55 protein-coding genes, 2 tRNA genes and 1 riboswitch (1 of these 58 cut by a window edge) are annotated in these 56,566 nt (G+C 59.9%); of the genes, 22 read left to right on the top strand and 35 right to left on the bottom strand.

Features of this window, described 5'->3' with window-relative positions:
* The 4 genes in view from ACR0LW_RS19620 to ACR0LW_RS19605 are tightly spaced (at most 56 nt apart) and all read right to left on the bottom strand, a layout consistent with a single transcriptional unit that may run on beyond the window.
* A protein-coding gene (locus ACR0LW_RS19620; RefSeq protein ID WP_170453450.1) for an ABC transporter permease crosses the window boundary here: on the bottom strand, positions 1 to 595 show its 5' portion. It extends 320 nt beyond the left edge of the window; only the first 595 of its 915 coding nucleotides appear in the window; its start codon is at positions 593 to 595; the stop codon falls past the left edge of the window.
* Positions 592 to 1,560 (bottom strand): ABC transporter permease, encoded by a 969-nt coding sequence (locus ACR0LW_RS19615; RefSeq protein ID WP_170623388.1) that lies wholly within the window; start codon positions 1,558 to 1,560, stop codon positions 592 to 594. The genes ACR0LW_RS19620 and ACR0LW_RS19615 overlap by 4 nt, the downstream gene beginning before the upstream one ends.
* Positions 1,561 to 3,114 carry an ABC transporter substrate-binding protein gene (locus ACR0LW_RS19610; RefSeq protein WP_480884034.1) on the bottom strand — a complete coding sequence of 518 codons (1,554 nt, stop codon included), beginning with the start codon at positions 3,112 to 3,114 and terminating at the stop codon, positions 1,561 to 1,563.
* A 56-nt stretch (positions 3,115 to 3,170) separates the two neighbouring features.
* Positions 3,171 to 4,745, bottom strand: a complete 1,575-nt coding sequence (locus tag ACR0LW_RS19605) for an ABC transporter substrate-binding protein (RefSeq protein ID WP_480884032.1) — start codon at positions 4,743 to 4,745, stop codon at positions 3,171 to 3,173.
* Positions 4,746 to 4,983: 238 nt separating this feature from the next.
* Between ACR0LW_RS19605 and ACR0LW_RS19600 the strand changes: the two genes are divergently transcribed.
* Positions 4,984 to 5,421 carry a hypothetical protein gene (locus ACR0LW_RS19600; RefSeq protein WP_480884030.1) on the top strand — a complete coding sequence of 146 codons (438 nt, stop codon included), beginning with the start codon at positions 4,984 to 4,986 and terminating at the stop codon, positions 5,419 to 5,421.
* Between the two features lie 45 nt (positions 5,422 to 5,466).
* Entirely contained in the window at positions 5,467 to 5,871 is a 405-nt protein-coding gene (locus ACR0LW_RS19595; RefSeq protein ID WP_480884028.1) for a PaaI family thioesterase, read from the top strand.
* A gap of 599 nt (positions 5,872 to 6,470) precedes the next feature.
* Here the strand turns inward: ACR0LW_RS19595 and ACR0LW_RS19590 are convergent.
* Positions 6,471 to 6,546, bottom strand: a tRNA-Thr gene (locus tag ACR0LW_RS19590).
* A gap of 187 nt (positions 6,547 to 6,733) precedes the next feature.
* Here ACR0LW_RS19590 and ACR0LW_RS19585 point away from each other — a divergent pair.
* Genes ACR0LW_RS19585 through arsB form a run of 4 tightly spaced genes read left to right on the top strand, consistent with a single transcriptional unit; the run spans position 6,734 to position 10,842 of the window.
* Positions 6,734 to 7,561: an arsenate reductase/protein-tyrosine-phosphatase family protein gene (locus ACR0LW_RS19585; RefSeq protein ID WP_480884025.1), complete on the top strand. Its 828-nt coding sequence runs from the start codon at positions 6,734 to 6,736 to the stop codon at positions 7,559 to 7,561.
* 1 nt (position 7,562) lies between these two features.
* Positions 7,563 to 8,561 carry an ArsJ-associated glyceraldehyde-3-phosphate dehydrogenase gene (locus ACR0LW_RS19580; RefSeq protein WP_480884023.1) on the top strand — a complete coding sequence of 333 codons (999 nt, stop codon included), beginning with the start codon at positions 7,563 to 7,565 and terminating at the stop codon, positions 8,559 to 8,561.
* Positions 8,558 to 9,823, top strand: a complete 1,266-nt coding sequence (gene arsJ / locus ACR0LW_RS19575) for an organoarsenical effux MFS transporter ArsJ (protein WP_480884021.1) — start codon at positions 8,558 to 8,560, stop codon at positions 9,821 to 9,823. The genes ACR0LW_RS19580 and arsJ overlap by 4 nt, the downstream gene beginning before the upstream one ends.
* Positions 9,820 to 10,842 carry an ACR3 family arsenite efflux transporter gene (gene arsB / locus ACR0LW_RS19570; protein WP_480884019.1) on the top strand — a complete coding sequence of 341 codons (1,023 nt, stop codon included), beginning with the start codon at positions 9,820 to 9,822 and terminating at the stop codon, positions 10,840 to 10,842. The genes arsJ and arsB overlap by 4 nt, the downstream gene beginning before the upstream one ends.
* Positions 10,843 to 10,844: 2 nt before the next feature.
* On the opposite strand, the gene ACR0LW_RS19565 is transcribed toward arsB, so the two are convergent.
* A tRNA-Arg gene (locus ACR0LW_RS19565) sits at positions 10,845 to 10,921 on the bottom strand.
* A gap of 138 nt (positions 10,922 to 11,059) precedes the next feature.
* Between ACR0LW_RS19565 and ACR0LW_RS19560 the strand changes: the two genes are divergently transcribed.
* Positions 11,060 to 12,085, top strand: coding sequence for a LacI family DNA-binding transcriptional regulator (locus ACR0LW_RS19560; protein ID WP_170521041.1), 1,026 nt, complete (start codon positions 11,060 to 11,062; stop codon positions 12,083 to 12,085).
* Positions 12,086 to 12,089: 4 nt separating this feature from the next.
* Positions 12,090 to 13,304, top strand: a complete 1,215-nt coding sequence (locus tag ACR0LW_RS19555) for a winged helix-turn-helix domain-containing protein (RefSeq protein ID WP_480884017.1) — start codon at positions 12,090 to 12,092, stop codon at positions 13,302 to 13,304.
* Between the two features lie 3 nt (positions 13,305 to 13,307).
* Here ACR0LW_RS19555 and ACR0LW_RS19550 read toward each other — a convergent pair whose 3' ends face one another.
* Together ACR0LW_RS19550 and hpaR are read right to left on the bottom strand one after the other, a co-directional pair.
* Entirely contained in the window at positions 13,308 to 14,006 is a 699-nt protein-coding gene (locus ACR0LW_RS19550) for a fumarylacetoacetate hydrolase family protein (RefSeq protein ID WP_480884015.1), read from the bottom strand.
* A 640-nt stretch (positions 14,007 to 14,646) separates the two neighbouring features.
* On the bottom strand, positions 14,647 to 15,081 hold the full coding sequence (gene hpaR, locus ACR0LW_RS19545) for a homoprotocatechuate degradation operon regulator HpaR (protein ID WP_170453436.1): 435 nt from the start codon (positions 15,079 to 15,081) through the stop codon (positions 14,647 to 14,649).
* Between the two features lie 190 nt (positions 15,082 to 15,271).
* On the opposite strand from hpaR, the gene ACR0LW_RS19540 reads away from it, so the two are divergent.
* On the top strand, positions 15,272 to 16,042 hold the full coding sequence (locus tag ACR0LW_RS19540) for an HpcH/HpaI aldolase family protein (protein WP_170623416.1): 771 nt from the start codon (positions 15,272 to 15,274) through the stop codon (positions 16,040 to 16,042).
* A 4-nt stretch (positions 16,043 to 16,046) separates the two neighbouring features.
* Here ACR0LW_RS19540 and ACR0LW_RS19535 read toward each other — a convergent pair whose 3' ends face one another.
* Positions 16,047 to 17,189 (bottom strand): DUF3095 domain-containing protein, encoded by a 1,143-nt coding sequence (locus ACR0LW_RS19535; protein ID WP_170453434.1) that lies wholly within the window; start codon positions 17,187 to 17,189, stop codon positions 16,047 to 16,049.
* 137 nt (positions 17,190 to 17,326) lie between these two features.
* On the opposite strand from ACR0LW_RS19535, the gene ACR0LW_RS19530 reads away from it, so the two are divergent.
* The 4 genes from ACR0LW_RS19530 to ACR0LW_RS19515 all read left to right on the top strand — a co-directional run bounded on the left by ACR0LW_RS19530 (position 17,327) and on the right by ACR0LW_RS19515 (position 21,857).
* Complete coding sequence (locus tag ACR0LW_RS19530) at positions 17,327 to 18,499, top strand: MFS transporter (RefSeq protein ID WP_480884012.1); 1,173 nt, start codon at positions 17,327 to 17,329, stop codon at positions 18,497 to 18,499.
* A gap of 22 nt (positions 18,500 to 18,521) precedes the next feature.
* A complete protein-coding gene (locus tag ACR0LW_RS19525; RefSeq protein ID WP_480884010.1) occupies positions 18,522 to 19,559 on the top strand; it encodes a glycosyltransferase family 4 protein in 1,038 nt (345 codons plus the stop codon).
* 112 nt (positions 19,560 to 19,671) lie between these two features.
* Positions 19,672 to 20,694 (top strand): aspartate-semialdehyde dehydrogenase, encoded by a 1,023-nt coding sequence (locus ACR0LW_RS19520; protein WP_170623424.1) that lies wholly within the window; start codon positions 19,672 to 19,674, stop codon positions 20,692 to 20,694.
* A gap of 254 nt (positions 20,695 to 20,948) precedes the next feature.
* Positions 20,949 to 21,857, top strand: a complete 909-nt coding sequence (locus ACR0LW_RS19515) for an alpha/beta fold hydrolase (protein WP_480872995.1) — start codon at positions 20,949 to 20,951, stop codon at positions 21,855 to 21,857.
* 61 nt (positions 21,858 to 21,918) lie between these two features.
* Here ACR0LW_RS19515 and ACR0LW_RS19510 read toward each other — a convergent pair whose 3' ends face one another.
* Both ACR0LW_RS19510 and ACR0LW_RS19505 read right to left on the bottom strand, forming a co-directional pair.
* Positions 21,919 to 22,455 (bottom strand): SRPBCC family protein, encoded by a 537-nt coding sequence (locus tag ACR0LW_RS19510; protein ID WP_170453430.1) that lies wholly within the window; start codon positions 22,453 to 22,455, stop codon positions 21,919 to 21,921.
* Positions 22,456 to 22,558: 103 nt separating this feature from the next.
* A complete protein-coding gene (locus ACR0LW_RS19505; RefSeq protein ID WP_170453429.1) occupies positions 22,559 to 23,209 on the bottom strand; it encodes a carbonic anhydrase in 651 nt (216 codons plus the stop codon).
* Between the two features lie 144 nt (positions 23,210 to 23,353).
* Here ACR0LW_RS19505 and ACR0LW_RS19500 point away from each other — a divergent pair, with 144 nt between their 5' ends.
* The 3 genes from ACR0LW_RS19500 (at position 23,354) to ACR0LW_RS19490 (ending at position 25,923) form a co-directional block, all read left to right on the top strand.
* A complete protein-coding gene (locus tag ACR0LW_RS19500; protein WP_170623426.1) occupies positions 23,354 to 23,743 on the top strand; it encodes a hypothetical protein in 390 nt (129 codons plus the stop codon).
* Between the two features lie 63 nt (positions 23,744 to 23,806).
* Positions 23,807 to 25,189: a leucyl aminopeptidase family protein gene (locus tag ACR0LW_RS19495; RefSeq protein ID WP_480884007.1), complete on the top strand. Its 1,383-nt coding sequence runs from the start codon at positions 23,807 to 23,809 to the stop codon at positions 25,187 to 25,189.
* On the top strand, positions 25,186 to 25,923 hold the full coding sequence (locus ACR0LW_RS19490) for a C40 family peptidase (RefSeq protein ID WP_480884005.1): 738 nt from the start codon (positions 25,186 to 25,188) through the stop codon (positions 25,921 to 25,923). Before ACR0LW_RS19495 ends, ACR0LW_RS19490 begins: the two co-directional genes overlap by 4 nt.
* Here ACR0LW_RS19490 and ACR0LW_RS19485 read toward each other — a convergent pair.
* The gene (locus ACR0LW_RS19485) at positions 25,920 to 26,270 is read right to left on the bottom strand and encodes a DUF2794 domain-containing protein (RefSeq protein ID WP_170521016.1); all 351 of its coding nucleotides are present in this window, start codon (positions 26,268 to 26,270) and stop codon (positions 25,920 to 25,922) included. The two genes, ACR0LW_RS19490 and ACR0LW_RS19485, sit on opposite strands and share 4 nt — an antisense overlap.
* Positions 26,271 to 26,343: 73 nt before the next feature.
* The gene (locus ACR0LW_RS19480; protein WP_480583421.1) at positions 26,344 to 28,008 is read right to left on the bottom strand and encodes an ABC transporter permease; all 1,665 of its coding nucleotides are present in this window, start codon (positions 28,006 to 28,008) and stop codon (positions 26,344 to 26,346) included.
* Between the two features lie 136 nt (positions 28,009 to 28,144).
* On the opposite strand from ACR0LW_RS19480, the gene ACR0LW_RS19475 reads away from it, so the two are divergent.
* Positions 28,145 to 28,669: a hypothetical protein gene (locus tag ACR0LW_RS19475; RefSeq protein ID WP_480583418.1), complete on the top strand. Its 525-nt coding sequence runs from the start codon at positions 28,145 to 28,147 to the stop codon at positions 28,667 to 28,669.
* A gap of 44 nt (positions 28,670 to 28,713) precedes the next feature.
* Here ACR0LW_RS19475 and ACR0LW_RS19470 read toward each other — a convergent pair whose 3' ends face one another.
* The 8 genes from ACR0LW_RS19470 to ACR0LW_RS19435 form a co-directional block, all read right to left on the bottom strand.
* The gene (locus tag ACR0LW_RS19470; RefSeq protein ID WP_170453423.1) at positions 28,714 to 29,931 is read right to left on the bottom strand and encodes an acyl-CoA synthetase family protein; all 1,218 of its coding nucleotides are present in this window, start codon (positions 29,929 to 29,931) and stop codon (positions 28,714 to 28,716) included.
* A 19-nt stretch (positions 29,932 to 29,950) separates the two neighbouring features.
* Complete coding sequence (locus ACR0LW_RS19465; protein WP_170453422.1) at positions 29,951 to 30,784, bottom strand: ABC transporter ATP-binding protein; 834 nt, start codon at positions 30,782 to 30,784, stop codon at positions 29,951 to 29,953.
* A 110-nt stretch (positions 30,785 to 30,894) separates the two neighbouring features.
* The gene (locus tag ACR0LW_RS19460) at positions 30,895 to 32,178 is read right to left on the bottom strand and encodes an ABC transporter substrate-binding protein (RefSeq protein WP_480884001.1); all 1,284 of its coding nucleotides are present in this window, start codon (positions 32,176 to 32,178) and stop codon (positions 30,895 to 30,897) included.
* Between the two features lie 74 nt (positions 32,179 to 32,252).
* Complete coding sequence (locus ACR0LW_RS19455) at positions 32,253 to 33,329, bottom strand: branched-chain amino acid ABC transporter permease (protein ID WP_480883999.1); 1,077 nt, start codon at positions 33,327 to 33,329, stop codon at positions 32,253 to 32,255.
* Between the two features lie 3 nt (positions 33,330 to 33,332).
* Entirely contained in the window at positions 33,333 to 33,590 is a 258-nt protein-coding gene (locus ACR0LW_RS19450) for a hypothetical protein (protein ID WP_170453419.1), read from the bottom strand.
* 3 nt (positions 33,591 to 33,593) lie between these two features.
* Entirely contained in the window at positions 33,594 to 34,580 is a 987-nt protein-coding gene (locus ACR0LW_RS19445) for a branched-chain amino acid ABC transporter permease (protein ID WP_170453418.1), read from the bottom strand.
* Positions 34,581 to 34,609: 29 nt separating this feature from the next.
* Positions 34,610 to 35,428, bottom strand: coding sequence for an ABC transporter ATP-binding protein (locus ACR0LW_RS19440; protein WP_170453417.1), 819 nt, complete (start codon positions 35,426 to 35,428; stop codon positions 34,610 to 34,612).
* Positions 35,429 to 35,503: 75 nt separating this feature from the next.
* The gene (locus ACR0LW_RS19435) at positions 35,504 to 37,447 is read right to left on the bottom strand and encodes an AMP-binding protein (protein ID WP_480884087.1); all 1,944 of its coding nucleotides are present in this window, start codon (positions 37,445 to 37,447) and stop codon (positions 35,504 to 35,506) included.
* Positions 37,448 to 37,827: 380 nt separating this feature from the next.
* Between ACR0LW_RS19435 and ACR0LW_RS19430 the strand changes: the two genes are divergently transcribed.
* Together ACR0LW_RS19430 and ACR0LW_RS19425 are read left to right on the top strand one after the other, a co-directional pair.
* A complete protein-coding gene (locus ACR0LW_RS19430; protein WP_170631477.1) occupies positions 37,828 to 38,949 on the top strand; it encodes an amidinotransferase domain-containing protein in 1,122 nt (373 codons plus the stop codon).
* A gap of 108 nt (positions 38,950 to 39,057) precedes the next feature.
* Positions 39,058 to 39,942, top strand: a complete 885-nt coding sequence (locus tag ACR0LW_RS19425; protein WP_480883996.1) for a heparin lyase I family protein — start codon at positions 39,058 to 39,060, stop codon at positions 39,940 to 39,942.
* Positions 39,943 to 40,034: 92 nt separating this feature from the next.
* Here the strand turns inward: ACR0LW_RS19425 and ACR0LW_RS19420 are convergent, their stop codons facing one another.
* Genes ACR0LW_RS19420 through ACR0LW_RS19410 form a run of 3 tightly spaced genes read right to left on the bottom strand, consistent with a single transcriptional unit; the run spans position 40,035 to position 42,511 of the window.
* The gene (locus ACR0LW_RS19420; RefSeq protein WP_480883994.1) at positions 40,035 to 40,433 is read right to left on the bottom strand and encodes a (deoxy)nucleoside triphosphate pyrophosphohydrolase; all 399 of its coding nucleotides are present in this window, start codon (positions 40,431 to 40,433) and stop codon (positions 40,035 to 40,037) included.
* Positions 40,430 to 41,656 carry a bifunctional glutamate N-acetyltransferase/amino-acid acetyltransferase ArgJ gene (gene argJ, locus ACR0LW_RS19415; RefSeq protein WP_480883992.1) on the bottom strand — a complete coding sequence of 409 codons (1,227 nt, stop codon included), beginning with the start codon at positions 41,654 to 41,656 and terminating at the stop codon, positions 40,430 to 40,432. The genes ACR0LW_RS19420 and argJ overlap by 4 nt, the downstream gene beginning before the upstream one ends.
* Before the next feature lie 6 nt (positions 41,657 to 41,662).
* Complete coding sequence (locus tag ACR0LW_RS19410) at positions 41,663 to 42,511, bottom strand: peptidylprolyl isomerase (RefSeq protein WP_480883990.1); 849 nt, start codon at positions 42,509 to 42,511, stop codon at positions 41,663 to 41,665.
* 176 nt (positions 42,512 to 42,687) lie between these two features.
* Here ACR0LW_RS19410 and secA point away from each other — a divergent pair, with 176 nt between their 5' ends.
* From secA to ACR0LW_RS19395, 3 genes are all read left to right on the top strand, one after another.
* Complete coding sequence (gene secA / locus ACR0LW_RS19405; protein WP_480883988.1) at positions 42,688 to 45,405, top strand: preprotein translocase subunit SecA; 2,718 nt, start codon at positions 42,688 to 42,690, stop codon at positions 45,403 to 45,405.
* Positions 45,406 to 45,505: 100 nt separating this feature from the next.
* The gene (locus tag ACR0LW_RS19400; protein WP_480883986.1) at positions 45,506 to 46,426 is read left to right on the top strand and encodes a hypothetical protein; all 921 of its coding nucleotides are present in this window, start codon (positions 45,506 to 45,508) and stop codon (positions 46,424 to 46,426) included.
* A 24-nt stretch (positions 46,427 to 46,450) separates the two neighbouring features.
* On the top strand, positions 46,451 to 48,007 hold the full coding sequence (locus ACR0LW_RS19395) for a phosphate ABC transporter substrate-binding/OmpA family protein (protein WP_480883984.1): 1,557 nt from the start codon (positions 46,451 to 46,453) through the stop codon (positions 48,005 to 48,007).
* Positions 48,008 to 48,081: 74 nt separating this feature from the next.
* On the opposite strand, the gene radC is transcribed toward ACR0LW_RS19395, so the two are convergent.
* Genes radC through thiD form a run of 11 tightly spaced genes read right to left on the bottom strand, consistent with a single transcriptional unit; the run spans position 48,082 to position 56,227 of the window.
* The gene (gene radC / locus ACR0LW_RS19390) at positions 48,082 to 48,837 is read right to left on the bottom strand and encodes a RadC family protein (protein WP_480583376.1); all 756 of its coding nucleotides are present in this window, start codon (positions 48,835 to 48,837) and stop codon (positions 48,082 to 48,084) included.
* 35 nt (positions 48,838 to 48,872) lie between these two features.
* Positions 48,873 to 49,607 (bottom strand): ABC transporter permease, encoded by a 735-nt coding sequence (locus ACR0LW_RS19385; RefSeq protein WP_480883982.1) that lies wholly within the window; start codon positions 49,605 to 49,607, stop codon positions 48,873 to 48,875.
* Positions 49,604 to 50,329, bottom strand: a complete 726-nt coding sequence (locus ACR0LW_RS19380) for an ABC transporter ATP-binding protein (RefSeq protein ID WP_480883980.1) — start codon at positions 50,327 to 50,329, stop codon at positions 49,604 to 49,606. Before ACR0LW_RS19380 ends, ACR0LW_RS19385 begins: the two co-directional genes overlap by 4 nt.
* Positions 50,326 to 51,000: a thiaminase II gene (gene tenA, locus ACR0LW_RS19375; RefSeq protein ID WP_480883977.1), complete on the bottom strand. Its 675-nt coding sequence runs from the start codon at positions 50,998 to 51,000 to the stop codon at positions 50,326 to 50,328. The genes ACR0LW_RS19380 and tenA overlap by 4 nt, the downstream gene beginning before the upstream one ends.
* Positions 50,997 to 51,932, bottom strand: a complete 936-nt coding sequence (locus ACR0LW_RS19370; RefSeq protein ID WP_170453404.1) for an ABC transporter substrate-binding protein — start codon at positions 51,930 to 51,932, stop codon at positions 50,997 to 50,999. Before ACR0LW_RS19370 ends, tenA begins: the two co-directional genes overlap by 4 nt.
* Positions 51,933 to 51,952: 20 nt before the next feature.
* On the bottom strand, positions 51,953 to 52,915 hold the full coding sequence (locus ACR0LW_RS19365; protein ID WP_480883975.1) for a HesA/MoeB/ThiF family protein: 963 nt from the start codon (positions 52,913 to 52,915) through the stop codon (positions 51,953 to 51,955).
* A complete protein-coding gene (locus ACR0LW_RS19360) occupies positions 52,912 to 53,508 on the bottom strand; it encodes a thiamine phosphate synthase (RefSeq protein WP_480883973.1) in 597 nt (198 codons plus the stop codon). Before ACR0LW_RS19360 ends, ACR0LW_RS19365 begins: the two co-directional genes overlap by 4 nt.
* Positions 53,505 to 54,269 carry a thiazole synthase gene (locus ACR0LW_RS19355; protein ID WP_480883971.1) on the bottom strand — a complete coding sequence of 255 codons (765 nt, stop codon included), beginning with the start codon at positions 54,267 to 54,269 and terminating at the stop codon, positions 53,505 to 53,507. The genes ACR0LW_RS19360 and ACR0LW_RS19355 overlap by 4 nt, the downstream gene beginning before the upstream one ends.
* Before the next feature lie 2 nt (positions 54,270 to 54,271).
* Positions 54,272 to 54,466, bottom strand: a complete 195-nt coding sequence (gene thiS, locus ACR0LW_RS19350; protein WP_170453400.1) for a sulfur carrier protein ThiS — start codon at positions 54,464 to 54,466, stop codon at positions 54,272 to 54,274.
* Complete coding sequence (locus tag ACR0LW_RS19345; protein ID WP_480883969.1) at positions 54,450 to 55,427, bottom strand: FAD-dependent oxidoreductase; 978 nt, start codon at positions 55,425 to 55,427, stop codon at positions 54,450 to 54,452. The genes thiS and ACR0LW_RS19345 overlap by 17 nt, the downstream gene beginning before the upstream one ends.
* Entirely contained in the window at positions 55,424 to 56,227 is an 804-nt protein-coding gene (thiD, locus tag ACR0LW_RS19340; protein ID WP_480883967.1) for a bifunctional hydroxymethylpyrimidine kinase/phosphomethylpyrimidine kinase, read from the bottom strand. Before thiD ends, ACR0LW_RS19345 begins: the two co-directional genes overlap by 4 nt.
* Before the next feature lie 46 nt (positions 56,228 to 56,273).
* Positions 56,274 to 56,380, bottom strand: a riboswitch (TPP riboswitch).
* Between the last annotated feature and the right edge of the window lie 186 nt (positions 56,381 to 56,566).

The following is a 56,566-nucleotide window of genomic DNA, read 5'->3' as shown; positions in this document are numbered from 1 at the left end:
CGGCGACGTAATCCTTGTTCTTTTCAACCAGCGTGGCACCCCGGACGACGCGTGCGAACTGCACCCAGTCGGACAGGCCAATGGCAAGGATCAGCACCCAGATCGCCATCTGGTCTCGGTATTCAATGGGCGTGATGCCCTTGGCGATGCCAAAGATCAGCATGGCCAGAAGGATTGATGGGAAGGTCAGCTGCACATCCGCCGTACGCATGATGATGGTTTCGGTCCAGCCGCCGAAATAGCCGGACAGCAAGCCCAGAATGATCCCCAGAACCATGGCAAACAGAACCGCCGCCACGCCCACAAACAGCGAGATTCGCATGCCGTAGAGAATGGTTGAGAACACATCCCGGCCCTGATCGTCGGTGCCCATCAGGAAGCTTTCACCGGTAAAGGCATTGGGCTCCATGGGCGGGGTGAAGCCATTCATCAGGTTCAGGCTGGCCGGATCAAACGGGTTCGTCGGCGCAATCAGCGGTGCAAGGATGGTGGCAAGGATCAGCACCAAAGCCACCGTCGCAGAGACTATGGCCACGGGCGAGCGGCGAAAGGCGTAGAACTGGTCGCTGTCCAGAATGCGTTTCACTCGGCTCATGCGCTGACCCTCAGGCGCGGGTCGATGAAGGCGTAAAGGATGTCGACCGCAAGGTTGATGGTGACGAAGATGACCGAGATCATCATCAGGTAAGCTGCCATGACAGGGATATCCACGAACTGGATTGCGTTGATGAACAAAAGGCCAAGGCCCGGCCACTGGAACACCGTTTCGGTGATGATGGCAAAGGCGATGATGGCTCCCAATTGCAGGCCTATGATGGTGATCACCGGGACCATGGTGTTTTTCAACGCGTGGCGGAAGTTGATGGTCCGGTCGCTCAGTCCACGGGCGCGGGCAAAGCGGATGTAGTCCTGCCGCAGCACCTCTAGCATCTCGGACCGCACCAACCGCATGATCAGGGTCATTTGGTACAATCCCAGCGTGATCGCGGGCAGGATCAACGCCTTGAGGCCACTGGCCGTCAGGAACCCGGTGTTCCACCAGCCAAGGTCAACGACCTCACCGCGCCCGAAGCTGGGCAGCCAGCCCAGTTCGACCGAGAAGACGTAGATCAACAGAATACCGATCAGGAAGGTGGGCAAAGATACCCCGATCAGCGAGGCCGACATGATGAAATTCGCCGCAAACCCGTCCCGCCGGATCGCGGTAAAGACGCCCAGCGCAATGCCCAGAACGATGGCAAACACGGCTGACACCATTGCCAGTTCCAGCGTCGCTGGGGCGCGTTCGGCCAGAATCTCGGCCACCGGGCGACCCTGGCGGAAGCTGACGCCGAAATTGCCCTGCACCGCCTCTTGCAGGAACTTCACATATTGCACCGGAAACGGCTGATCGAGGCCAAGTTGAGTGCGCAGACGTTCCACATCTTCCATGGTCCGTTCCTGCCCCAGCATGTTGTCGATTGGATCACCGACAAAGCGGAACATGGAAAAGGCGACAAGGCCCACGACGAACAGAACCAGCGCCGACTGGGCCACGCGCCTGATGATGTATGACAGCATTTAGTTGACCGTGACCCAGCGCAGAAGGAAGAAGTTGTCGGGCCGTTGAGTCAGCTCGATATTGCTGCGGGCACCCCAGACCAAAGGCTGAACATAAAGCGGCACGTAAGCTACCTCGTCCTGCAGGATGCCTGCGACCTCATCCAACATGGCCTGACGCGTGGGTTCGTGAATCTCGGACTGGATCAGCGGCAGCAATTCATCCACGCGGGCGTTCGAATAGCCGCCGAAGTTCCACGAGCCCAGCTTCTTTTCCTCATTCGGGGTCGAGGCGAGAAAGCGCACGGGATGTTCGGCATCAAACGTGCCCGGCGACCAGCCCAGCAGGTACATGTCGAAATTGTCGGCCCGCAGCTCCGGCCAGTAGTTCTGCACTGGCATCGCATCCAGCGTCACATTCAGCCCGGCCTGAGTCAGCATGGCGGTGATCGCCTGACAAACCGCTTCATCATTCAGATAGCGATTGTTGGAGCATTTGAAGCTGACCTCGACCCCCTCCGCCCCCGCTTCGGCAAGCAGCGCCTTGGCCCCGTCGGGGTCATAGGCGTAGGGGTCTGCATTGGCCGCTGAATAACCGCGCATCGCGGGGCTGACCAACTGGCTGGCCACCTCGGCATTACCGCGCATGATGGTCTGAAGGATGGCCGGAACGTTGACCGCCTTGGCCACCGCCTCGCGGGTTCGCGGATCAAGGAACAGGTCAGAATTACCCTGCCCGGCCTCGCTTGCGCCTTCCTGCTGGTCAAAGCCCAGCATAATCACGCGCGCTTCGATCCCCTGAATGACCTTTACATCCGGGTTGCCCTGCAAACGGGCGACGTCCTGAATCGGGACCGGGTTGATGAAATCCACATCGCCAGACAGCAGAGCCGCCAGAGCGGTCGCCGGGTTCTGGATCGGCACAAGTTCGGCGCGGGTCAGGTTGTGCTCTGCCTCGTCCCACCAGCCCTCGAAAGGCTCAAGGACAGTACGCAGCCCCGGTTCGCGTGCAGTGACGCGAAAGGCACCGGTTCCGTTGGCGTTGAGCGTCGCATGGTTCCCGGCCTCTTTGTCGGGAAGGGCGGCGTCGTTGGCCTCGGCCCAGCCGCTGTCCATGATCATCCAGTTGGCGATGCTGTCAGGAAAGATCGGATTTGGCGCGGTGGTCATCACATCGACGGTGTAATCGTTAACTTTCACCACCTCACTGACCGGCGCGAACCAACTACGGGTGTCTGAATTTTCATCGGACGCGCGCTGAAACGAGAAAATCACATCATCGGCATTGAATTCGGACCCATCATGAAACGTCACGCCCTCGCGCAGCTTGAACCGCCAGCCTGCGCCGTCCCCGATGGTTTCCCAACTGGTGGCCAGCGCCGGTTCGATGGTCATATCCTTGCCCCGACGCACCAGCCCTTCGTAGACATTGTTCAGGAACCCCAGAACAGGGGCGGAATTCACCGCATGAGGGTCCATCGTTTGCGGATCGGTGGTGACGGCAAAGGTGAACTCTTCGGCGGCGACGGGTAAAGCAAGCGCGCCCAAAAGCGCGGCAGTGGTCAGACGTTTCATGATAGCTCCCACTTTTTTGGTGCCGGGCCTCGTACCCCGAGGCCCGGCGACACGGGTTAGTTCAGGCCGAAATGTTTCACCATCGGCTGATCTTCGGGATCGACGTTGATGTCCAGACTCTCGGCCATGCCCCAGTTCAGCACCTGATGGTGGATCGGGATATACAGCTGTTCATCCTGCACCACGCGCCAGATCTCGGCGATATCCTGATCGCGCGCAACGAGGTCCGTGTTCGAGGCCAGAGATTTGATCTTGGCGTCCAACTCGTCGTTGTCAAAACCGGTTCCGTTCCACGTGCCAATGTCGCTTTCACGACCGTGAACCAGGAAGTTGAAGATGTACTCCGAATCGTAGGTCGGAACACCCCAGCCCAGCATGTAGAAATCGGTCTTTCCATCCGTGATCAGCGGGAAGTGCTGCGCCTTGGGCTTGGCATCCAGATTCACGGTGATGCCGATCTGACCCAGCATCCCGACAGCGGCCTGACAGATGCCTTCATCGTTGATGTAACGGTCGTTCGGGCAATCCAGCCGGATCGAGAATCCGTCAGGATAGCCCGCCTCGGCCAGCAGGGCCTTGGCGCCTTCGACATCCGTGCTGCTTTCACCGTCCATCTCGGCCGTCCAGCCATTTACGAAGGGCGGCGCGATCATCCCGGCAGGTTGCGACTGACCGCGCATGACCACCTGCTTGATGGCGTCGCGGTTGATGGCCTTGGACATGGCCTGACGCACGCGCACATCGGCCAAAGGATTCTTGCCGTCGACGTTGTCCGCTTCGATGTCATCCCCGCCCTGGTTCATGCCAAAAAAGATCACCCGGTTCTGAGGTGCCTGTTTGACAACCAGACCGTCCACGGCATTGACCCGGTCGAGATCCTGAACCGGCATATCCTGAAGGAAATTCACCTCACCCGACAGCATCGCCGCCACGCGGGTCGCGTCGTTCTGGATCGGCGTATAGATGATCTCGCTGATCGCCATCGGGAACTGATCGCGGCCCCAGTAATCCTCGTTCCGCTGCATCACGGTTTTTACGTCCGGCTCGCGGCTGACAAGTTTGTATGGACCGGTGCCGTTTACGTTGGTGGTGGCAAAGGTAATCTCTCCGCCTTCGAAATCCTGCACATCGACCGTGTTGTTCGCCTCGGTCCAGCCCTGATCCATGATGAACAGGTCCGTCAGGTTCGCCGGCAGGATCGGGTTCGGCCCGTCTGTCACAATCTCGACCGTGTGGTCATCGACAGCGCGCACTTCGACGATCGAGTTGATCAGTTCCTTCATGTCCGAGTTCGGCTGTTTGGCACGGTTGATGCTGAACACCACGTCTTCCGCCGTGAAATCGGCCCCATCATGGAACTTCACGCCCTGACGCAGGTTAAACACCCAGACATTGGGATCACTCTCACTGGGGGCCCAATCCGTGGCAAGCGCAGGCTCAAAAGCGCCGGATGTATCGCGGATAATCAGCGGTTCATACATCTGATGGCGCACGGTATGCGTGGGCCCTTCGTTTTGCGAATGCGGATCCAGCGTCAGCGCATCGCCCGAGCGCGCCCAGCGCAGGGTTTCCGCACTGGCCAACGTCGTCGACGTCATCAGCACCGCAAGTGCAAGCATTGGTTTGTTCATAATTTCCTCCCTTTTTGCAGTCATTTAGCTGCACCGAATTCACGATGCAGTGCCGCAAATTTCTGTGATTGTTATGGGAGTGGATAGCATACCAACTGCGAGAGCATGTCAATCATTCTGGGTCGGTAGCCCTGAAACGGCCTGCGCATTGGGCCAAGAGGGCTAGTGTTCACCCAGATACCCCGATGCGTTCCATCCCTGTTTTGAGGGTGCTCCGCAGCTGATGGTTATTCGCATAGTGACTGACAACTATTGCGCTGATGATAAAGTAGGGCGCATGCATGCCTTCGAAATTCTCTGGATCGTTCTGTTTCGCTTCAAGCCAATTGCCAGAACTTGGGCCATCTGCCTGATACTTGTGAATCTGGCCTCTCTGCTTTTTCTCGATTCCTATTATGCTTGGTTCAACCTTGTCGCGGTCGGGGTCGGTATTTCGCTGATGATCGTGATTTACTTCAGATTGGGTTTTGTCAGGCTGCTTGGCGCAGGCCACTTTCTATGGGTCCCAATGATCGCCTATTTCGTTTCTAATTTGCCGGACAAAGACACGGACCCTGCGCTTTTTTGGTGGGTTTGTGTTCTTGCAAGCTTCAATAGTGTTTCATTGCTCATTGACGCAATTGATGTTGCACGGTTTTTGAAAGGCGAACGCAATCCGCATTACGTATGGCAATAGAGTAAGCCAATGACTGAAGTCAGATCATCAAAGAACCAAACACAGATGCCGCACAAAGATACTCAGAATTGGCTGCCGCCCTATTCTCAATCATTGGGGCTAGAGCTGAAATCGGTTGAGCCAGAAAAAGTCATTGCCACTTTGCGTGTCAGACCGGACATGGGCAACCGGAACGGCGTCATGCACGGTGGGGCGATCATGGGGGCAGCGGACTCGATTGGCGGTGTTGCGGCGGCTCTGAACCTCGAAGAAGGGGCCAGCACCACGACATTGGAAAGCAAAACCAACTTTATTCGGCCAATTCAGATCGAAGACCAGATCACACTGACCTGCATTCCGTTGCACCGAGGTCGGAAGACGATGATATGGCAAACCACTGTCGCGCTGCCGGATGGCCGCCCGGCCGCCATTGTGACGCAGACGCAGTTGACGCTGACCTGGTCAGATTGATGGTGCTAAGTCGACTTTGACTGTGCCTTTTTCTTTCGACGTTTTGGCAAATCGCGGTCCATCTCGACAAACGCGACGTGAAAAAGATCCCGCAGCTCGTCCTTCTTCAGTCTGGGCGATCCCTGCTCCTCGTCCAAAACTATGACGCACTGGTGATCGTGATGATTCACGTCAGCGTTCTCGCTCGTGTGAGCCTTGCGAAGAACAGACAAGACATACGGTATCAAATTCTCTCCTCCCACTTATTTGCCCAAGCTTTGCCGCTGCGGGCCACATCCGAGCGCAACTGGTGAGGCAGGCTCTAGGATCCCCTTCCGTGAGTGCTTCCCGCAGCGACACCGCGGATGTAGGGGTTTCGTTTTGAGACGTAAGGGGGAAGGAATCGACGATTTGCATCAGTTTTTGACCGCGCAGTCAAAATAACCAGCGATAGTTGACGCTTACGTCAACTTGTTAAGGAAAGTGTCAACCAAAGCGACGTTACGTCGTTTTTTCGGCCGTCTCAGATTCAATGCTGTATGATGGTTTCAATTCTGACCATCCAACTGTCATCCGAAGCGATTGAGTCAAAAATCGACGGCGTTTTCACTGAGAAGAACTGGTGCCGCTGAAGGGACTCGAACCCCCGACCCCATCATTACGAATGACGTGCTCTACCAGCTGAGCTACAGCGGCACCTTGGGCCACCCGGACCCGGGTGTGAAGGCTCGTTTAAACCGTCGCTCTGGCGCCTGCAAGTCCAGATGCGCGGGAACCGGGCTTTGATCACGCCGCGCAGCAGTGACATCCTGATTTGTGAAATTTTTGTAACGGCACCAGTCACGAATTGATCCGCAACTCTTATTTCGATATTTCATGAAATATGATAGAAAGAATCACTGACCAATTGGCCATCCTGGGCCATCCGCAGCGTATCACCGTGTTTCGCATGTTAATGCGACGGTTTCCTGACCGCGTGCCTGCGGGCGAGCTTGCGGGGGAACTGGGCATCAAACCCAGCACCATGTCGAATTACCTGAACGCACTGCAACGGACGGGGCTGGTCACTCAGGAACGATCCGGAACTTCGCTGCGCTACTCGGTCGACATGAAGAATGTGCAGGGGATGCTGGATTTTCTGATTGTCGATTGCTGCCGGGGCCGCCCGGACATTTGCATGCCTTTCTCAAAAGGAAATGACACTATGACAGATCGCAAGTTCAACGTCCTGTTTCTGTGTGTTGGCAATTCTGCCCGCTCGATCTTTGCCGAATCCCTGCTGCGTCAACTCGGTGGGGATCGGTTCAATGTGCATTCCGCCGGAACCCAGCCCGCGTCCGAACTGAACCCGTTCGCCGTTCAGGTGTTGAAGGACAAAGGGCATGACACCTCGGTGCTGCGGTCAAAGCATATGTCCGAGTTCGCAACCGAGGGCGCACCGGAAATGGATTTCGTCTTTACCGTCTGCAATCAGGCCGCCAACGAAGAATGCCCGGCCTGGGAAGGTCAGCCCATTAGCGGCCATTGGGGCATGGAAGATCCGGTCAAAGCCACCGGAACCGATGCCGAGAAAAGTCTGGCGTTCCAAAGCGCCTATGGCGCGTTGAAACACCGGATCGAAGCCTTCACATCACTGCCGGTCGAAAGCCTTGACCGGATCGCGCTGCAATCTGCTGTCGATGACATCGGCAGAAACTCGGTCGGGGATTAATATGACCACATATGCTGTAAACGGCCTGGGCCGAATTGGAAAACTGGCGCTGAAACCGTTGCTGGAGAAAGACGCAAAGATCGCCTGGATCAATGACGCGGTCGGCGACCCCGAGATGCACGCGCATCTGCTGGAGTTCGACACCGTGCACGGCCGCTGGGATGCAACATTCGATCATGACGCCGACAGCGTCACCATCAACGGCACCCGTCTGCCCTTTATCGGTACCAAGGACCTGAGTGCCCTGCCATTGGACGGTGTCGATGTGGTGATAGACTGCACCGGCGTCTTCAAGACCGAGGCGAAGCTGGCCCCTTATTTCGACGCGGGCGTGAAGAAGGTTGTCGTCTCGGCCCCGGTCAAGGACGGACCAACCGCCAATATTGTCTTCGGGGTCAATGATGCGATCTACGACCCTGCCGCCCATCAGATCGTGACGGCGGCCTCGTGCACGACCAACTGCCTCGCCCCGGTGGTCAAGGTGATCCACGAGAATCTGGGCATCCGGCACGGCTCGATAACGACGATCCATGACGTGACCAACACGCAGACCATCGTGGACCGTCCTGCCAAGGACCTGCGGCGCGCGCGTTCGGCGCTGAACTCGCTGATCCCGACCACAACCGGGTCAGCCACGGCCATTACTCTGATCTATCCCGAGCTTCAGGGGCGCCTGAACGGCCACGCGGTGCGGGTGCCGCTGCTAAACGCCTCGCTGACCGATTGCGTGTTCGAGGTCGAGCGCGAGACCACGGTTGAAGAGGTCAACGCCCTGTTCAAAACCGCCGCCGAAGGCGAATTGAAGGGTATTCTGGGCTATGAAACCCGGCCTTTGGTCTCGACTGACTACACCAATGACGAACGCTCCTCGATCGTCGATGCGCCGTCGACCATGGTGGTGAACGGCACGCAGGTGAAAATCTACGCCTGGTATGACAACGAAATGGGCTATGCCCACCGTCTGGTGGATGTGGCGCTGATGGTCGGGGCCTCGCTGTGACCAACCGGCCCGAGGGACTGTCGGCCTATATCGCGGTCACGGCGGCCTATTGGGCCTTTATGCTGACCGACGGGGCCTTGCGGATGCTGGTGCTGCTGCACTTTCATACGTTGGGATTCTCGCCGGTGCAGTTGGCGTATCTGTTTGTTCTCTACGAAATCGCCGGGATGGTGACAAACCTGGCCGCGGGCTGGATTGCGGCGCGGTTCGGGTTGACCTCGACCCTTTATGCCGGGCTGGGGCTACAGGTCGCGGCGCTGCTGACAATGACCTTTCTGGACCCGCACTGGACCGTCGCCACATCGGTTGCCTTTGTCATGGTTGTGCAAGGGGCCAGCGGGGTGGCCAAGGATCTGGCGAAGATGTCCTCGAAATCAGCCGTCAAACTGCTGGCCCCAGCCGAGGGCGGCGGGCTGTTCCGCTGGGTTGCCGTGCTGACCGGGTCCAAGAACGCAGTCAAAGGTTTGGGCTTTCTGCTGGGTGCTGCGATGCTGGCAACGCTGGGCTTCATGACCGCCATCGTGGTCATGGCTGTTGTTCTGGCAGTGATCCTGTTCGCCGTCATCCGGTTCATGCCGCCGGGGCTGCCCAAAGGGCGCAAAGGCGCGAAATTCTCCGAGGTGTTCTCGAAATCCGCCAACGTGAACTGGCTGTCAACGGCCCGCGTCTTTCTGTTCGGCGCGCGGGATGTCTGGTTCGTGGTCGGCATCCCGATCTATTTCTACGCGGTCCTCTCCGACGGCACCGAGGATGGCAATCGCGCCGCGTTCTTCATGATCGGCACGTTCATGGCGATATGGGTCATCCTCTACGGCGCGGTACAGGCCAGCGCCCCCAGGATCCTGCGCGCCTCGGACCGCAGCGAGGGTGACCTGATCCGCGCCGCCCGCAGCTGGGCGGCAGGTTTGTTCTGCATTCCTGCGGCTCTGACACTGGCTGTTTTGCTGTCCTCGGGGCCCGAGACGTGGCTAACGATCACGTTGGTCATCGGCCTGCTGGTGTTCGGAGCGATCTTCGCCGTCAACTCATCCCTGCACTCCTACCTGATCCTTGCCTTCACCAAATCCGAGCGGGTCACGATGGATGTAGGCTTCTATTACATGGCCAACGCAACGGGCCGGTTGGTCGGCACCGTCCTGTCCGGCCTCACCTATCAGATCGGCGGGCTGTCCCTTGTGCTGGGCACGGCGGCGGTGATGGTTGCGCTGGCTGCGCTGACATCGGGCAAACTGACCGACCAAACGTCCGAGGCATATTCATGAGCATATTCGAACGTTACCTGACCATCTGGGTTGCCCTCGCCATGGTCGCGGGCGTGGTGATCGGGTTGGCCGCGCCCGGCCTCGTCGGGATGGTCGCCTCGGCTGAGGTCGCCAGCGTGAACCTTGTGGTCGCCATCCTGATCTGGGCCATGGTCTATCCGATGATGGTTGGCGTCGATTTCGGGGCGGTCGCGGGCGTGGCGCGCCAACCAAAGGGGCTGATCGTGACGCTGGTCGTCAACTGGCTGATCAAACCGTTCACCATGGCGCTGCTGGCCGTACTGTTCTTCGACTATGTCTTCGCCCCGTGGATCAAACCCGAGGATGCGGCCCAATACACCGCCGGCCTGATCCTGCTGGGCGCGGCCCCTTGCACGGCGATGGTCTTCGTCTGGTCCCAGCTGACCAAGGGGGATGCGACCTATACGCTGGTGCAGGTTTCGGTCAACGACCTGATCATGGTTGTGGCTTTCGCGCCCATCGTGGCGTTTCTGCTCGGCGTCACCGACATCTCGGTCCCGTGGCAGACCTTGGTGCTGGCCACTGTTCTCTACGTGGTTCTGCCCCTGATCGCCGGGCTGATCACGCGGCGCAAGCTGGGCTCGCATCAAGCCATCGATGCCTTCTCGGCCCGGGTCAAGCCATGGTCCATCATGGGCCTGATCGCAACGGTTGTGATCCTGTTCGGTCTGCAAGGCCAGACGATCCTGTCGAAACCGATGGTCATCGTCCTGATCGCCGTCCCGATCCTTATCCAAAGCTACGGCATCTTTGCCCTGGCCTACGGAGCCGCCTACGCCCTGAAAGTCCCCCACCGCATCGCCGCCCCCTGCGCGATGATCGGGACATCGAACTTTTTCGAACTGGCCGTGGCCGTCGCCGTCAGCCTGTTCGGCCTGAACTCAGGCGCGGCGCTGGCAACGGTCGTGGGCGTTCTGGTCGAGGTTCCGGTCATGCTGTCACTGGTCGCCTTTGCCAACCGCACCCGCGCGCGGTTCCCAGAGCCAGTAACACCCTAAACTGGCGACCCCGGCAGGATTCGAACCTGCAACCTGCCCCTTAGGAGGGGGCTGCTCTATCCAGTTGAGCCACGGGGCCGCGCAAGGGTCTCTGTACCTGTGTTTTTTCGGCTTGTCATGGGGTTTACGGCGGGTTTACGGCGGGTTCGTAGAACAGTTGTAAACTGCGCCCTGTTCACGCTACCATCGGGCAAAACAACAACGCAGGTGCCCTCTCGTGAATACTGAAACAAAACGCCCGCTTACCCTTCGCGATGTATCCGAGGCTTCGGGGGTCTCCGAGATGACCGTCAGCCGGGTCCTGCGCAACCGGGGCGACGTGTCAGACGCCACCCGCACCCGCGTTCTGGCTGCAGCCAAAGAACTGGGCTATGTCCCCAACAAGATCGCCGGTGCGCTGGCGTCCAGCCGGGTCAATCTGGTCGCGGTGATCATCCCGTCGCTGTCGAACATGGTTTTCCCCGAGGTTCTGACCGGCATCAATCAGGTGCTGGAAGACACCGAGTTGCAGCCGGTGGTGGGCGTCACCGATTATTTGCCTGAAAAGGAAGAGAAGGTGCTGTACGAGATGCTCTCGTGGCGGCCCTCGGGCGTGATCATTGCGGGGCTGGAACATACCGAGGCTGCGCGGGCCATGCTGGATTCGGCGGGCATTCCGGTGGTCGAGATCATGGATACCGACGGCAAGCCGGTGGACGCAATGGTGGGCATTTCCCACCGTCGCGCGGGTCGTGAGATGGCGCAGGCGATCCTGAAAGCGGGCTATGAACATATCGGGTTCATGGGCACCAAGATGCCTTTGGATCACCGGGCACGGAAGCGGTTCGAAGGGTTTACCGAGGTGCTGGGCAAGCACGGGATCGAGATCGAGGATCGTGAGTTCTATTCCGGCGGCTCCGCTCTGGCCAAGGGCCGTGAGATGACGCAGACCATGCTGGAACGCTCACCCGAGTTAGATTTTCTGTATTATTCCAACGACATGATCGGTGCGGGCGGGCTGTTGTATCTGCTGGAGCAGGGCATCGACATTCCCGGACAAATCGGTCTGGCCGGGTTCAACAACGTGGAATTGCTGCAGGGCCTGCCGCGGAAATTGGCGACGATGGATGCCTGCCGGTTGGAGATTGGTCGCCAGGCGGCCGAGATCATTGCCGAACGGCTTAAAGATCCGAATTCCGAGATCGAAACCCGTGTGACCCTGACCCCCAAGATCAGCTATGGCGATACGCTGAAGCGGCGGTGACCCAATGGCGCTGCGACGGTTGGACAACCGGACGGCGCGGGCGCTGTTTATGGATCGCCACGCGCTGGCCGAGCCACCTGCGGGCGGTGCAAAAGGCGCGGAGTTGTTGGATCTGATCCAGCGGCTAGGTTTTGTGCAACTGGACAGCATCAACACCGTCGCCCGCGCCCATGACATGATCCTGTTCTCGCGCAGGCCCAGCTATCGCAGCGGCAACCTCAAACGCCTGTACGAGCGGGATCGGGCCTTGTTCGAACACTGGACCCATGATGCCGCCGTCATTCCGATGGACTACTACCCCCATTGGCATCTGCGGTTTCAGCGCGATGCAGCGTTGCTTAAGTCGCGCTGGAAGAACTGGCGTCGGGACGGGTTCGAGCAGCAGTTCCAGACCGTTTTGGATCATATCCGCGACCATGGGCCGGTGTCATCCTCGGATGTCGGGAAGGACGAAAAGAAGGGTTCTGGCGGCTGGTGGGATTGGCACCCGTCCAAGACCGCGCTTGAGTTTCTGTGGCGGTCGGGGGCTTTGACCGTTGTGGGGCGCGACGGGTTTCAGAAACGCTATGACCTGACCGAGCGGGTGATTGAAACACATCTGTGCCCCGGGCAGCGACCTTGTGACGAAGGGGCGACGGTCGATTGGCTGTGCAACGCGGCATTGGACCGGCTTGGCTTTGCAACCTCGGGCGAGTTGGCCGCATTCTGGGACACGGTCAGCCCGGCAGAGGCGAAGAATTGGTGCGCCAGGGGGCTGAAATCAGGTGCTCTGGAAGAGATTGAGATCACCTGTGTGGACGGGCGCGCGCGCAAGCTGTTCGCGCGACCCGACCTGATCGACGCTTCGTATGACCTGCCCCAACCGTCCGGGCGTATCCGGGTGCTCAGCCCGTTTGACCCGATGCTGCGGGACCGAAACCGGGCCGAGCGGTTGTTTGGCTTCTACTATCGGATCGAGGTTTTTGTGCCCGAGGCGAAACGGACCTATGGCTACTACGTGTTCCCCCTGCTTGAGGGCGACAAGCTGATCGGGCGGATCGACATGAAAGCCCATCGGGATGCGGGCGTTTTGCGGGTCAAAGCCTTGTGGCCCGAGCGCAAGGTCCGGTGGTCGGACGCCCGCACCCGTCGATTGGACGCGGAACTGGATCGGGTCCGCCGCTTTGCCGGTCTGGACAGGGTCGCGTTTGCGCAGGATTGGCTGAAAGACCCCAAATAGGGTCTATTCTGCGTCTGTCAGTGTCAGGCGAATGGGCTCTAACCCGTCAATCCCGCCTTCGATCTTGTCCCCTGCAACCACTGGCCCGACACCGGCAGGTGTACCGGTCAGGATCAGATCGCCGGGGCGCAGGTGATAGAAACCGGACAGGTGGCAGATGATCTCATCGATTTTCCAGATCAGCTCTTGCAGGGTCGCGTCCTGACGGACTTCGGAATTGACGCTCAGGTGGATGCGCTTGTCATCGTCGGGCGACCAACCGGCGGCCGGGGTCAGCGGCGCAAAAACCGCGCCGTTTTCGACGTCCTTGCCCAGATCCCAAGGTCGTTGCTTGTTGCGTTCGCGGATTTGCAGGTCACGACGGGTCATATCCAGCGCGCAGCCATAGGCGTAGACCGCCTCCCATGCCTGCGCACGGGTGGCCTTGAACACCGGTTTGCCAATGGCAACCGCAAGCTCCATCTCGTGGTGGTAATTCCCTGTGCCGGGCGGATAGGGCACTGTCGCATCCGTCAAAACGGCATTGGCGGCGGATTTGGTGAAGTAAAAAGGCGCCTCGCGATCAACCTCATGCCCCATTTCGGCGGCATGAGCGGCATAGTTTCGACCGACGCAAAAGATGCGACCGACGGGATAAAAGGCCCTTTCCCCGACAACAGGAAGGCCGAGCGTGTCCGGAACCGCAAACAAATAGTGTTGCATGATGACCCCTAATTGCGTGTTCAGACGCATCTTAGTTAAGACCGCGCCATCGGCAACCGGCGGAAACACGCCTGTTTTTACCAACGCCTTTAGATTGTTTCGGCATGGAACTGCTCAATTCCGGCACACAACCACAGATATGTTCCCTGAATCTGATCAACCCGGTTTGATCAAGTCCAGAGCGTCTGTGCTTTTTGACCCCCGGCGCAGATCGTTCAAAGGCATGTGTTGCAGGACCACATGCCTGAATTGAAGAATATAGCTTGGAAACCGCGGCTTTCGCACTAGAACACGTGGTATCGAAGCAAAAAAGACATTTGCCGCACGGCACCTGTCGTCGAGACAGGGAAAGACACACATCCGGTCCTATAGAAGACCGGAACAATAGCACGACCAAACTGACTCGAAGAAACCTCTTGCGGACAACCCCACAAGTCTGCAATTGGACGCGACTGTTTCGGAAGGAGCAAGGGCCAAAGGTCTACCCCCTAGACCCCAAACCCCGGTACTGAGCCATTTTCGGTTCTGCACTTTCTGAAACACGGGCCAGGCACAATTCCAGTCCGGGTCTGGCCACCCCGCCGGAGATTTCCCCCTACCATCTCCGGCGGGGTTTTAATGCAAATCGCGAATTTGCCCCTTAGCTTTCCAGATCTTTCAGCTCGTTCAACAGATCCAGCAGCATTTCATGCTTGTCCGGGCCAAGCTGGGTGCGGATGCGCTCGGCCTGTTCGACGCTGACGGCCAGATTGGCATGGATCACCTGAATACCGTCGGCGCTGATCTCGACGATCTGGCGACGTCGGTCCTGAGGGTGGCTGCGCCGGACAATCAGCTTCTTCTGTTCCAGCTTTTGCAGAATCCGTGTGAGGCTGGGCAACAGAAGACAGGCGCGTTCGGCAATATGGGTGGGTTCTTGCGGGCCTTCTTCGTTCAGCACCCGCAGGACCCGCCATTGCTGTTCGGTGACACCAGCGTCCACCAGCAATTTCCGAATGGGTCCCATAACCTTTTCCCGCGCCCGCAACAAAGCAATGGGCAAAGATCGCGACGTTAGGGGAAGTTCGTCGGTCATACTGAATCCTCACCTAAATCCAGAAATTGCGCAAGTTTTTGCAGTTGAAATTCGTGATACCAATCGATCTGGCTTTGTTTTGTTTAATGGGATGAGGCGGCTAATTCGCGGGGAAAAGAAGTAGAACTTGACCCCGGCCAATTGGCGGAATTCACTGACACCGCAAGAGCCTGAAACAGGAGTGTTCCCAATGCCCGCCCCACATAACCCGTTCAAACAGGCTCTGACACAGGGCAAACGGCAGATCGGCTGCTGGATGAGCTTTGCCGAACCAATCACCGCCGAGATCATGGGAACCGCGGGTTTCGATTGGCTGGTCATCGATGGAGAACACGCGCCAAATGACATCCGCTCGATCCGGGATCAGTTGGTGGCTTTGGCGAACAGCCCCTCGCATCCGGTGGTGCGTGTGCCCGTGGGGGAAACCTGGCTGATCAAGATGGTGCTGGATGCAGGCGCGCAGACTATTCTTGTGCCCATCGTGGAAAGCGCTGAACAGGCCCGCGCGCTTGTCCGCGCCTGCACCTATCCGCCCGAAGGGGTGCGCGGTGTCGGGGCAACCTCGGCGCGGGCGACGATGTATGGGTCCGTCAAAGACTATATCCAAACCGCCGATCAGGAAATCTGCCTGCTGGTGCAGGTGGAAAACCGCGCCGGGATCGCGGCGCTGGACGAGATTTTGCAGGTCGAGGGTATCGACGGGGTGTTCATCGGCCCCGCCGATCTGTCCACGGATATGGGCCACCAAGGCAACAGCGCCGCGCCCGAGGTTCGCGCGGTGATCGCAGACGCAATGAAACGGATCAGGGCTGCCGGCAAGGCTCCGGGCATTCTGGGCACGAATGACGAGGCGACCTCGGCCTATCTTGAGATGGATCCGGCGTTTCTGGCCGTGGGCATTGACGTGATGCTGTTGGCGCAATCCGCCCGTGCACTGGCGGCACAGTGGAAGCCGGAATAACCGCTTAGCCGCGCATGACCGCTGCGGCCTGCGCATATCCACCTGATGCACCATCGACAAAATGCACATGGTCGTCGCGGGTGGCTGCAGGGACAAAGCAGGTCATCATCGCCTCATCCTGCGCGTGCAGGCCGTATCTGATCTTGCCGCGCCCGCGCGCCTCTTCCAGCATGTGTTCGATCTGGGCCAACGTCGCCGGGTCGCAATCCAGCGTCATTTTCAGCCCGTCATCGAATTTGCGGAAATCGGCGTTGCGGCTGACCATATGCCTGTAATGCCCGGGTTCGAACTGGCCCATGCGTTTGCCGGTCCAGAACAGCATCGCGATCAGCAGGTTCTGCCCCAGCAGCATCAGCTTTTGCACCAACAGGTTCCGCCCGGCGCGGGACACATGAGCATCCAAGCCCACATCCGGGGGCGGCCAGGTCATGGGCGGGCCGGTCTCGGGCACCGGATGGCCTGCACGGTCCAACCCGTCCGAGGCGCGCAGAACCGATTGAGCCAGATCGGCAAAGTCGCTTTCGGTGGCGCTTGCCGTCGGCTGCACCACGACCGACACGATACGCCCATGTTGCGCCGGACTGTTGGACCAGCGGCAGGACAGGCCGGTCAGATCCGGTTGGCTGCCCGGCTCGGCCATCGGCACTTCATGCACACCTGCTTTCATCTGCGCCTCGGCCCAGGCCAGACCGCCGCCCGTGAACATGGCATAGTCCACCCCGTTCGAGGGCGCATAGCGTGCCACGCGCAAATCCTTGCCCGCCTTGCGCAACTCGGCCACCGGCACCAAGGCGGCGCGCAAGGGCATCGAGAATTCCTCCTGCGCCCAGCGCCGCAGGTCAGACAGTGTAGTGCGCGCGGTGTCCGCTGCGCTGGGTGGCACCGCAAACCCGGCCCCGTCGCCGCCAAAGACATAAGGAAACAGCTTGCCGTCCATGGCGTTGATCATGCCCGAGATTACCGCCGCGCCGACCATGTTGACCGTCTTGTAGCGCCCGCGCGCGATCTCTCCGGTCGAATCGACAATATCGGCGACGCCCAGAATCCAGTCATCGGGAACAGGTGAAAAAGTCGACGGGTCTGCCAGCCGGTTAAAATCCCGCAGCAGCGGAAGGTTTTCATAAAACGCAGAATGGAGGTCTTTCATTGTCCCCCTCAAATTGGCTTGACCCAAGAGCTAGCTCAAACGTGATCGAAGTCCGCCCTCTGCAACATTCTACACGCGCTTGTGCGTTTTGCCATGACGTGCCAAGGATTGGTGCCAAGATGTGAAGGGGACGTTACATGAAGTCAGGGCTGGTTGTACTGTGTCTGGCTTACGTCCTCAGCCAGTTCTTTCGTGCGTTTCTGGCCGTGCTCAGCCTGGATCTTGAGAAGGATATCGGTGCCACGCCCGAGGATCTGGCCTTTGCCTCGGGCCTTTGGTTTCTGGTCTTTGCCGCCATGCAATTGCCCGTAGGCTGGGCGCTGGATCGGGTTGGGCCGCGCCTGACCGCCGCCGCGCTGCTGCTGGTGGGCGGTGCTGGCGGGGCGGCTGTGTTTGCCGCCGCATCCTCGGCCTTTCATATCAGCGTTGCGATGGCGCTGATCGGGGTCGGATGCTCTCCGGTTCTGATGGCGTCTTACTTCATCTTTGCGCGCGAATACCCGCCTGCCCGGTTTGCAACCCTTGCGGCTGTAATGCTGGGTGTGGGGTCGGTGGGCAATCTGGTCGCTTCTTACCCCACCGCGCTGGCGGTTGAGTTGATGGGCTGGCGCGCCACCCTGCTGGGGCTGGCGGTGATCTCTGCCGTGATCGCCCTTGGCATATGGGTCAGCGTTAGCGACCCGGCCAAGGTCGAGACCGAGCATAGGGGATCAGTTCTGGACCTGTTGAAGGAACCCGCCTTGTGGCTGATCCTGCCGCTGATGCTGGTGGCCTATGCGCCCTCTGCCGCGCTGCGGGGATTGTGGGCCGGGCCGTATCTGAATGACGTCTTCGGGCTCAGCACCACTCAGATCGGGACCGCAACTCTGATCATGGGATCGGCGATGATCGCCGGGACCTTTGCCTATGGGCCGCTGGATCGCATACTGGGCACGCGGAAATGGGTGATCTTCGGCGGTAATGCGCTGGGGGCAGCGGCGTTGGGCCTGCTGTGTCTGTGGATCGACAGCGCGATATGGGTCTCGGTCCTGCTGCTGGCGGTCATTGGGTTTCTGGGGGCCAGCTTTCCGGTGATCATGGCCCATGGCCGGGCCTTTGTGCCGCCACATCTGGTCGGGCGCGGGGTTACCTTGCTGAACCTCTTTGGCATCGGCGGGGTTGGGATCGCGCAATTCGTGACCGGTCGCATCCATGCGGCCAATACCGCCGCCGGAGCCACCGCGCCTTATCTGGCCATCTTCGGCTTTTTCGCCGTGACCCTTGCCATTGGCTGCGTGATCTATCTATTCAGCCGGGACAACGTGGATTGATTTAGAACCGGAGGGACGGCCCGTGCAGGATATCGAGGTGATCGCACCCAACCTGAAACACAGCCTGTCCGGGGTCACCACCACGGTCATCCGCCTGCTGCCGATCCAGAAGACGATGATCGGGATCGCCGCCACCGGCCCCGGCCTGCCGGATGACCTGCCGCATATCCGCCTGATCAAGGTTCCGTTCCTGTCCAACCGCACCCGCCGGGTCTGGCACGCGCGGCGCAATACGGAAATGCTGATGGGCCTGTTTCTGCGCAAGGTCCTGCGGCGCAATCTGAAACTTCTGTTCACCTCTGCGGCGCAACGGGATCATTCCGGGTTTACCAAGAAGCTGATCTCGCAAATGGATGCCTTGATCGCGACAACGCCGCAGGCAGCCTCGTTCCTGCAGCACCCTTCGACGGTGATCATGCATGGCGTGAACACCGAACTGTTCCACCCGGCGACCGACAAACAAGCCCTGCGCGACAAGCTGGGCCTGCCCAGCGGTACGCTGATCGGCTGTTTCGGACGCATCAGGCCACAAAAAGGCGTCGATCTGCTGGTCGACGCCGCGCTCAGCGTTCTGCCCAACCATCCCAACGCCCACATCATCTTCACCGGTCGCGCCACCAGCGAATTCGAAGCCTTTCAGGCCGAGCAGGAAGCCAAGCTGCAAGCCGTTGGCTTGTGCGACCGTGTCCATTTTCTTGGCGAACGCCCGTGGGAGGAAATAGTCGAGACCTATCGTGCCCTCGATCTGTTCGTCGCCCCCGCCCGCCACGAAGGGTTTGGTCTGACCCCGCTTGAGGCGATGGCCTCGGGCGTGCCCGCCATCGCCTGCCATGGTGTGGGCGCGTTCAGTGCCCAGATCAAGGACACTGAGACCGGACGGCTGGTTGAAAAAGACAACGCCCCGGCATTGGCCGAGGCGCTGGATCAGATGCTGTCCGACCCGGCCCAACTGGCCACCGCCGGACAGGCCGCACGCGCCCATGTGGAACAGAATTTTCGAATCGAAGGCGAGGCCGAAGCCATCGTAAAGGTCTACCGCTCTCTGCTGGATGCGGAATAAGCGCAGCGAACCGCCTCAAATCCGCGTCAATCGGTGAAATACCCTGCGAAAGCCCTTTTTTCTTCGCTGCAACGCGGCTATGAACGCGCGTCCTTAACTTTGGAGACATGAAATGGGCTATCGCGTCGTCGTCGTCGGCGCCACGGGTAACGTGGGCCGCGAAATGCTGAACATCCTGGCGGAACGCCAGTTCCCCGTGGACGAACTTGCCGCTCTGGCAAGCCGCCGTTCGCTGGGCACTGAGGTGACTTTTGGCGACAAGACACTCACGACCAAAGACCTGGACACCTTTGATTTCACCGGCTGGGACATCGCCCTGTTTGCCGTAGGCTCTGCCCCGACCAAGGATTATGCGCCCAAAGCCGCTGCGGCGGGCTGCGTGGTGATCGACAACTCGTCGCTCTATCGCTACGACCCGGACATTCCGCTGATCGTGCCGGAATGTAACCCGCAGGCGATCCACGACTACAAGAACAAGAACATCATCGCGAACCCCAACTGCTCGACCGCGCAGATGGTTGTCGCGCTGAAGCCGCTGCATGACCGCGCCAAGATCAAGCGCGTTGTCGTCTCGACCTATCAGTCGGTATCCGGTGCGGGCAAAGAGGGTATGGACGAGCTGTGGGACCAGACCAAAGCCGTCTACAACCCGATCAACGAGGTTGAGCCGAAGAAGTTCCAGAAGCAGATCGCCTTCAACGTCATCCCGCAGATCGACGTCTTCATGGAAGACGGCTCGACCAAGGAAGAGTGGAAGATGGTTGTCGAGACCAAAAAGATCGTCGATCCGTCGATCAAGGTCACAGCCACCTGCGTCCGCGTGCCTGTGTTCGTTGGCCACTCTGAAGCCGTGAACATCGAATTCGAGGAATTCCTAGACGAAGACGAAGCCCGCGACATCCTGCGCGAAGCACCGGGCATCATGGTGATCGACAAGCGCGAGGCCGGCGGCTACGTCTCGCCCGCCGAATGCGTCGGCGATTTCGCCACCTTCATCAGCCGCATCCGTCAGGACTCGACCGTCGAGAACGGCATCAACCTGTGGTGCGTCTCGGACAACCTGCGCAAGGGTGCTGCGCTGAACGCGGTGCAGATCGCGGAACTGCTGGGCCGTGAGGTTCTGAAGAAGGGCTGAGCCCACTGAAGGATCAAGGACTTTGAAACAGACCCTGCCACTTCGGTGGCGGGGTTTTTTTGTGCGGTATGAGCGAATTCAGGCCTATGTAACCACTTCGCGACAAAACGCTATTGCCGGGCAGCAGAGAAAACCCAGTTTTCGGTGGTCACTTATTCCCCCTGCTTTCAGCAACTTGCATGCCCTGCCTTGTTTGATATTCAGCAAATCATCCAAATCGGTTTCTCAGCGCCCGCCGCGAAACAGGAGGCACAATGTCCTGGTCAGAACTGCATTTCGTCGAGGCCGGTAAGCTTGAAATTGCTTATCATGAGTTCGGTCCAACCGATGGTAAGCCGGTCATTCTGCTGCACGGCTTTCCCTATGACGTGCGCTCTTACGATCCGGTTGCACCGGATCTCGCCGGACAGGGGTTTCGGTGTTTTGTGCCGTACTTGCGCGGCTACGGTCGAACGCGGTTTCTGTCCCCCGACACGATGCGTTCAGGGCAACAGGCAGCAATCGCCGCTGATTTGCTGGCCTTCATGGATGCGCTGAGGATCGAACGTGCAACGCTTGGCGGCTATGACTGGGGTGGCCGGGCCGCCTGCATTGTGGCCGCGCTTTGGCCGGAACGCGTCAGTGGTTTGGTCAGTTGCGGCGATGGCTACAACATTCAGGACATTCCAAACGCATGGAAACCGGCATCGCCCGAGAAAGAAGCCCGTTACTGGTATCAGTATTATTTCCACACCGACCGCGGGCGTACGGGTCTGATTCAGCAGCGGTATGATCTGTGCCGCCACATATGGTCCCTTTGGTCGCCCAGTTGGGCGTTCGATGAAGTGACGTTTGCAACCACCGCCGCATCATTCGAAAACCCCGATTTCGTGGACATCGTGCTGCATTCCTACCAACACCGCTATGGCGGGGTTTCGGGTGACCCCGATTACAACGAGATCGAGCAGCTTTTGACCGGGCAACCCGACATCACGGTCCCCAGTATTGTTTTGTTGGGGCGCGACGATGGGGTTGAGCCTCCGTCTGACGAAGACCTCGATCAGCGCCACTTTATCGGCCCATACCAGCGCCGGATCATCGACGGAGTCGGCCACAATCTGCCGCAGGAAGCCCCGCAGGCGTTTGCGGCGGCGATCTCAGATTTGCGGGCCACGGCTGACTGAACGGATTCTGGTGGCGGGCGGTCAGTTTCTGACGGGCAAGCCGCGCGCAAAGCTGGTTCTGTCACCCCTGCCCCTCGACCAGTGCCTTCAGGTTGGTTAATCCGCGCTCATAATCTCCGCCGACCCAGCCATCCATCATCAGCCCCATCCAGCGCGTCATCGGGTTCAGGCCCAGATCGGATGTGAATCCCCAAGTGACCTGCGTCTGCCCGCCTTCGGGTTGCAGGGTAAACGACGCCGTAGCCGTGCCCATCGGGCCGAAATCCAGCGCTGTCTGGACGCTCTGGTTCTCAACACTCTCTACAATTTCTTGCGAGCCGGTACCAACCTGCGGGTGGTCCGACGCCCAGTTCAGAGTATTGCCGACACCCGACGCTGGCCCCGAATAGGACAGCTGGGTTTCGGGATCACGGTGCAGCCAGGGCGACCATTGCTCGGTCTCTTGCATGGAGTTCACATAAGGAAAGATCGCCTCGGGCGGAGCATCGATGGTGATGCTGCGGGACACTTCGGCTTTGCCGGGCAGCAGGTAAGAGATGCCCACAAGCGCCAGAACAAGCACGATCAGGCTCAGAACAATGCGTTTAATCCATTTCATAATATGCTCCGGAGATTGCGATCAATGACCTAAGCATACCGGAATACAACTGAAAACCAGACCCTGAACTGCACCTGATGCCTGCGCTGGCGGTTCGGCGCTGTCAGACCGGCACGAATCTCTTCTGGTGCGGATCGAAACACTCCAGCCCGCCCGCACCGATATCCGTCCAGAGCCCGTGCAGGCTGAGCGTGTCGTCTTCGACCGCTGACGCCACAAATGGGAAGGTCATCAGGTTCTCCAGCGACGCCACAACCGCCTGCCGTTCGAACTGGCGGGCCTGGTCGGCGCTGTCTTCGATATCTGCGACCAGATCATATTTGGGCTTCAGGATGTCCATCCAGCGGCCCACAAAGCTTTCCTTGGCCTCAAGTTGCGGGGCCTGCCCCTTGCACATGTCGATACAGCCCTGCACACCGCCGCATTGCGAATGCCCCAACACGATCAGATGCGCCACTTTCAGGGCCGTCACGGCGTATTCGATAGCGGCACTTGTACCATGATGGTCGCCGTCGGGCGCGTAAGGCGGGACAAGATTGGCGATATTGCGGTGAATGAAGAACTCACCCTGGTCCGCCCCGAAGATCGAAGTCACATGCACCCGGCTGTCGCAGCAGGAAATCACCATGGCGCGGGGGCGCTGCCCCTCATCCGCCAGACGCCGATACCAGACCTGATTTTCGGAATATGTCGTCGCCTTCCAGCCGTGATACCGTTTCACCAGATAGGTTGGCAAAGGTTTGGCTATATCCATTTCGGTGTTCCTGTCTTCAATTGCTTAGGCCGCTGTAAACTGAATTCAAGGAAAATTCGAGCCATTATCCGAACTCCGCGCAAGGATTTGCAAAGAATTTCCCGCCAAACATCAGGCCTACGCCGTGGGGGCGACTGAACTAGGGTGAATGTGGTGGATAAGATACTCACACTTGAACATAAGGAAACCGTGCGACTGGACCCGGATCGCCTCAGCGGGCTGTACCGGCAACTGGGCGACAAGAACGCGTTGGATGTGCTGTGCCGCACGGTCGAGGAACTGGCCGTGCGCCTGTCGAATTGCGAACGGTTCTGGCGGCAGCGCGATTGGGAGAACCTGCGCAAATGCGCGAAATCGCTGGTGGCGATCGCCGATCAGGTCGGGATGACCGCACTGGCGCGGGTTGCGGGCGACGTGGCAGGCGCGGTCGATGCCGGGGATGCGGTGGCGGCGGGTGCAACGCTGGGGCGGCTGATCCGCGTGGGTGAGCGATCGTTGACCGCCGTTTGGGATCAGCAGGACCTTTCCGTCTGACGGGGGTTGCGGGCGGGTCGCAGGTGGCTAGTCTGGGCGCAAATTCAATCAGCCGAGACGCCCATGACCCTAAGCTTTGCCCCGCCCTCTGACGTTTCTGTTCCGCTGCATGTGCTTTGTCAATCAGATCTGGACGGATGGCTTCAGGACCAGCCGGATCATGTTCGTGATTGGGTGAAGGTGAACGGGTTCACCGGTGCAATAGGTCAGGCGCTTTTGGTGCCGGGCAAGGATGGCCGGGCCGGGTTTGCGCTGGCGGGCTATGGAACGCAGGCCAAACGCGCCCGCAAACGGTTCCCTCTGGCCGCCGCTGCCGAGGCGCTGCCCGAAGGCACGTATCACCTCGGGTCCGATGTCCCGCCCGATCAGTTGGAGATGGAGTGTCTGGGCTGGCTGCTGACCAGCTATGCGTTTGACCGCTATGCCAGCCAATCCCCGGCCAAGGCGCGTCTGGTCGCGCCGGATACTGTAGATGCCGCGCGGCTTGAGGCGATGGCCAATGCCGAGGCGCTGACCCGCGATCTGGTCAACACTCCGGCCTCGGACATGGGGCCCGGCCAGTTGCAACAGGCGGCGGAAGCGCTGGCGCAGGAATTCGGGGCGACATGCAGCACCATCACCGGTGATGCGCTGCTGGAGCAGAATTTTCCGATGATCCACGCGGTTGGCCGCGCAGCGGATCAGGCCCCGCGCCTGATCGAGATGAGCTGGGGCAGCAAAGGGCCCATGCTGACGCTGGTCGGCAAAGGTGTGTGTTTCGATACGGGCGGTTTGAACCTGAAACCCGGCGCATCGATGGGTCTGATGAAGAAGGATATGGGCGGCGCGGCGAATGTGCTGGGGCTGGCCCGGATGATCATGGAGCTGAATCTGCCGCTGCAGCTGCGGGTGCTGATCCCGGCGGTTGAAAATGCGGTGGCGGGCAACGCCTTCCGCCCCGGTGACATCCTGACCTCGCGCAAGGGTCTGACGGTCGAGATCAACAACACCGATGCCGAGGGGCGGCTGGTGCTGGCCGAAGCGCTTGCGCTGGCGGATGAGGGGCAGCCGGATCTGGTGATCTCGATGGCAACCCTGACAGGGGCTGCGCGCGTGGCCGTTGGTCCGGATCTGGCCCCGTTCTATACGGATGACGATCAGGCGGCGGTGGCCCTGACGCAGGCCGCGCAACGCTCGGCCGATCCGGTCTGGCGGATGCCGTTCCATACACCTTATGAGGCGATGATCGAGCCTGGGATTGCCGATCTGGACAACGCCCCCACGGGCGGGTTCGCGGGATCCATCACCGCCGCCCTGTTCCTGCGCCGCTTTGTTGAGGACAGCGCCTATATGCATTTTGACATCTATGCGTGGCAGCCCAGCAAGTCACCCGGCCGCAGCAAAGGCGGTTTGGGCCAGGGTCCGCGCGCCCTGCTGAACGCCCTGCCGGAGATGTTGGGCCTATGACCCGCCTGCGCGTCATCCAGCCCGTCATTGACCTGCTGCGCAGTCCCGATGGTGCGCGTGACCGGCAATTACTGTTCGGGGACACCGTGCAGGTTGCCAAAGAACAAGACGGGTGGAGCCGGATTACCGCAGACAAGGACACCTATTCTGGCTGGGTTCGTTCAGCCCAATTGGGCCCCGAGGTGCCGCAAACCCACAGGATCACCGCCCCCGCAACCCACGCCTATGAACAGGCGGATATGAAAACCCGCGATCTGGCTTCGCTGAGTTTCGGCAGCACGGTGCAGGCCCTGTCGAAGACCGACAGGTTTCTGGAAACCGAATTGGGGTTCATTCCTGCGGTCCACACCGCGCCGGTTTCGGACATTCAAACCGACCCGGTGACAGTGGCCGAGCTGTTTCTGGGCACGCCCTATCTGTGGGGCGGCAACAGCCGGTTCGGGATCGACTGTTCCGGGCTGGTTCAGGCCGGGTTGCTGGCTTGCGGTATCGCGTGTCCGGGTGACAGTGGCGATCAGGAGCAGGCAGTTGGCACTGCGCTACCTGAGGGCACACCGCCCCAACGCGGCGACCTGCTGTTCTGGAAGGGCCATGTGGCATGGGTTTCAGGGCCGAACATGCTGTTGCATGCGAACGCGTATCACATGGCAGTGGCCTATGAGCCTATGGATCAGGCAATCGCCCGCATTCTGGCCCAAGGCGACGGACCTGTGACAGCCCATAAAAGGCTCTAATCCGGGGAAACCGAGCGGATCAGCTTACGCTCCAGCACCCTCAGCACAGTGCGCAGATCATGGCCGCGTTTCAGGATACGTCCGTCCATACCGACAACCGAGTACATCCCTTGTTTCTGCCGCAGGCGTGGGTGCTTTTCGATGCGATAGATCGGGTGCTCCGCCGTGCGCCGGAAAATCGAGAAAATCGCCATGTCACACAGGTTGGAAATTCCGTAGTCGCGCCATTCTCCGGCGGCGACCATCCGGCCGTATACGGACAGGATATGGGACATCTCGCGCCGGTCGAACGCGACGGGCATCTGGGCCGAGTTTGCAGAAAACCGGCTGGGAGGCTGCATGTTCATACCCCAAGCCTTGCCGGAAATTGCGCCCGAATCAAGCCTGTTGCGCTGCTATGCTTCAATTCGTCAAAAGGTGTTACCGGCGTCCGACCTGTCGGCAAATCAGGATGACGGGCAGCAATCCGACGGCCAGAATGACCAATGAGGGCACCGCCGCGCCCTCAAGCCGTTCGTCCGACGCCAACCGGTACGCCTGCACCGCCAGCGTATCAAAGTTGAAAGGCCGCATGATCAGTGTCGCGGGCAGTTCCTTCATCACATCGACAAAGACGATCAGCAATGCAGTCAGCAGCGATGGCGTCAGAATGGGCAGATGCACCCGCCGCAGAGTGCCCAAGGGCGTTTGCCCCAGGGATCGCGCGGCGGCGTCCATATTGGCGTGAACCGTGCTCTGCCCGCCTTCATACGCGCTCAGCGCTGCTGCCAGAAACCGCACCATGTAGGCCGCAACCAACAACCAGATCGAGCCGGTGACCAGCAGGCCGGTTGAGATATCAAACGTCTGGCGCATCCACGCATCGAGCGCGTTGTCGAAGGCAGCAAAGGGGACGATCAGCCCAACCGCGATCACCCCACCCGGAACCGCGTAACCAAGACGCGAGATATAAGCCGCACCTGACGAGGCGCGACCGGGGCGAAGGCGCTGAAAAAACCCGACGCTGATGGCGGCAGACACGGTGACAACCGCTGCGGTCCCCGCAAGGATCAGTGAGTTGCGGATGAACCCGAGATAACGCTCCGACAGCAGGTTCTGCTCGGATTCCATTCCCATCTCAACAAGAATGATCACCGGCAGCAGAAACCCGAACAGCACCGGGACAGCGCATAGAACAAAGGCACCGACAGCGCGCCAGCCGGTCAGATGTGCGGCGGGCTGCGCTGCGTGCTGCTTGCCCGCCTGATAGTATTTTGCCTTGCCCCGCTGCGTGCGTTCAGCCACTGCCATGACCAAAGCAAAGGTCAAAAGGCATAAGGCCAGTTGCGCGGCACCCGCGCGATCGGCCAGCGAAAACCAACTGGTATAGATACCCGTCGCAAAGGTCTGGACACCGAAATAGGACACGGTGCCAAAATCCGCGATGGTCTCCATCACCGCCAACAGCACGCCGCCCGCAATCGCCGGGCGCGCCATCGGCAGAGACACGCGCCGAAACGCGAGCCATGGGTTGTTGCCCAACGCACGCGCCGCCAGAAAGGCGGTTGCGCTTTGCTGCAAAAAGGCCGCGCGGGCCAGCAGGTAGACATACGGATACAGCACAAGGATCAGCATCGCCGCCGCACCCTCGGTCGAGCGGATCTCGGGGAACCAGTAATCGCGCGGGCCCCACCCCGTTACATCGCGCAGGGTGGATTGCACGATCCCCGGATGATCCAGAATAAAGGTATAGGCATAGGCCAGCACATATGCCGGAAAGGCCAGCGGCAGAACCAGCGCAATCTCAAGCAAGCGTACGCCGGGAAACCGGGTCATCGTGACCAGCCACGCGGCCCCGGTGCCAATGCTGAACGTACCCGCAGCGACCAAAACAACCAGGATGAGCGTGGTCACCGTGTACCGGGGCAGCACCGTCTCGGCCAGATGCGCAATCGTGTCGGTCCCGCCGGTCAGCGCCGCCAGAACAACGGCCACCATCGGCAACAGGCAGGCCGCTGCAACCACATAGGCCAGCCCGGCCAAAAGCCGGGTGCCGCGTACGCCGCGGTTCCGCGATCCGTTTTCAGAATAGTCGATCTGGGTCATCCGGCGTCTTCAGAATGCTCTGAGTGTCCTTTTCGACTAAAATCGTCGGGATTGCCAGCACCAATACAGCTAACTACCGCTCCCGAGTTTGCTCAATCCCCCATTCGTGACTTGTACGTGATAAGGGATTCCAGACTTGCTGCCGGACAACGCTTCTGTTCGGCTGAGGCATTACGCCAAGATTGGATATGCAATGCCCTGCCGAGTTTTTCTGACCATGTCGATATTAGCGCTGGCGGGCTTTCCAGTGCGGGCAGAAACAATCGTCGACACCGAATTCGCGAAAGCATGCTTGGTAGCAGAGGATGAGACTTTGGAAAATTCGACCCTAAACTGGCAAAAGATCAGATTTCTGGAAGAATTGGACTATTGCTTGATCGCCGTCGCCCAGCACCTGTCGAGCCCAAACAAACTGATCAGTTGGATGAAGGCCAGCGGCTTCCATGTGTCCAATCCTATTGCCTATTCGCGAAAAATTATGTGGGCATCATATAAGTACGACGGAGAGGGAGTTTTGATCAACGGTCGCATTCCAAAGAGGGAATTTCAGTGGAGCATTCACCCTTTGAGAACTTTCGGCGCCTACAGCCTACATTCCGGGATATTGCTTAGGAACAATGGCCATCCGGAATTGGTAACCAGCGTTCTGAACACCAAGTGAGTTCGTCAAACGTAAGGCGAAGAAAACCTCGCCTTACGCGGGTGTCATTCATAAACCCGCTGATCCTCGATCACCAAACCGTCTTTCGGCAGCGATCCGGGGGCGACAACCTCGATGGCGCCTTTCAGTTTCAGCACCTCGGCGACCGATTTGGCATAGGCCGTGTCATCCCCGCCCGGGCTTTCGATCTGGACGGTCATGGTGTCCATCTCACCCTGACGGGCGGCGATCACGCGGGCTTTGACGATCTCGTCGTGTTTTTCGACCAGAGCCGCCACCTGTTCGGGCCGCACGAACATGCCCTTGATCTTGGTGGTCTGATCGGCACGGCCCATCCAGCCCTTGATCCGCATATTGGTCCGACCGCAGGGCGAGACGCCGGGCATCAGCGCCGACAGGTCTCCGGTCGCGAACCGGATCAGGGGATAGTCGGGGTTCAGCGAGGTCACGACAACCTCACCCACTTCACCAATGGCCACAGGAATGCCGGTTCCGGGGGTCACGATCTCGACGATGACATGCTCGTCAATGATCATTCCTTCCATCGCAGCGCTTTCATAGGCGACATTGCCCAGATCAGCCGTGGCATAGCATTGCAGGCAGGAAATCCCGCGATCCGCATATTCCTGACGTAGCGACGGGAACAGCGCACCGCCCCCCACTGCCGCCTTCGAGAAGTTCAGCGCAACGCCCATCGCGTCCGCCTTGTCCAGAATGACCTTCAGATAGTCCGGCGTGCCCGCATAAGCGGTGCATCCGACATCGCGCGCCGCTGTGACCTGCAATTCGGTCTGGCCGGTTCCGGCGGGCAGAACCGCGGCGCCAACCGCACGTGCGCCGTTTTCAAAGATCATGCCCGCAGGTGTCAGGTGATAGCCGAAACAGTTCTGAACGATATCGCCAGCCCCAACACCCACTGCGTTCAGGAACCGCCCCATGCGCCACCAATCGTGATCGGTGCTGCCCGGCTCGTAAATCGGGCCGGGGGATTGGAACACGTGATGAAAGTGCCGCGCCGGTTTCACCGTGAAGCCGCCAAAAGGCGGACGACTGGCTTGCGCGCGGGTCAGGTCCGATTTGCGCAGCACTGGCAACATGGGCAGATCATCCGCAGATTCCACCTTATTAGTGTCTTTTCCTGCCAGATGCGCCGTAAAGCCCGGAGAAGATTTCGCCCGTTCCAGCTGCGCGCGCAAAGCGGCGGCCTGATCCGAGGCGCGTTCGTCGGCTGAGCGCGTTTCGAGTGTGTCGAAATAGGTCATCGCCATATCCTCCATCAGATCACAACCACCGCTTGCGGCGACGGTACGAGCGGACGTCGCGAAAGCTCTTGCGGCCTTCCTCCGACATGCCAAGGTAGAATTCTTTCACATCCGGGTTCTCGCGCAGCTCGGCGGCGGGGCCGTCCATCACCACGCGGCCCGATTCCAGAATGTAGCCGTAATGGGCAAAGCGCAGCGCCACATTGGTGTTCTGTTCGGCCAGTAGGAAAGACACGCCCTCTTTTTCGTTCAAATCCTTCACGATGCCGAAAATCTCTTCGACCAGCTGCGGCGCAAGACCCATCGAGGGTTCGTCCAGCAGGATCGTCTCGGGTCGTGACATCAGCGCCCGGCCCATCGCCACCATCTGCTGTTCCCCACCCGAGGTATAACCGGCTTGAGATTTGCGGCGTTCTTTCAGACGGGGGAAATAACTATAGACCAGTTCCAGATCCTGTTGGATCGCGGCATTGCCGTCTTTACGGGTATAGGCCCCGGTCAACAGGTTTTCCTCGACCGTCAGGTGTTCGAAACAGTGGCGGCCTTCCATCACTTGGATGACGCCTTTTTCCACCAAATCGGCGGGGTCGCTTTCATGCACGCTTTGGCCGCGATATTTGATCGAGCCCTTGGTGACCTCGCCCCGTTCCGAATGCAGCAGGTTCGATACAGCTTTCAGCGTTGTTGTCTTACCCGCACCATTGCCACCCAGCAAAGCCGTGATGCCGCCCTTGGGCACGGTCAGGCTGACGCCTTTCAGCACAAGGATCACATGGTTGTAGATCACCTCGATATTGTTGACCTCAAGCAGGGTTTCTGCCTGCACTTCGGTGGTGTGTGCCGCATCAAGCATCAGCGCGTGTCCTCGTGCCTGCCCCCGAAGGGGCTGTTCGTGAGGAGCGGCAGTGCAACCGCCGCTCCGGATTTTCAGCGCCCCGGATCAGGACCGGGACAGGGGGTCGCTTATTCGCAGCGCCCTTCGATGTTGTTTTCGGCGGCATAAGCGGCCGAGTCTTCCTCGATCAGCGCGTTGATGACCTCGACATCGGTGGGCTTGAAGTCCTGAACCGAATTCCAGGTACCTGCGGCGGCATCCCACTGCACGACGCCGACCAGGCCGGGGCCACCATGGTTGTCACAGCTGACCGAGAATTCAGGCCCGAAGCCCGACATGCCCAAGCCTTCCATCTTGGCGCTGGTGATTTCCAGTGCCTCCATGCCATCACGCATCATCGACGCGTCGATTTCAGCAGTTCCGTGCATGTCCTGCGCAGTCTTCACCGCCTCGGCAGCCAGCATCGCAGCATAGAGACCACGGTTGTACTGAACCGTACCAAGCTGATCACCTGCGCCTGCGGCTTTGCCCGCATCGACGACATATTTCTGCAGGTCGTCATAGACCGGATAGTCCATGCCGAGACCGGTGAAGGTCAGCGCCTTGTAGCCAGTGGCTTTATCACCCGCAGGTTCCACGTCGAATTCAGCGCCAGACCACCAGACGCCGATGAAGTTTTCCATCGGGAAGCGGATATTGGCGGCCTCTTGTACGGCAACCTGGTTCATCACGCCCCAGCCCCACATGATCACATAATCGGGCTTTTCACGGCGGATCTGCAGCCACTGCGACTTTTGCTCTTGCCCCGGATGGTCAACGGGCAGCAGGGTCAGGTCATAGCCATGCTTTTCGGCCAGTGTTTCCAGCGTGCGGATCGGTTCCTTGCCGTAAGCCGAGTTGTGATAGACCAGCGCAATTTTCTTGCCGTTCAGGTCACCGCCATTCTCGTCCAGCAGATAGTTGATCGCGCCCGAAGCACCGTTCCAGTAGTTGGCAGGGTAGTTGAACACATGGCTGAACACTTTGCCGTTGGCGGCCGAGGTCCGGCCATAGCCCATCGTGTGCAGCGGGATGCCATCTGCAGTCACTTTGGGGATCAGCTGATAGGTGATACCGGTCGACAGCGGCTGATACACCAACGCGCCTTCGCCCTTGGTAGACTCATAGCATTCCACACCTTTTTCGGTGTTATAGCCGGTTTCACATTCCAGAACGCGGGCCGGAACACCGCCGATCCCACCGTCCCGCTCGTTCAGCAGGGTAAAGTAGTCAGCATAGCCATCCGCAAACGGGATACCACCCGCCGCATAAGGTCCCGTCCGATAGCTGAGTGACGGGAACACGAGGTCGGCCATGACCGGACCTGCGGCCATCACAGCGCCCAGCGCCAGGGTTGCCAGTTTCTTGTTCATCGGGTGTCTCCTCCCTTGGTTGGTCCGATGTTGGTTTCGGGCTTTCCGCCCGTCTTTTTGATTGGGCCAGCCCCTTAGTGCGGGAACGGCCAGAGTCTGAGTTTCTCTTTCGCCACGCGCCACAGCTGCGCCAGCCCGTGCGGTTCAAGGATCAGGAACGTGATAATCAGCGCGCCCACGATCACAAGGTTCAGGTGCGCCACAATATCCGTGGGCCAGCCCAGCACATCGACGCCAACCACCTTCAACACAACCGGCAGCAGCACAAGGAAGGCCGCGCCTGCAAAAGACCCAAAAATCGACCCTAACCCGCCGATAATCACCATGAACAGCACCAGGAATGACTTCTGGATGCCAAAGACTTCGCCCACTTCGACCGCGCCCAGATAGACCGCAAAGAACAGCGCACCCGCGATGCCGACAAAGAAAGAACTGATGGCAAAGGCGCTGATCTTGGCCTTGAGCGGGTTCACCCCGATAATCTCGGCCGCGATATCCATGTCGCGGATCGCCATCCAGGTGCGCCCCGTGGTGCCGCGCGTCAGGTTGCGGGCGATGATCGCGGACACAGTCAGGAAGATCAGGCAGAACAGATAGGTGGCCCAGGCCGGAGCATTGGGTCCGGTGATGATGATCCCGAACACGTCCCGCTCGGGCGCGTTGATCTGGCCCGAGGCCGAGTAATTGTAGAACCACGGCACCCGGTTGAACAGCCACACCAGAAAGAACTGCGCCGCCAGCGTGGCTACCGCCAGATAGAACCCTTTGATCCGCAGGCTTGGCAGACCGAACAGCACACCGACAATGGCGGTGATCCCGCCCGCAAGCAGCACATGGACGAACATGCTGACATCGGGAAAGGCGGTCATCAGCTTGTAGCAGGCATAAGCCCCCACAGCCATGAACCCGCCGGTACCCAACGACACCTGCCCGCAATAGCCCACCAGAATGTTCAGCCCGATGGCCGCAATGGCATAGATCAGGAACGGCAGCAGCAGCGCGTTGGCCCAGTAATCGTTGATGATGAACGGAATGATTCCGAACGCCACCGCCAGCACAACATAGTACCGATACCGGTCGAACTTGATCGGGAAAGTCTGGCTGTCAGCGACATAGGAGGTTTTGAAATCTCCGGCCTCACGATAGAACATATCTTACTTTCCCCATTCTTCCTGCGCCCGGTTCCGGGTCGCGGCGTCCAGTTGTTTTGATCCCTTGGCGTATCCGCTCGCCTCGGACGAACGCACCAGTTTCATGTAGGCCATGATGCCCGTGACCAGCCCGGCAAAGGCCAGGATCGCTGCGACCACCAACTGAGCGTCCGTCAGGCCTTCGGCGGTGATGGCGATATAGCCAAAAGCCCAGAAGCCAGCCCATGCGATCACGTTGATGATGGCGATCAGCTTTTGCACGGCCTACACCCTCTCAATGATCTTCTCGCCGAACAGACCCTGCGGCCGGAAGACAAGGAAGATCAGCGCCAGCACATAAGCAAACCAGTTCTCGGTCGCGCCACCCAATGCGGGGCCCAGCGCAAACTCGAACAGCTTCTCGCCCACGCCGATGATCAGCCCGCCAACGATGGCCCCGGGGATCGAGGTGAACCCGCCCAGCATCAGCACCGGCAACGCCTTGAGCGCGATCAGGCTCAGCGAGAACTGCACGCCCGACTTGGTGCCCCACATGATCCCCGCGACCAGCGCCACGAACCCGGCCACCGACCAGACCATGACCCAGATGAAGTTCAGCGAAATCCCCACCGACAGCGCCGCCTGATGGTCATCAGCCACCGCGCGCATCGCCCGGCCTTGCTTGGTGTACTGGCTGAACGCAACCAGCGCGGCCACCAACAGCGCGGCAATGACCGTTGCCACAATATCCAGATTGTCGATGAAAAAGCCGTAGTCGAAGATGTTAAAGGTGGTCTCGTCAATCCACAGGTTGATACCCTGCGGCAGCCCCACATCCAGCGTCTTGATCTCGGACCCCCACATCAGGTCGGCCACACCTTCGAGGAAATAGGCCAGACCGATTGTGGCCATGAACAGGATGATCGGTTCCTGCCCGACCAGATGGCGCATGACGAACCGTTGCACCGCCCAGGCCAGCAACACCATCACTGCCATGGTCAGAATAACCGCAAGCAGCGCGGGCACGTTCCAGCCGAAATAATGGATATGCGTGCCGAAAATCGCGTTGATCAGATGCGCAAACGGCACCTGTCCGTTCATGATCCCCACCAGCGTCATCGCCGCAAACAGGGCCATAACCCCTTGGGCATAATTGAAAATCCCCGACGCCTTGTAGATCAGCACAAAGCCCAGCGCGACCAGAGCATAAAGCACCCCGGCCATCAGACCGTTGAGGATGACCTCCATCGCAAAAACGAGTTGTTCAGGCATGCTCGCCTCCCCAAATATCTGCCCGGATATCAGTCATGGCTGACCCCCAGATAAGCGTCGATGACTTCCTGATTGTTGCGCACCTCGTCCGGTGTGCCGTCGCCGATCTTCTTGCCGTAATCCATCACGACCACCCGGTCGCTCAGGTCCATAACCACGCCCATATCATGCTCGATCAGGGCAATGGTGGTGCCGAACTCGTCATTCACGTCGAGGATAAAGCGGCTCATATCCTCTTTCTCTTCGACATTCATCCCGGCCATCGGTTCGTCCAGCAGCAGCAGTTTGGGCTCTGCGGCCAGCGCGCGGGCCAGTTCGACGCGCTTTTTCAAACCGTAAGGCAGGCGCGCGACGGGTGTCTTGCGGATGTGCTGGATTTCCAGAAAATCGATGATCTTTTCCACGGCCTCGCGGTTTTCGGTCTCTTCCGCTTCGGCCTTGCCCTTCCACAGCGCCTGTTGAAGGATGTTGGTTTTCATATAGTTCAACCGCCCGGTCATGACGTTGTCCAGCACGCTCATGCCTTCGAACAGGGCGATGTTCTGGAACGTCCGCGCGATCCCCTGCCGCGCCACCTCATAGGGGCGCATCGGCGGGCGTTTTGCGCCGTGAAACCAGACCTCGCCTTCCTGCGGGACATAAAAGCCCGAAATCACGTTCAGCATCGAGGATTTACCCGCCCCGTTCGGCCCGATGATGGCGCGGATTTCACCCTCGCGAATGTCGAACGAGATATCCTTGATCGCCACCACACCGCCGAAACGCAGGGTGATGTTCTTCATCTCCATCACCACACCGCCGATCTTGCGGCCGTCTTCGGTGACATATCCTTCGGAACTATCCAGCATCAGTCACTCCCTGACACAAAAAACGGGACGGCGGGCGGGGCGATGACCGCAGGTCGAGCGGCGCTCGAACGGCCCTCATTCCGCCGCCACCTTATGCTGTGCGACCGGCACAACCGGCGCGTCGACAATCTCCAGCGTGGCGCTGATCGAGCCCTTGCGACCGTCCTCATACGTCACCTCGGTGGTGGTCGAGACCGACTGGGATCCGTCATAAAGCGCATCGATGATGTCCTGGAATTTCTCTTCCACGAACCGGCGGCGCACCTTGCGGGTCCGGGTCATCTCACCATCATCCGCATCCAGCTCCTTGTGCAGCACCACAAAGCGATGGACCTGACAGCCCGACAGCATCTCATCGGCGGCAACGGATTTGTTCACCGCTTCCACATGGGCCTTGATCGTCTCTAACACACGGGGATGTCCCGCCAGTTCCTGATAGGACGCATAGGCCACATTGTTGCGCTCTGCCCAGTTGCCTACCGCTGTCAGGTCGATATTGATGAAGGCGACGCAGCGATCCTTGCCGTTGCCGAACAGCACGACCTCAAGAATGTCGGGATAGAATTTCAGCTTGTTCTCGACATATTTCGGCGCAAACATCGACCCGTCGGCCATCTTGCCCACATCCTTGGCGCGGTCGATGATCCGCAGATGGCCGCTGCCTTCCTCGATGAACCCCGCATCCCCGGTGGCCACCCAGCCTTCGGCATCCTTGGTCGAGGCTGTTGAATCCGGGTTGTTGTAATATTCAACAAACACCCCGGGCGAGCGATAGTGGATTTCGCCGCTGTCGTCGATTTTCAACTCGACATCCGGCGCAGGCACACCGACCGTATCGGCGCGAACTTCCCCATCCGGCTGAACGGTGATGAACACCGTCGCTTCGGTCTGGCCATAAAGCTGTTTCAGGTTGATCCCAAGCGAGCGGTAGAAATCGAAAATCTCCGGCCCGATCGCCTCACCGGCGGTGTACCCCACACGGAACCGGCCATAGCCCAGCGTGTCCTTGAGCGGTCCATAGACCAGCAGATTACCCAGCGCGTATTTCAGCTTGTCACCAAAACCCACCGGCTTGCCGTCCAGCAGCAAGCCACCAACCTTCTTGGCATGGGCCATGAAGTGATGGAACATGCGCTGCTTCAGCTTGCCGGCATCCTCCATCCGGATCATCACATTGGTCAGCTGGGTTTCAAACACGCGCGGCGGGGCGAAGAAATAGGTCGGCCCGATCTCGCGCAGATCGGTCATCATCGTGTCGGCGCTTTCGGGGCAGTTCACGCAGAAGGCACACCAATAGGCCTGACCAACGGAAAAGATGAAATCGCCCACCCAGGCCATTGGCAGATAAGACAGGATGTCTTCGTTCCGGGTCAGATGATCGAATTCGGCCGAGTTCTTGGCGCTTTCGATCACGTTCCGGTTCGACAGCACCACGCCCTTGGGCTTGCCGGTGGTGCCGGAGGTATAAAGCATCACGCAGGTGTCGTCATAGGTGATCGCGGCGATACGCTTGTCCAGTTCCGCATCAAACCGCGCGTGACCGGCGCTGCCCTCGGCCATGATGTCCTCAAGCGCGTTCATCTGGGAATGGTCGTATTTCCGCATCCCCCGCTTGTCGGTATAGAGGATGTGTTTGACCTGATGCACGTTTTCCTGAATTTCGATGACCTTGTCGACCTGCTCCTGATCGCCGCAGACAACGTATTTCGCGCCGCAATGTTCCAGCACATAGGCCATCTCTTCGGCGACCGAGTCCTGATACAGCGGCACAGGTACCGCGCCGACCATCTGCGCGGCAACCATTGACCAGTAATGCGCCGGACGGTTGCGGCCTATGACGGCGATATGGTCGCCCTTTTCGACGCCCAGTTCCAGAAAGCCCAGCGCGATGGCGCGGATTTCCCGCGCGGCCTCGGCCCAGGTCCAGCATTGCCAGATCCCGAATTCCTTTTCGCGGTAAGCCGGGGCATCCCCGAACTGCGTGACATTGCGGTGTAACAGCGCCGGAAGGGACTGCATCCCCTCAGCGCCCGACTGCGTCTGAGCCAATCTTCCTCTCCTCCCCATCCGGCCCCTCCTCCGGGCCGGAAATGGCGGGTCCGGGTCGTTGCCCGAACACCTGCGCCCCGATAAGGGACGGTTGCACGATCAGCGTCAACTTTTTCCTGATGTTTTCTCAATTCTTACGAATTGTAACAGGAGTCGTGCCGTCAATCCGGGTGACCTTGGCAACGCCCTTCTTCCCAACGCCTGCAAGCAATGCTATGTGGCCCGTCAAGCTCTTTGGCGATGGCGTCGCCAGAGGTAAATCAGCGACAAACCCCATATCCTGTACGCCGGGACTTTCAATCAGGAGATTGAGGGCCCCGTCCTGATCTCCGCCACAACAGGAGACAGCCATGGCCTGGTCCCCCGACAAAACCGAAGTCAAAAGCTGGAATGAATGGGACACCCTGCGCCACGTCATCGTGGGCCGCGCGGATGATTGTCACATTCCGCCCGAGGAACCCGCGCTGGACGCCAAGGTGCCCGAGGACAGCGACATGCGTGGCCAGTGGGGCCGCCGCCCTCAGGAAACCATCGACCGGGCCAATGAGCTGCTGGACAATTTCGCCGATCAACTGCGCAAGCGCGGTATTCGTGTGGATCGCCCGACGTCGATTGACCATTCGCAACCGGCCACCACTCCGGATTTTCACACCGAAAGCCAGTTCGGTTGTATGCCCCCGCGCGATGTGCTGCTGACCGTCGGACACGAAATCCTCGAAGCGACGATGTCCTACCGCTGCCGCTGGTTCGAATATCTGAACTATCGCCCCCTGATGCAGCAATATTGGGACGAAGACCCCAATTTCCGCCACGAGGCCGCGCCCAAGCCACGCCTGACCGATGCGGATTATCACCCTGACTATCTCAGCGACAAGATCGGCGTCGAAAAGCGCCTGCAATGGGCGGCCGAGAAGTTCTTTGTCACCACCGAAGAAGAGCCTCTGTTCGACGCCGCCGACGTGCTGCGTTTTGGCCGCGATCTGGTGGTCCAGCATGGGTTTACCACCAACCTCAAGGGGATCGAATGGCTGCGCCGTCACTTCCCCGATCACCGCGTCCACACGGTGAACTTCCCCGGTGACCCCTATCCGATCCATATCGACGCGACATTTACGCCGCTGCGCCCCGGCCTGATCCTGAACAACCCGCAGCGCCGCCTGCCCGAAGACCAGCGCGGCATGTTCGAGAAGAACGGCTGGGAGATCGTGGACGCCGCCCAACCCGCCCACAACACGCCGCCGCCGCTGTGCTATTCCTCGACCTGGCTGTCGATGAACGTGCTGGTGCTGGACCCGAAAACCGTCTGCGTCGAAAAATCCGAGGTCTATCAGGCCGAACAGATGGACAAGCTGGGCATGGAAGTGGTCGAGGTCGACCTACGCGACGCCTACGCCTTTGGCGGCGGTCTGCATTGCTGCACGGCAGACGTCTACCGCGACGGCGAATGCGAGGATTACTTCCCGAATATGTAAGGTGTTCGGATTGAAGACAGGGTGCCCGGGTTATGCTCGGGCATCTGCATTCTGTCTAAGAAGACGATGCTGCTTAGGTGTTGTGGGAATGGAAGCAATGAGCCCAAAGTGTTCGCTCTGGAGTTTCAGGAGCGAGTGGCAGGCATCAGCCAATTGCTTGCATTCGTTCACGTCGCTACGTTTATCCTGTTTATTGAGTTGGGAGGGGTTTATCTAATGCAACGACTGCCAACCATGTTGATGCTACTACCACTGTATTTCGCGGTTCCGGCGGCGGCTGACGCACCCAAGGGATTTAAGGAGGCAACATTTCAAGGAAGTAGCCCCAGAGTAAATGGGAGCGAAGTTGTTTTCACGCTTTTGCCAGGTCAATGCAGTTCAAAAGAGTATGGCGATGGACGTGGAGAAAGCGATTGCAAAAATGGAAACATCCGATCACGGATCAATGCCAAAAAACATGCCAAGCTTGGTCAAACTTTAGAATACAGTTTGGAATTTTGGATACAGCCCGGGTTTAAGAACAACAAAGGTGGTTTGCCTCGAAGCAAACTTACGCTGATGGAGTGGCAGCGCATTAACACAACAAAGAACCACATCTATGTGTTGCACCTTGATTCGTCGGGTGGTGCTAAATTTGAAGATAAAACGTGTTTCTCGCCGGCTCATTTCGGTCGATGGGTGACATTTAAGATGCGTGTCAAATGGTCTAAAAGCGATGACGGGTTCATGGAAGTGTTCTGTGACGGAAATCGCATCTTTGCGCTGAAAGGTCAGAATGCAATCCCTCCCGCTTGCGGAACCAAAGCGAAACAACAATGCCATTTAGACAAAATGGACTTGCGTCCCCCGATACAGTGGCAAGTGGGTCCAAAGCTGAATGGTTACGGGACTGTCTACAAGCAGAACGGGAAAAAGTCGCCGTTTCGCCCTTGGCCGAAGAATGGTTTGACGATGAAAGTACGTAACCTGTACTACGGTCGTCCCAAGAAGTGAGTTACCTCAAAGACATCGAGATATCCAAAGTGTGGACGGCGGCTTTGTCCGCACAGCGGACAATTGACCACGACCTCGTCACCAACCCGCAACTACAACCAATCCCGCAGGATCGGAATCAACGGCACATCTGCCGCAGGCATCGGATAGTTGCGCAGGTCGTTGGCCCGCACCCATTTCAGCGCCTGACCTTCCTTGGATTGCGGAATCCCCTCCCATTTGCGGCAGGCGAACAGGGGCATCAGCAGGTGGAAATCGTCATAGCTGTGGCTGGCGAAGGTCAGCGGTGCCAGGCACGAGGCCCAGGTGTCGATGCCCAGTTCCTCGTGCAATTCGCGGATCAGCGCGGCCTCGGGGATTTCGCCGGGTTCGATCTTGCCGCCCGGAAACTCCCACAGACCGGCCATGGATTTGCCCTCGGGGCGTTGGGCCAGCAGAACCCGGCCCTCGATGTCAATCAGGGCCACAGCAGACACTAACAAGGTCTTCACGAGCGATAATCCGCGTTGATCTCGATATAGCCGTGGGTCAGATCGCAGGTCCAGACGGTGGATTGCCCCGCGCCCAGCCCCAGATCGACGGCAATCACCAGATCCTGACCCTTCATATAGGCGGCGGCGTCATCCTCGCGGTAATCGGGGCTGACCCAGCCTTTTTCGGCCACCAGAATGTCCCCAAAAGAAATGCTCAGCAGATCACGATCCGCTGCCGCGCCGGATTTGCCGATGGCCATGACGATGCGGCCCCAGTTCGGGTCTTCGCCCGCGATGGCGGTTTTCACCAGCGGAGAGTTGGCAATCGCCAGCCCATGCACCTTGGCGTCTGTGTCCGAGGCGGCTCCGGTTACACGAATTTCTACGAATTTCGTGGCCCCCTCACCGTCGCGCACCACTTGCTGGGCCAGATCCAGCATCACGCCTTCCAGCGCTTCGGCAAATGCCGCGTTGTCGGTGGCATCGACACCCGAAGCCCCGGTTGCACACAGCAGCAGACTATCCGAGGTCGAGGTATCGCTGTCCACGGTGATGCAGTTGAACGTCCGGTCCGTCTGCGCGCTCAGTATCGCCTGCAGCGCAGATTGGTCCACCTGCGCATCGGTGAAGATGTAAACCAGCATGGTCGCCATATCCGGCGCGATCATGCCGGAACCCTTCGCAATCCCCGCAATAGAGACTGTTTTGCCGTCAATCTCGACCTGCGCCGATGCCCCTTTCGGGAAGGTATCCGTGGTCATGATCGCGCGCGCGGCGTCTTCGACGGCGTGGCGGCTGAGGCCCGATTTCAGCGTCTCAAGCTGGGCCACGATACGCTCATGCGGCAGGGGTTCCCCGATCACGCCGGTGGACGAGGTAAAGACCCGCCCAACTGGGACGCCGGTGGCATCCGCAACGGCCTGCGTCACCTCGGAAACCGAGGTCTGGCCGTAATGCCCGGTAAACGCGTTGGCATTGCCTGAGTTCACAAGGATCGCCGCCGGGCCGTCGCTTGGCCCGCCGATCTTGTCCTGACAATCCAGCACCGGCGCTGCGCGGGTGGCCGATTTGGTGAATACGCCTGCCACAGATGTTCCGGGGTCCAGCACGGCCAACATGACATCCGTGCGACCCTGATAGCGCACACCTGCCGCGACGGTGGCAAAGCGCACACCGTCAATTGCAGGCAGATCGGGGAAACTGGCCGGGGCCAGCGGCGAAACCTTGGTGATCGTGGCCACGGCAGATTACTCCTGCAGCAGTTCGATCTGGCGCAGCGTTTCGGGGCCTGCCCCTTCCAGCGCCGGACGCTCGATCTGAGCCTGCTGGGTCAGTTCATCGATGCGGGCCTGGATCGCCTCTTGCTGGATGGTCTGAGCCAGTTGATCGCGGATCGTGTCCAGCTCGGGCGCTTCAGATTTGCGGGTGTCGTTCAGAATGATGACATGCCAGCCGAACTGGGTTTGAACCGGATCCGACACCTGACCTTTTTCCAGACCAATCACGGCCTTTTCAAATGCAGGCACCATCTGGCCCTTGCCGAACCAGCCCAGCGCGCCGCCATTGGGGCCCGAGGGGCCTGTGGACCGTTCACGCGCCAGCTCGGCGAAATCGGCACCATCGTCCAGTTGCGATTTGATGACCTTGGCCTCTTCTTCGGTGTCCACAAGGATGTGGCTGGCGTCGAACTCATCCTCGCCCGCGAAATCGGCAAACTGGGCGTCATAAGCGGCCCGAATGGCCTCATCCGTGACGGCGGCATCGGTCAGGGCCTCGACCGCCTGCACCGCTTTCAGCGAGCGACGCTCATTTTCAAGCGCGATTTCGTTCAGTTTGGACAAGTCGCCCTGTTCCTGGCTCAGCAATTGCTGCTGGATCAGCTGTTCAAGGATGAAGTCGAACAGCACGTCATCTTCAGCCTGTTGATACTGCGCCGGAAGGTTCGTGGCCATGGCGATGACGTGACCCAATGTGATCTCATCCCCGTTCACACGGGCGACGACGGTGCCTGCATCAGGCTTGGTTTCGGCGGCCAGCGGCAGGGCCATCACGGCAGCAAGCGCCAGAGATGGCAGAAAAGTGAGGCCTTTGGGCATGGATCAATCCTATTTCTTTGCCGCGACAGGGCGCAGCGTTGACACTTCAGAACCTGCCGCTTACATCGCTTTGAAGCCTTGGACAGGGCCGCCTTTCACCCCCCGTATCTATGGGTTGCGCGCAAGGTGGGCAAGTCTGTCGCAACCAAGACAAGAACAGATCCGCTGGAGTGAACATGCTGGGACTCGGAACGCTCGCCAAAAAGGTGTTCGGAACACCGAACGACCGCAAGATCAAGGCGACCCGCCCCCTGATCGAAAAGATCAACGCGCTGGAGCCCGAGTTCGAGAACCTGTCCGACGAAGGGCTGATCGAAAAGACCGCCGAGCTGCGCAAGCGCGCGCTGGATGGCGAAAGCCTGGATGACCTGCTGCCCGAAGCCTTTGCCAATGTGCGCGAAGGGGCCAAGCGCGCGCTGGGTCTGCGCGCCTTTGACGTGCAGCTTATGGGCGGTGCGTTTCTGCATCAGGGCAACATCTCGGAAATGAAAACGGGTGAGGGTAAGACACTGGTCGCCACCTTCCCCGCCTATCTGAACGCGCTGACCGGTAAGGGCGTGCATGTTGTCACGGTCAACGAATACCTCGCCAAGCGGGATGCCGAGTGGATGGGCAAGGTGTTTGCGGCTGTGGGTATGACCACCGGCGTGATCTGGTCGGGGCAACCCGATGCCGAGAAAAAGGCCGCTTATGCCTGTGACGTGACCTATGCCACCAATAATGAGCTGGGTTTCGACTATCTGCGCGACAATATGAAGGCCGATCTGGCCGAGATTTACCAGAAGCACCACAATTTCGCGATTGTGGACGAGGTCGACTCGATCCTGATCGATGAGGCGCGGACGCCGCTGATCATCTCGGGCCCGTCGCAGGACCGCTCGGATCTTTACACCGCGATTGATGCGCTGATCCCGTCGCTGAGTGACGATCATTTCTCGCTGGATGAAAAGTCCCGCAACGTGACCTTCACCGATGAAGGCAACGAGTTCCTTGAACAGCAATTGCTGGACGCGGGGCTGATCCCCGAAGGCCATTCCCTGTATGATCCGGAAAGCACCACCGTCGTGCATCACGTCAACCAAGGCCTGCGCGCACACAAACTGTTCCAGCGCGACAAGGATTACATCGTCCGCGACGGAAATGTTGTTCTGATCGACGAATTCACCGGTCGTATGATGCCGGGCCGCCGCCTGTCCGAAGGTCTGCATCAGGCCATCGAGGCCAAGGAAAACGTCCAGATCCAGCCCGAAAACGTGACGCTGGCCAGCGTGACCTTCCAGAACTACTTCCGCCTTTATGACAAGCTGGGCGGCATGACCGGCACGGCGCTGACCGAGGCCGAAGAATTTGCCGAAATCTACGGCCTGGGCGTTGTCGAAGTGCCGACCAACAAGCCGATTGCCCGTGTGGACGAGGACGATCAGGTCTATCGCACCGCGATGGAGAAATACGGCGCGATCATCAAAGAGGCGAAAGAGGCCAGCGCCAAGGGTCAGCCGGTGCTGATCGGCACCACCTCGATCGAGAAATCCGAAGTGCTCAGCCAGATGCTGACCAAAGAAGGCATCGAGCACAACGTCCTGAACGCCCGCCAGCATGAACAAGAGGCCCAGATCGTCGCCGATGCTGGCCGCTATGGCGCGGTGACCATCGCCACCAACATGGCCGGTCGGGGCACCGATATTCAGCTGGGCGGCAACGTGGAAATGAAGGTTCTGCAGGCGCTGGCCGAGAACCCCGAGGCCGATCCTGCCGAACTGCGCGCGGCGGAAGAGGCGCGTCATGCTGAAGAGAAACAGAAGGTGCTGGAGGCCGGTGGCCTTTACGTCATGGCCTCGGAACGGCACGAAAGCCGCCGTATCGACAACCAGCTGCGCGGCCGCTCGGGCCGTCAGGGCGACCCGGGCCGCACCGTGTTCTACCTGAGCCTCGAAGACGACCTGATGCGCATCTTCGGCTCGGAACGGCTGGACAAGGTCCTGACCACGCTGGGCATGAAAGAGGGCGAGGCCATCGTCCACCCCTGGGTGAACAAGTCGCTGGAACGGGCGCAATCCAAGGTCGAAGGCCGCAACTTTGATATGCGCAAGAACGTGTTGAAGTTCGACGATGTGATGAACGATCAGCGGAAAGTGGTCTTTAGCCAGCGGCGCGAGATCATGTCTGCAGACGACCTGTCCGAGATCGTCTCGGACATGCGCGAGCAGGTGATCGACGATCTGATCGATGAATATATGCCGCCGAAATCCTATGCGGATCAGTGGGATACCGATGGTCTGCACGAGGCGATCAAGGAAAAGCTGACGATTGACGCGCCGGTTCAGGACTGGGCCGCCGAGGAAGGCGTGGATGACGAACAGATCCGCGAGCGTCTGATCAAGGCCGCTGATGAGATGATGGCGCAGAAGGCCGTGGCCTTTGGCCCCGAGAACATGCGCAACATCGAAAAACAGGTCCTGCTACAAACCATCGACAGCAAATGGCGCGAGCATCTGCTGACGCTGGAGCATCTGCGTTCAGTCGTGGGTTTCCGGGGGTATGCCCAGCGCGATCCGCTGAATGAATACAAGACCGAAAGTTTCCAACTGTTCGAAGGCATGCTGGACTCCTTACGCGAAACCGTATCGCAGCAACTGTCCCGCGTGCGTCCGCTGACCGAGGAAGAGCAAAAGGAAATGCTGGCCCAGATGGCTGCGCAACAGGCGCAGGCGCAGCAGGCGGTCGATCAGGCCGCAGGTCAGGCCGAGGCAAAGGCAGAAGCCGCCGCCTCGGGCGATGCGTTGCCGGGCTTTGACGAAAACGACCCCGCGACCTGGGGCAACCCAAAGCGCAATGATCCCTGCCCGTGCGGGTCCGGCAAAAAATTCAAACATTGCCATGGCAGACTGACCTAACGTCAACGTTAACCAATCACAATGAGTCCGTCTCGCGGCCACAAATTGGCCTCGATTCGGGGCGAATGTCCGACTCGCTCCTTCAACTGGGGAGGGTGTCTTGTTTGTAGTACGGAATTACGTGACCATGTGCGGTACAGTAGCCTGTGCCCTGGCGATTGGTTACCTGATGCAAAATGGAAGTGCTGCGCAACCGAACGGGGCGCAGGATACTGCGTCTTTGACCAATCAGAATTCGGTTCTGGCGGGGCTGGACAGCATCGTCCTGACATCTGCCTCCCCCAATGACGCCGATAGCGGCCAAAAGTCCGTCACAGTTGAACCCGCACGCGCTGAACCGCAGGCCAGAGAGCCGCATCAAAACTGCAACCTGACCGCGCGGGCCATTGCCGTACCCGGTGCGCAGGCCCGGCTAAGCATCAAATCCCCCTGCCAAAGCAACGCACGGGTGAATATTCATCACAGCGGCCTGACCGTGACTCAGGTCACCGACGAAAACGGTGCGCTGAACGTGACCATCCCGGCGCTTTCGGAATATGCGATCTTCCTGATCTCGTTCCCGGATCAATCCGGCACCGTCGCCACAACCCATGTGCCGGACATCACCCAATACGACCGCGTCGCGCTGCAATGGCAAGGCGATACAGCCCTGCAGATCCACGCATTGGAATTTGGCGCAAGCTATGGCGGCGAAGGCCATGTCTGGGCGGACAGCACAACCGCCGGGGCCGGCAGCGTCGTAAGCCTGGGCCACACCGGTCTAGTCGATGCCAATAATATCGAGATCTACTCTTTCCCGGCGGGCCAGTCGCAACAATCCGGAACCATCGATCTGACGGTCGAGGCCGAGGTCACAGAAACCAACTGCGGCCGCGATCTGAACGTGCAATCCATCGAATTGCGGGCAGACAACCGCCTGCGATCCCGCGACCTGAGCCTCGCCGTGCCGGACTGCACGCAAACCGGTGAGTTTCTGGTGTTGAATAATCTGCTCTCAGACCTGACAATTGCGGCAAAGTAATCCGCAGGCAGGCTCGACTCTCTTATGACATTCTTCCGTGTGGCGGTGGCCGCGCTGATTTCCGCAATCCTTGGAACCGGTGCGGCAGCACAGGACATCACGCTCACCTCGCATGACGGCAAGGTCGAGATTACTGGCAACCTGCTTGGTTTCGACGGCGAATTCTACCGCGTGGACACTCAGTTCGGCGAGCTGACGGTCGACGGCTCGGGCGTCACCTGCGACGGCCCCGCCTGCCCGAACCTGATCGATTTCGTGGCCGAGGTCCGGTTTTCCGGCTCGTCCGTGATGGCCGAAACAGTTCTGCCCGCGCTGATCATCGGCTTTGCCCGGCAAGAAGGGCTGACCGCTACGCCGAAACGAGTGGATGAACGCACCTTTGCATACGAGCTGTTTCAGGCCGACCGGCAGGCCCCGCTGGCCCGTCTGTTCTTCCGTGTAGGCAATACGGATCAGGGATTTGCCGACCTGACCCAAAACACCGCCGACATCGTCATGGCCCTGCGCGAAATCCGCGACGGCGAAGTTGACGCGGCCCAACAGGCCGGGCTAGGCGATCTGACCCGCGCGCGGCGATCCCGCGTCATTGCTCTGGATGCCATCGTGCCGGTGGTGGCCAAAGACAACATCGCGGCGCAGATTTCCCCGTCTGATCTGGCCCGCGTACTGGCGGGTGAGGTCACCAACTGGTCCGATCTGGGCGGGCCGGACGCGCCGATCGCGTTGCATATGCCCGATGCCGGGTCTGGTCTGGCGCAGGCGGTTGAGGACCAGATTTTGGCACCTGTAGGCGTAGACCTGACATCCGGCGCAATACGCCACGCGCGCAACAGCGATCTGGTGCAGGCGGTGGCAAAGGACTCATTCGCCATTGGTATCACCAGCCATGCCTCGGCTGATGCCGCCCGCGCCCTGCCCCTGACGGGCGGATGCGGGCACGGGCTGGCCGCAACGCGCCACGCCATCAAGACCGAAGATTACCCGTTGACCCTGCCCATGTTCCTCTATCTGCCGGAACGCCGCCTGCCCCGGATCGCGCGGCAGTTTCTGGCCTTTAGCCAAAGCGCTGACGCCCAGATGGCGATCCGGCAAGCCGGGTATGTGGATCAGGCGCCTGAAACCACGCGGATCGGATTGCAAGGGGATCGTCTGTCCAACGCCATCGTCTCGGGCGGGGCCGAGGTCGGGCTAGAGGAAATCCAGCGCATGATCGACGCCCTGCGCCCCATGGCCCGGCTGTCCCTGTCGGTTCGGTTCGAGCCCGGATCGTCCCGTCCAGATGCGCAATCGCGGTCGAACATCCTGTATCTGGCGCAGGCGCTGGAAACCGGCACCCTGAACGCCCGCAAGCTGGTCTTTGTAGGCTTCAGCGACGGGGACGGGGCCGCCGCCACCAATGCCCGCATTGCCCTGCGCCGCGCCCAAACCGTCCGCAACGCCGTTCTGGCCGCAGTTGAAACCGAAATCCCCGACAGCATCGACATCTCGGTCGAAGGCTTTGGCGAGGCCATGCCCATGGCCTGTGATGACACCGAATGGGGCCGCAAGGTCAACCGGCGTGTCGAAATCTGGATCGAGTAACTCCCGCATCTTCTTCTCGTCAAAAATACGGTGGGGGTGAATTGATCCGCAGGATCAAGAGGGGGCAACGCCCCCTACAAATACCCCTCGGACCGAAAACTCAGCTCGGTCGATTTTCCGATGATCAGGTGATCATGCAACGTAAGACCCAGCGCCGTGCAGGCATCTTGAATCCGGTTGGTCATGTCGATATCCGACTGTGACGGAGTCGGGTCGCCGGAGGGGTGATTATGCACCAGTATCAGGGCCGAGGCATTCAGCTCCAACGCCCGTTTCGCCACCTCGCGCGGATAGACCGGTACATGATCCACCGTCCCCTTGGCCTGTTCCTCATCCGCGATCAGCACGTTCTTGCGGTCCAGATAGAACACCCGGAACTGTTCGATCTCGCGATGTGCCATGGTGGTGTGGCAGTAATCCAGCAGGGCATCCCACCCGGAAATCACATGCCGCTGCATCACGCGGGCGCGGGCCATCCGGTGGGCGCAGGCTTCGAGGATTTTCAGGTCGGTGATCACTGTCTCGCCAACACCTTTGATCTGACGCAGCCGTTCTTCGGGCGCGGTCAGCACGCGGTTGAAATCCCCGAACGTATCCAACAGCAGCCGCGCCAGGGGTTTCACGTCCTGCCGGGGGATCGAGCGGAACAGGACCAGTTCCAGCAACTCATAATCCGGCATCGCCGCAGACCCGCCTGACATGAACCGCTCGCGCAGTCGTTTGCGGTGGTCCTTGATGTATGACGGCAACCGGCCACTCGGCAGTGGCTGTGCCGGTGCTTCGTCCGTGTCGAACAGCATGGGTGCTTCGGCAAAGGCGTCCTGTGTCATGGGCTCATCCTGACGCAGAATCGGTTTCTGATTGGTTAACGTGCCTCACCCGCCAGCCGCGCCGTAGCCCGGCGAACCCCCATGTGCAGCAGGATCGAAAAGACCCCCAAAGTCAGCATCGCCGCAAACATCAGGTCCGTCTTGGCCCGACCATTGGCCAGCAGCATCAGATAGCCCAACCCTTGCGACGACCCCACCCATTCACCGATCACCGCCCCGATGGGCGCATAGACCGCCGCCAGACGCATCCCCGAGGCCAAGGACGGCAACGCCGCCGGAATACGGATATGCCACAGCACCGCCCGCTTGCTGGCCTGCATGGTCCGCGCAAGGTCCAGATAACCGGGCGGCGTCCGCATCAGCCCGTCGAAGAAAGACGAGGTGATCGGGAAATAGATGATCAGCACCGCCATCGCCACCTTGGACCAAAGCCCATAGCCCAGCCACAGGGTCAGCAGCGGGGCCAGCGCAAAGACCGGCAGCGCTTGGGTAAAGACCAGCATCGGCTGCACCAGCACCCGCGCCGCCCGCGAATTGGCCAATTGCAGCGCCGTGACGACGCCCAGCACCGTACCAACACCCAGACCGATCACCACTTCGACCGCAGTGATCCATGTGTGTTCGGCGATCAGCCAGCGGTTCTGCCACCATGTCTCGGCCACAAGCGCCGGGCCGGGCAGGATGAATTTCGGCAGGCCGGTGATCCAGACGATCCCCTGCCAAACCGCCACCGCGAACACAGCCGCCGCAAGGGCCGAAAGATATCTCATGCCGTCTCCCGCAGCAGGCGTAACAGGGCCCCTTGGGTTGCCAATGTCTCAAGATCGTCCACATGGCGCGGCGCCGGCGCGCGCGGAGGTTCACACGCAGTCAGCCCCTGCTGCGTCATCACTACGATGGACTGACCCAGCCGCGCGGCCTCGGCCGGATCATGGGTGACCAACAGCACGGTCCGGCCCTGCAACGCCTCTGCCGCCAGATCCTGCATATCCGCGCGCGTGCGGGCATCGAGGGCCGAGAACGGCTCATCCAGCAGCACAATCGGCCGATCCTCCATCAGCGTTCGGGCCAAAGCCACGCGCTGTCGCTGGCCGCCGGACAATTCACAAGGTTTCTTGGCCATGTGGTCCTGCAGGCGCATTCGCTGGATAAGGCGGTCGCGCCGCCCCAGGTCGGGCTTCTCACCCCGCAGCCGTGCACCCAACGAGACATTCTGCGCCACTGTGGCCCAAGGCAGCAGCAAATCGTCCTGCGCCATATAGGCCACGCGGTCCGGGACTGGTTGCGCGTCGCTTGCGGTGATCTCGCCGGTGAACGCCGCTCCGGTTTCCAAACCGGCAATCAGGCGCAGGACCGTGGTTTTGCCAACGCCCGATCCGCCCAGCAGGCAGGTCCACTGCCCCGCCGCAAGGGTCAGGGTCAGCGGCGCGAACAAAGGCGCGTCGCCAATATTCGCCCGCCCATTGACGGTCAGATCGGGTGCGGGGGTCACGGGGTCAGACCCATTTGCCAGAAATTGACCTCCAGCTCGATGGCTGTACGGAAGGTCTGGCACAGGCGATCCCAACGGGGTGAGGCCTTGAAATCCGGTCCAATCCGCCGTGTCAGAGCCGAATCCATCAACTCACCAATCGCCTTGCACCCGGCTTGGTACTCGTCGCTGGCATAGGTGTTGATCCAATCGCGATATGTCTCGGATGTGGCCTCGGACGCCAACCGGGTGCCGATCTCGCCATATCCCATAACGCAGGGCGCCAAAGCGGCAAGCAGATCCAGCAGATCCCCGCTATACCCCGCCTCAAGCACAAAGCGGGTATAGGCAAGGTTCTCGGTCCGTTCGGGCGTCGCGAACAACGCCTTCTGAGTAATCCCGGCCGCCTGACATATCGCGATATGCAACTGCATCTCTTCCCCGACCAGAGCATTCACGGTTGCCGCTGCCGCCAGCATTTCCGCATGCGTTTCCGACTTGACCACCGCCAGCGCCCAGGCGCGACTAAAATGGATCAGGAACACATAATCCTGACGCAGGTAATGCAGGAACGCGTCGCGCGGCAGCGTCCCGTCCTTCATCCCTTCGACAAAGGCGTGGCGGGTATAGTCCCGCCACGGCCCCTGCGCCGCATCGCGCATCAGCGCGAAGGCGTTGCCGTACCCCCTCATTGCGCGGTCACGTCGATGGTGATGTCGCTGACCGGTGTAAGGCTGTCGACCATGCCGCTTTCGTTCAAAAACGCCTCGAACCTTGCATAACGACCGGCGTCAAAGCCCGCAGGACGCAGCGCAAAACGCGGCAGCGTGTCGATCCAGGCACGGGCGTTCAGCTCATCCTGCAACTCGGGCGAGGTAGAGGCAAAGATCTCCCAGCTTTGTTCCGGGTTGTTGACGATGAACTGCGTCGCCTTTTCGGTGGCTGCCAGGAACCGGGCGATCATGTCTTTGTCCATCGTTTCGGGGTTTGCGACATAGATCAGCTCGTCATAGGACGGCACGCCCTCTTCCTCGATATAGAAACAGGTGCCCGGACGGCCTTCGATATCCATCTGGTTCAGCTCGAAATTGCGATAGGCGCCGATGACGGCATCCACCTGCCCCGACATCAACGAGGGCGAGAGCGAGAAGTTGACGTTGATCAGCTCAACATCGTCCAGCGTGACGTCGTATTTGCCCAGCACGGTGCCCAGAACAGCCTCTTCCACGCCCGCAACCGAGTACCCGATTTTCTTGCCCTTCAGGTCCGCAGGCGATTTGATCGGACCGTCTTTCAGCACCAGAAGGCAACTCAACGGGGTCGCGACCAGCGTACCAACACGTTTCAGCGGCAGACCCTCGTGGATCTGAAGGTGCAGTTGCGGCTGATAAGACACGGCAAGTTCCGCCTGACCGGCGGCCACCAGACGCGGCGGGGCCGAGGGGTCGGCGGGCGGAATGATCTCGACCTGCAGCCCTTCATCGGCGAAATACCCGTTTTCCTGCGCCACGATGATCGGGCCATGGTCGGGATTGATGAACCAGTCCAGCAGCACGGTCATCTTGTCTTCGGCCCAGGCCGGCGCAGCGGCCAGAAGGGCGATGGCTGTCATCAGCTTTTTCATGTCTCGCGTTTCCTTTTCACTCACGAGGTTGAGGCCGCGACGAGGACAATCTCGCCCGGCCAATCCGGTTCAATCTGTTCGGCAGCGCGCCAGGCCCGCAGGCCGGTGGCGCAGCACAAAGCCAATCTTTTGCCCTTGTTAGGCTCTGTTTTCACATCTTCGATACTCAGGCGTTGCGCCATTGGGTGGATCGGATCAGGGGCTTCGTCCGTGTCCCGCAATTCGACGATCATGTCATCGGCGTCCAGTTGCGAGGCGGCCAGAAAGGGAAAGACCCGCTCGGGCTCGGGCGCTGGGTCAAACCGGAAACTGGAGCTGCGCAGGGTGCGGGCATCGAGCTGCACCATCTGACCAAGCGGCGAGGGGTCGATCCCCAAAATCAACGCCAGTGCCATCTGCGCCTGCATCGCGCCGATCATTCCCACGACGGGCCCCAGAACACCCGCCGTAGCGCAGCTTGCCCCGCTGTCCGGCGCATCCGGGAACACCGCACGAAGTGAGGGCGCACCGCCGCAAAACCCGCCGACATAGCCGGACAGGCCCAGAACCGAGGCGCTGATCAGCGGCTTGCCCGCGATAAGACAGGCATCCGACAAGGTATAGCTGGCGGCATAGCTGTCCGCACAATCGAAGATCACATCGGCCTGCCCGATGAAATCCATCACGTTGCCGTTTGTTAGAGCCTGTTTTTCGCCAACAACCACAATCCCGGAATTCAGTGCACGACAGCGTTCCGCCGCGACCTCGGCCTTTGGGCGACCGCATTCCGCCTCGGAAAACAGCGTCTGTCGGTGCAGGTTCGACAGGGCGACATGATCCGCGTCCATGATCGTCAGATGTCCGACACCCGCCCCAGCCAGCAACGGCAGGACCGGCGCCGCCAGCCCGCCTGCACCCACAACCAGAACCCGCGCGCGCGACAGGCGCGCCTGCCCTTCGGCGCCGACCTCGGGCAGGATCATCTGGCGGGCATAGCGGTTCATCTGGTGACCTCGATCCATTGGCGCACGCGCGCCTCGGGGTCGGGGTTCAGGGTGATGTCAGTCACGACCGAAACGATGTCTGCCCCAGCCTCAAGTACTCCTTCCGCGCGTTCAACGCTCATGCCGCCGATCCCGACCAGAGGGATGCCGCCCACGCGCGCCTTCCATTCGGTGACTTTGGGCAAGCCCTGCTGTTCCCATTTCATCTTTTTCAGAATCGTCGGATAGACCGGGCCCAGCGCCACATAATCGGGGCCCATGGCCAGCACACGCTCAAGCTCATCATCATCATGGGTCGAGACGCCCAGCTTCAGCCCAGCCTTGCGGATCGCTTTCAGATCAGCGTCGTCCAGATCCTCCTGCCCCAGATGGATCCAGTCACAGCCTGCATCGATGGCGGCCTGCCAATAGTCATTGACCACCAGCACCGCGCCATACTCGCGGCAGAGATCGCGAGAGGTCACGATCTGCGCCCGAACAACCGCGTCCGGTTGGTCCTTGACGCGTAGCTGCACCAGCTTCACACCCAAGGGCAGCATCCGCCGCAACCAGTCCGAATGATCGAAGATCGGATAGAAACGATCCAGCGTCATGACAGGAACGCCTTTCCTATGACAGGGGTTGAGGGTTCGGCCATATCCCGCGCCTCGATCGGGTCGGCCTGATGCGCCAGTTGCCCGGCCTCAACCGCGTGCGCCATTGCCTGCGCCATGCGCACCGGATCACCGGCCCGCGCGACAGCGGTGTTCAGAAGAACGGCGTTATAACCCAGTTCCATCGCATGGGCCGCATGGCTAGGCAGACCAATCCCGGCATCGATTACCAGTGGAATTTCGGGAAATTCCGCCCGCATCGCACGCAATGCGTATTCGTTGTTCAAACCGCGCCCCGAACCGATAGGAGCACCCCAGGGCATCAGAACCTCGCACCCGGCCCCTAACAACCGTTCGCCCACGATCAGATCATCGGTGGTATAGGGAAAGACCTGGAACCCGTCCTCGGTCAGAATTCGCGCGGCCTCGACCAGTTGGAACACGTCCGGTTGCAGGCTGTCGGTGTGGCCGATCAGTTCCAGCTTGATCCAAGGGGTCTCGAACACCTCGCGCGCCATATGCGCGGTTGTCACCGCCTCTTTCACCGTGTGGCACCCGGCGGTGTTGGGCAGCACCCGCACCCCCAGATCGCGGATCATCTGCCAGAATGTCTGCCCCGCCCCGGATTCGCGCCGCAGAGACACCGTGGCCACGCCAGCGCCACTTGCGCGGAAGGCCTGTTCCAGAATCGCAGGGCTGGGATATTGCGCGGTGCCCAGCATCAGCCGGTTGGGCAGGTCGACGCCATAGAAACTGCGCATCCTCAGCCCCCCTGCATCGGCGACAGGATTTCGACCCGGTCGCCTTCGTTCAAAGCATGGGCGAAGCGCAAGCCCGAGGGCACAAATTCTTCATTCACCGCCGTCGCAACGCGGCCCGAGAAACCGCACTCCTCCAACAACTCGGCCAAAGTGACGGCCATCACGTTCTTGGGTTCACCGTTAAGCACAATCTTCATCGACCATCTCCGACTGTTTGTTGTCCAACGCCAGATCGGCCACGCCCTGCGCCAGCGCCGGGGCCAGCAAATAGCCGTGACGGTAGAGCCCGTTGGCATAGATCGTCCCGCCCAGACGCCGAATGCGCGGCAGGTTGTCCGGGAAGGCGGGGCGCAGATCGACGCCAATTTCCAGCACCTCGGCCTCGCCAAATGCAGGGTTCAGCGCATAGGCGGCGCTGAGCAGCTCCAGCATCGACCGGGCCGTGATACGGCTGCTGTCTTCGCTTTCGATCATCGTGGCACCCAGCATGTAGATGCCATCGCCACGCGGCACGATATAAAGCGGGATACGCGGATGCAGCAGACGAACCGGACGCGTCAGGGTCACGTCAGGGCAGCGCACGACCAGCATCTCGCCCTTCACGCCGCGCAGGTCCTGCAACTCATCCCGCGCCGTCAGCCCGCGGCAGTCGATGAGGTTATCCAACTGCGCAGGCGCGTGATCGTTGCGGAATTCGACACCCTGTTCCTTGAGATTGCGGTACAGGTCATGCAGCGCCTGTCGTGGATCAAGGTGAGCCTCCCCTTCAAAAAACAAGCCCTGTCCGAATCCATACAAATCAGGCTCTAATTCAGACAATTTCGCACGATCTACTTCGGTAAACGCTTCGGTCCGACGCGCGAAGCGGCGCAAGTCCGGCACATCCCTGGCATTCGCCACGACCAGAGTGCCATTGCGATGCACCTGCGTTCGCTCCGCCCACCAGGCAATGGCCATCTGACCCAACCGCAAAACGGGTTCCTCGGCGTTTTCGTATTCGCACCACGGGGCCAGCATGCCGCCCGCCCACCACGAACACCCATGCGGACCGGGCGGGCCAGCGGGGTCAAAGACCTGCACCCGTTCGCCGCGCGAGACCAGCTCGCTGGCAACGGCCAATCCGGCAACCCCGGCCCCTATGACAGACCAGAGCGTCATCCGGGCCAAACCCGGTGAAAATGATGCACCGGCCCGTGCCCCGATCCGACATTCAACTCATCCGCCCGCGCAATCGCGCCTTGCAGATAGTCATGCGCTTCGGCCACCGCCTCGGGCAGCGCCATACCCTTCGCCAGACCGGCCGCAATCGCCGAGGACAGGGTGCAACCCGTTCCATGCGTGTTTCTGGTGTTTTGCCTTGGTGCCTGAAACTCGGCCACAACACCTGTTTCACCGATCAGCACATCGTGGCAGATATCACCCGTTCCATGGCCACCTTTCATTAGAACCGTGCGCGCTCCCATTGCGCACAGCGCCTTGCCCTGTTCGATCATCTCGCTTCGCGACGCCGCAGCTTGCTGATCCAGCAGGCAAGCGGCCTCGGGCAGGTTCGGTGTCAAAACACTCGCGCGGGGCAACAGGACGTCACGGAGGGTCTGCACCGCCGCGTCCGCCAGCAAGGCATCGCCGGATTTCGCAATCATCACCGGGTCTAGAACAACGGGGCCGTCAAACCCCGATAATGCCCGCGCTACGGCTTGGATGATTTCAGGCGTCGCCAGCATGCCGATCTTGATCGCGCCAACGTTCAGATCGGTCAGCACCGCCTCGACCTGTGCGGCGATCACGTCCGGCGGGATACCGTGCACAGCCGTAACCGCCTGCGTATTCTGCGCCGTAACGGCAGTGATGACGCTGGAGCCGTAAACTCCCAAAGCCGACATCGCCTTCAGATCGGCCTGAATCCCCGCGCCGCCGCCGCTGTCGGATCCTGCTATGGTCAGGGCAATTGCTGCCACTTCGTCGCTCCATCATTTTGGGGGCAACGCGGGCATGGAAAACGTCTGTATGCGTTAGACCGTTCCCTACGCCGGTATTGCCCGGATCAGGTTCGATGGGTTAGCGCATTCACGCCTCTCAGCCCTTTGATCAGGGCACCCCAACGGTTGATGCGGACAATCTCAGGGCAGGCGCTGGAAATCAAGCGTCAATCCACAGGTCATAAGGCCACTTTGGGCAAGAGATTAAGACCAAAGCGGCGTTTGAATTGCGGGGGAAAATGCGAGGCTCTGCCTCGCGCTCCCAGGTATTTTGGGCCAGATGAATAAAGGATCTCTTGCTTCATCTGGCCACCAATA

Source organism: Ruegeria sp. N4 (assembly GCF_056531425.1).
Note: the sequence above shows the minus strand (reverse complement) of the source record. Positions and strands in the feature narration are given on the sequence as shown.

Bases quoted from the DNA above. Each gene is read 5' to 3' on its own strand.
- ACR0LW_RS19580 (WP_480884023.1), top strand. From the start codon at position 7,563: ATGACCACATATGCTGTAAACGGCCTGGGCCGAATTGGAAAACTGGCG.
- ACR0LW_RS19530 (WP_480884012.1), top strand. From the start codon at position 17,327: ATGAAGTCAGGGCTGGTTGTACTGTGTCTGGCTTACGTCCTCAGCCAG.
- ACR0LW_RS19470 (WP_170453423.1), bottom strand. From the start codon at position 29,931: ATGACCTATTTCGACACACTCGAAACGCGCTCAGCCGACGAACGCGCC.
- ACR0LW_RS19610 (WP_480884034.1), bottom strand. From the start codon at position 3,114: ATGAAACGTCTGACCACTGCCGCGCTTTTGGGCGCGCTTGCTTTACCC.
- tenA (WP_480883977.1), bottom strand. From the start codon at position 51,000: ATGAGGGGGTACGGCAACGCCTTCGCGCTGATGCGCGATGCGGCGCAG.
- ACR0LW_RS19435 (WP_480884087.1), bottom strand. From the start codon at position 37,447: ATGCAGTCCCTTCCGGCGCTGTTACACCGCAATGTCACGCAGTTCGGG.
- ACR0LW_RS19440 (WP_170453417.1), bottom strand. From the start codon at position 35,428: ATGCTGGATAGTTCCGAAGGATATGTCACCGAAGACGGCCGCAAGATC.
- ACR0LW_RS19480 (WP_480583421.1), bottom strand. From the start codon at position 28,008: ATGACCCAGATCGACTATTCTGAAAACGGATCGCGGAACCGCGGCGTA.
- ACR0LW_RS19365 (WP_480883975.1), bottom strand. From the start codon at position 52,915: ATGAACCGCTATGCCCGCCAGATGATCCTGCCCGAGGTCGGCGCCGAA.
- ACR0LW_RS19505 (WP_170453429.1), bottom strand. From the start codon at position 23,209: ATGGATATAGCCAAACCTTTGCCAACCTATCTGGTGAAACGGTATCAC.
- ACR0LW_RS19615 (WP_170623388.1), bottom strand. From the start codon at position 1,560: ATGCTGTCATACATCATCAGGCGCGTGGCCCAGTCGGCGCTGGTTCTG.
- ACR0LW_RS19430 (WP_170631477.1), top strand. From the start codon at position 37,828: ATGGCCTGGTCCCCCGACAAAACCGAAGTCAAAAGCTGGAATGAATGG.
- ACR0LW_RS19355 (WP_480883971.1), bottom strand. From the start codon at position 54,269: ATGCGCAGTTTCTATGGCGTCGACCTGCCCAACCGGCTGATGCTGGGC.
- ACR0LW_RS19490 (WP_480884005.1), top strand. From the start codon at position 25,186: ATGACCCGCCTGCGCGTCATCCAGCCCGTCATTGACCTGCTGCGCAGT.
- ACR0LW_RS19510 (WP_170453430.1), bottom strand. From the start codon at position 22,455: ATGAAATGGATTAAACGCATTGTTCTGAGCCTGATCGTGCTTGTTCTG.
- ACR0LW_RS19585 (WP_480884025.1), top strand. From the start codon at position 6,734: ATGATAGAAAGAATCACTGACCAATTGGCCATCCTGGGCCATCCGCAG.
- ACR0LW_RS19465 (WP_170453422.1), bottom strand. From the start codon at position 30,784: ATGCTTGATGCGGCACACACCACCGAAGTGCAGGCAGAAACCCTGCTT.
- ACR0LW_RS19445 (WP_170453418.1), bottom strand. From the start codon at position 34,580: ATGCCTGAACAACTCGTTTTTGCGATGGAGGTCATCCTCAACGGTCTG.
- ACR0LW_RS19410 (WP_480883990.1), bottom strand. From the start codon at position 42,511: ATGCCCAAAGGCCTCACTTTTCTGCCATCTCTGGCGCTTGCTGCCGTG.
- ACR0LW_RS19535 (WP_170453434.1), bottom strand. From the start codon at position 17,189: ATGAAAGACCTCCATTCTGCGTTTTATGAAAACCTTCCGCTGCTGCGG.
- ACR0LW_RS19485 (WP_170521016.1), bottom strand. From the start codon at position 26,270: ATGAACATGCAGCCTCCCAGCCGGTTTTCTGCAAACTCGGCCCAGATG.
- ACR0LW_RS19370 (WP_170453404.1), bottom strand. From the start codon at position 51,932: ATGAAAAAGCTGATGACAGCCATCGCCCTTCTGGCCGCTGCGCCGGCC.
- ACR0LW_RS19360 (WP_480883973.1), bottom strand. From the start codon at position 53,508: ATGACGCTGGATCGTTTCTATCCGATCTTCGATCATTCGGACTGGTTG.
- hpaR (WP_170453436.1), bottom strand. From the start codon at position 15,081: ATGACCGACGAACTTCCCCTAACGTCGCGATCTTTGCCCATTGCTTTG.
- ACR0LW_RS19515 (WP_480872995.1), top strand. From the start codon at position 20,949: ATGTCCTGGTCAGAACTGCATTTCGTCGAGGCCGGTAAGCTTGAAATT.
- ACR0LW_RS19540 (WP_170623416.1), top strand. From the start codon at position 15,272: ATGCCCGCCCCACATAACCCGTTCAAACAGGCTCTGACACAGGGCAAA.
- ACR0LW_RS19495 (WP_480884007.1), top strand. From the start codon at position 23,807: ATGACCCTAAGCTTTGCCCCGCCCTCTGACGTTTCTGTTCCGCTGCAT.
- ACR0LW_RS19605 (WP_480884032.1), bottom strand. From the start codon at position 4,745: ATGAACAAACCAATGCTTGCACTTGCGGTGCTGATGACGTCGACGACG.
- thiS (WP_170453400.1), bottom strand. From the start codon at position 54,466: ATGAAGATTGTGCTTAACGGTGAACCCAAGAACGTGATGGCCGTCACT.
- radC (WP_480583376.1), bottom strand. From the start codon at position 48,837: ATGACACAGGACGCCTTTGCCGAAGCACCCATGCTGTTCGACACGGAC.
- ACR0LW_RS19455 (WP_480883999.1), bottom strand. From the start codon at position 33,329: ATGTTCTATCGTGAGGCCGGAGATTTCAAAACCTCCTATGTCGCTGAC.
- arsB (WP_480884019.1), top strand. From the start codon at position 9,820: ATGAGCATATTCGAACGTTACCTGACCATCTGGGTTGCCCTCGCCATG.
- ACR0LW_RS19550 (WP_480884015.1), bottom strand. From the start codon at position 14,006: ATGCAACACTATTTGTTTGCGGTTCCGGACACGCTCGGCCTTCCTGTT.
- ACR0LW_RS19385 (WP_480883982.1), bottom strand. From the start codon at position 49,607: ATGAGATATCTTTCGGCCCTTGCGGCGGCTGTGTTCGCGGTGGCGGTT.
- ACR0LW_RS19555 (WP_480884017.1), top strand. From the start codon at position 12,090: ATGGCGCTGCGACGGTTGGACAACCGGACGGCGCGGGCGCTGTTTATG.
- ACR0LW_RS19595 (WP_480884028.1), top strand. From the start codon at position 5,467: ATGCCGCACAAAGATACTCAGAATTGGCTGCCGCCCTATTCTCAATCA.
- ACR0LW_RS19460 (WP_480884001.1), bottom strand. From the start codon at position 32,178: ATGAACAAGAAACTGGCAACCCTGGCGCTGGGCGCTGTGATGGCCGCA.
- ACR0LW_RS19345 (WP_480883969.1), bottom strand. From the start codon at position 55,427: ATGACGCTCTGGTCTGTCATAGGGGCCGGGGTTGCCGGATTGGCCGTT.
- ACR0LW_RS19395 (WP_480883984.1), top strand. From the start codon at position 46,451: ATGACATTCTTCCGTGTGGCGGTGGCCGCGCTGATTTCCGCAATCCTT.
- secA (WP_480883988.1), top strand. From the start codon at position 42,688: ATGCTGGGACTCGGAACGCTCGCCAAAAAGGTGTTCGGAACACCGAAC.
- ACR0LW_RS19520 (WP_170623424.1), top strand. From the start codon at position 19,672: ATGGGCTATCGCGTCGTCGTCGTCGGCGCCACGGGTAACGTGGGCCGC.